General features: G+C 73.6%; 51 protein-coding genes, 3 pseudogenes and 1 riboswitch (2 of these 55 only partly in view). Of the genes and pseudogenes, 34 read left to right on the forward strand and 20 right to left on the reverse strand.

From position 1 onward, the window contains the following. Together ACIQ1J_RS00310 and ACIQ1J_RS00315 are read left to right on the forward strand one after the other, a co-directional pair. A protein-coding gene (locus ACIQ1J_RS00310; protein ID WP_403552791.1) for a glycoside hydrolase family 15 protein crosses the window boundary here: on the forward strand, positions 1-1084 show its 3' portion. 704 nt of this gene lie to the left of the window's left edge; the window shows 1084 of its 1788 coding nt (coding positions 705-1788); its start codon lies beyond the left edge, outside the window; the stop codon is at positions 1082-1084. 4 nt (positions 1085-1088) lie between these two features. Next, complete coding sequence (locus tag ACIQ1J_RS00315; RefSeq protein ID WP_121746322.1) at positions 1089-1844, forward strand: SDR family oxidoreductase; 756 nt, start codon at positions 1089-1091, stop codon at positions 1842-1844. 86 nt (positions 1845-1930) lie between these two features. On the opposite strand, the gene amaP is transcribed toward ACIQ1J_RS00315, so the two are convergent. From amaP to ACIQ1J_RS00340, 5 genes are read right to left on the reverse strand one after another with little or no spacing between them, the layout of a single operon-like run. Then, positions 1931-2518, reverse strand: a complete 588-nt coding sequence (amaP, locus tag ACIQ1J_RS00320) for an alkaline shock response membrane anchor protein AmaP (RefSeq protein ID WP_403552793.1) — start codon at positions 2516-2518, stop codon at positions 1931-1933. After that, positions 2515-3177, reverse strand: coding sequence for a DUF6286 domain-containing protein (locus ACIQ1J_RS00325; RefSeq protein WP_403552795.1), 663 nt, complete (start codon positions 3175-3177; stop codon positions 2515-2517). Before ACIQ1J_RS00325 ends, amaP begins: the two co-directional genes overlap by 4 nt. Beyond that, complete coding sequence (locus ACIQ1J_RS00330; RefSeq protein ID WP_403552797.1) at positions 3174-3557, reverse strand: hypothetical protein; 384 nt, start codon at positions 3555-3557, stop codon at positions 3174-3176. Before ACIQ1J_RS00330 ends, ACIQ1J_RS00325 begins: the two co-directional genes overlap by 4 nt. Further along, positions 3554-3739, reverse strand: coding sequence for a hypothetical protein (locus ACIQ1J_RS00335; RefSeq protein WP_403552799.1), 186 nt, complete (start codon positions 3737-3739; stop codon positions 3554-3556). Before ACIQ1J_RS00335 ends, ACIQ1J_RS00330 begins: the two co-directional genes overlap by 4 nt. 51 nt (positions 3740-3790) lie before the next feature. Continuing rightward, entirely contained in the window at positions 3791-4258 is a 468-nt protein-coding gene (locus ACIQ1J_RS00340) for an Asp23/Gls24 family envelope stress response protein (RefSeq protein WP_403552801.1), read from the reverse strand. A 107-nt stretch (positions 4259-4365) separates the two neighbouring features. On the opposite strand from ACIQ1J_RS00340, the gene ACIQ1J_RS00345 reads away from it, so the two are divergent. Further along, positions 4366-5106, forward strand: coding sequence for a nucleopolyhedrovirus P10 family protein (locus tag ACIQ1J_RS00345; protein ID WP_403552803.1), 741 nt, complete (start codon positions 4366-4368; stop codon positions 5104-5106). Between the two features lie 365 nt (positions 5107-5471). Here ACIQ1J_RS00345 and ACIQ1J_RS00350 read toward each other — a convergent pair whose 3' ends face one another. The 3 genes from ACIQ1J_RS00350 to ACIQ1J_RS00360 form a co-directional block, all read right to left on the reverse strand. Beyond that, a complete protein-coding gene (locus ACIQ1J_RS00350; RefSeq protein WP_403552805.1) occupies positions 5472-6275 on the reverse strand; it encodes an enoyl-CoA hydratase/isomerase family protein in 804 nt (267 codons plus the stop codon). 158 nt (positions 6276-6433) lie between these two features. Continuing rightward, entirely contained in the window at positions 6434-6655 is a 222-nt protein-coding gene (locus ACIQ1J_RS00355; RefSeq protein ID WP_003976983.1) for a helix-turn-helix domain-containing protein, read from the reverse strand. A gap of 335 nt (positions 6656-6990) precedes the next feature. Beyond that, the gene (locus ACIQ1J_RS00360; RefSeq protein WP_403552807.1) at positions 6991-8589 is read right to left on the reverse strand and encodes an ABC-F family ATP-binding cassette domain-containing protein; all 1599 of its coding nucleotides are present in this window, start codon (positions 8587-8589) and stop codon (positions 6991-6993) included. A gap of 298 nt (positions 8590-8887) precedes the next feature. Between ACIQ1J_RS00360 and ACIQ1J_RS00365 the strand changes: the two genes are divergently transcribed. Then, positions 8888-9301 (forward strand): VOC family protein, encoded by a 414-nt coding sequence (locus ACIQ1J_RS00365; protein ID WP_403552809.1) that lies wholly within the window; start codon positions 8888-8890, stop codon positions 9299-9301. A gap of 290 nt (positions 9302-9591) precedes the next feature. On the opposite strand, the gene ACIQ1J_RS00370 is transcribed toward ACIQ1J_RS00365, so the two are convergent. The 3 genes from ACIQ1J_RS00370 to ACIQ1J_RS00380 all read right to left on the reverse strand — a co-directional run bounded on the left by ACIQ1J_RS00370 (position 9592) and on the right by ACIQ1J_RS00380 (position 13725). Beyond that, positions 9592-11025 (reverse strand): hypothetical protein, encoded by a 1434-nt coding sequence (locus tag ACIQ1J_RS00370; protein WP_403552811.1) that lies wholly within the window; start codon positions 11023-11025, stop codon positions 9592-9594. A 212-nt stretch (positions 11026-11237) separates the two neighbouring features. Next, the gene (locus ACIQ1J_RS00375) at positions 11238-12365 is read right to left on the reverse strand and encodes an alpha/beta hydrolase family protein (RefSeq protein WP_403552813.1); all 1128 of its coding nucleotides are present in this window, start codon (positions 12363-12365) and stop codon (positions 11238-11240) included. Between the two features lie 631 nt (positions 12366-12996). Next, the gene (locus ACIQ1J_RS00380; protein WP_403552815.1) at positions 12997-13725 is read right to left on the reverse strand and encodes a class II aldolase/adducin family protein; all 729 of its coding nucleotides are present in this window, start codon (positions 13723-13725) and stop codon (positions 12997-12999) included. A 223-nt stretch (positions 13726-13948) separates the two neighbouring features. Here ACIQ1J_RS00380 and ACIQ1J_RS00385 point away from each other — a divergent pair, with 223 nt between their 5' ends. From ACIQ1J_RS00385 to cobI, 9 genes are all read left to right on the forward strand, one after another. Beyond that, a complete protein-coding gene (locus ACIQ1J_RS00385) occupies positions 13949-15187 on the forward strand; it encodes an anion permease (protein WP_403552817.1) in 1239 nt (412 codons plus the stop codon). Positions 15188-15221: 34 nt separating this feature from the next. After that, on the forward strand, positions 15222-15443 hold the full coding sequence (locus ACIQ1J_RS00390) for a hypothetical protein (RefSeq protein ID WP_403552819.1): 222 nt from the start codon (positions 15222-15224) through the stop codon (positions 15441-15443). A gap of 155 nt (positions 15444-15598) precedes the next feature. Continuing rightward, a riboswitch (cobalamin riboswitch) is annotated at positions 15599-15739 on the forward strand. A 128-nt stretch (positions 15740-15867) separates the two neighbouring features. Beyond that, on the forward strand, positions 15868-16833 hold the full coding sequence (locus ACIQ1J_RS00395) for a cobalamin biosynthesis protein (protein ID WP_403552821.1): 966 nt from the start codon (positions 15868-15870) through the stop codon (positions 16831-16833). Between the two features lie 31 nt (positions 16834-16864). Next, entirely contained in the window at positions 16865-18373 is a 1509-nt protein-coding gene (locus ACIQ1J_RS00400) for a cobyric acid synthase (RefSeq protein ID WP_403552823.1), read from the forward strand. After that, positions 18370-22023 (forward strand): cobaltochelatase subunit CobN, encoded by a 3654-nt coding sequence (gene cobN / locus ACIQ1J_RS00405; RefSeq protein WP_403552825.1) that lies wholly within the window; start codon positions 18370-18372, stop codon positions 22021-22023. The genes ACIQ1J_RS00400 and cobN overlap by 4 nt, the downstream gene beginning before the upstream one ends. Further along, positions 22020-24056, forward strand: a complete 2037-nt coding sequence (locus ACIQ1J_RS00410; RefSeq protein ID WP_403552827.1) for a putative cobaltochelatase — start codon at positions 22020-22022, stop codon at positions 24054-24056. Before cobN ends, ACIQ1J_RS00410 begins: the two co-directional genes overlap by 4 nt. Then, the gene (gene cobO / locus ACIQ1J_RS00415; RefSeq protein WP_210964180.1) at positions 24056-24655 is read left to right on the forward strand and encodes a cob(I)yrinic acid a,c-diamide adenosyltransferase; all 600 of its coding nucleotides are present in this window, start codon (positions 24056-24058) and stop codon (positions 24653-24655) included. The genes ACIQ1J_RS00410 and cobO overlap by 1 nt, the downstream gene beginning before the upstream one ends. After that, positions 24649-26100: a cobyrinate a,c-diamide synthase gene (locus ACIQ1J_RS00420; protein WP_403552829.1), complete on the forward strand. Its 1452-nt coding sequence runs from the start codon at positions 24649-24651 to the stop codon at positions 26098-26100. The genes cobO and ACIQ1J_RS00420 overlap by 7 nt, the downstream gene beginning before the upstream one ends. Further along, complete coding sequence (cobI, locus tag ACIQ1J_RS00425) at positions 26097-26846, forward strand: precorrin-2 C(20)-methyltransferase (protein ID WP_210964182.1); 750 nt, start codon at positions 26097-26099, stop codon at positions 26844-26846. Before ACIQ1J_RS00420 ends, cobI begins: the two co-directional genes overlap by 4 nt. Positions 26847-26857: 11 nt before the next feature. On the opposite strand, the gene ACIQ1J_RS00430 is transcribed toward cobI, so the two are convergent. After that, positions 26858-27586 (reverse strand): ZIP family metal transporter, encoded by a 729-nt coding sequence (locus ACIQ1J_RS00430; RefSeq protein WP_210964183.1) that lies wholly within the window; start codon positions 27584-27586, stop codon positions 26858-26860. Between the two features lie 86 nt (positions 27587-27672). Here ACIQ1J_RS00430 and cobM point away from each other — a divergent pair, with 86 nt between their 5' ends. The 6 genes from cobM to cobC are packed head-to-tail and all read left to right on the forward strand — an operon-like array spanning position 27673 to position 34041. After that, positions 27673-28533, forward strand: coding sequence for a precorrin-4 C(11)-methyltransferase (gene cobM / locus ACIQ1J_RS00435; protein ID WP_403552832.1), 861 nt, complete (start codon positions 27673-27675; stop codon positions 28531-28533). Beyond that, complete coding sequence (gene cbiE / locus ACIQ1J_RS00440) at positions 28530-29765, forward strand: precorrin-6y C5,15-methyltransferase (decarboxylating) subunit CbiE (protein ID WP_403552834.1); 1236 nt, start codon at positions 28530-28532, stop codon at positions 29763-29765. The genes cobM and cbiE overlap by 4 nt, the downstream gene beginning before the upstream one ends. After that, positions 29762-31459, forward strand: a complete 1698-nt coding sequence (gene cobJ, locus ACIQ1J_RS00445) for a precorrin-3B C(17)-methyltransferase (RefSeq protein ID WP_403552836.1) — start codon at positions 29762-29764, stop codon at positions 31457-31459. Before cbiE ends, cobJ begins: the two co-directional genes overlap by 4 nt. Continuing rightward, on the forward strand, positions 31456-32070 hold the full coding sequence (locus ACIQ1J_RS00450; protein WP_403552838.1) for a precorrin-8X methylmutase: 615 nt from the start codon (positions 31456-31458) through the stop codon (positions 32068-32070). Before cobJ ends, ACIQ1J_RS00450 begins: the two co-directional genes overlap by 4 nt. Continuing rightward, the gene (locus tag ACIQ1J_RS00455) at positions 32067-32987 is read left to right on the forward strand and encodes a sirohydrochlorin chelatase (RefSeq protein ID WP_210964187.1); all 921 of its coding nucleotides are present in this window, start codon (positions 32067-32069) and stop codon (positions 32985-32987) included. Before ACIQ1J_RS00450 ends, ACIQ1J_RS00455 begins: the two co-directional genes overlap by 4 nt. Then, entirely contained in the window at positions 32959-34041 is a 1083-nt protein-coding gene (gene cobC, locus ACIQ1J_RS00460; RefSeq protein WP_403552840.1) for an Rv2231c family pyridoxal phosphate-dependent protein CobC, read from the forward strand. The genes ACIQ1J_RS00455 and cobC overlap by 29 nt, the downstream gene beginning before the upstream one ends. A gap of 652 nt (positions 34042-34693) precedes the next feature. On the opposite strand, the gene ACIQ1J_RS00465 is transcribed toward cobC, so the two are convergent. The 3 genes from ACIQ1J_RS00465 to ACIQ1J_RS00475 form a co-directional block, all read right to left on the reverse strand. Next, the gene (locus tag ACIQ1J_RS00465) at positions 34694-35650 is read right to left on the reverse strand and encodes an SCO1860 family LAETG-anchored protein (RefSeq protein ID WP_403552842.1); all 957 of its coding nucleotides are present in this window, start codon (positions 35648-35650) and stop codon (positions 34694-34696) included. 186 nt (positions 35651-35836) lie between these two features. Then, positions 35837-36934: an amidohydrolase family protein gene (locus tag ACIQ1J_RS00470; protein WP_210964190.1), complete on the reverse strand. Its 1098-nt coding sequence runs from the start codon at positions 36932-36934 to the stop codon at positions 35837-35839. A gap of 44 nt (positions 36935-36978) precedes the next feature. Further along, complete coding sequence (locus ACIQ1J_RS00475) at positions 36979-37479, reverse strand: hypothetical protein (RefSeq protein WP_403552844.1); 501 nt, start codon at positions 37477-37479, stop codon at positions 36979-36981. A 169-nt stretch (positions 37480-37648) separates the two neighbouring features. Here ACIQ1J_RS00475 and ACIQ1J_RS00480 point away from each other — a divergent pair, with 169 nt between their 5' ends. From ACIQ1J_RS00480 to thpD, 5 genes are all read left to right on the forward strand, one after another. Then, the gene (locus tag ACIQ1J_RS00480) at positions 37649-38779 is read left to right on the forward strand and encodes a pyridoxal-phosphate-dependent aminotransferase family protein (protein ID WP_403553770.1); all 1131 of its coding nucleotides are present in this window, start codon (positions 37649-37651) and stop codon (positions 38777-38779) included. A gap of 329 nt (positions 38780-39108) precedes the next feature. Beyond that, positions 39109-39624 (forward strand): diaminobutyrate acetyltransferase, encoded by a 516-nt coding sequence (ectA, locus tag ACIQ1J_RS00485; RefSeq protein WP_121746344.1) that lies wholly within the window; start codon positions 39109-39111, stop codon positions 39622-39624. 131 nt (positions 39625-39755) lie between these two features. Continuing rightward, positions 39756-41027 carry a diaminobutyrate--2-oxoglutarate transaminase gene (gene ectB, locus ACIQ1J_RS00490; protein ID WP_210964192.1) on the forward strand — a complete coding sequence of 424 codons (1272 nt, stop codon included), beginning with the start codon at positions 39756-39758 and terminating at the stop codon, positions 41025-41027. A 90-nt stretch (positions 41028-41117) separates the two neighbouring features. Next, positions 41118-41516, forward strand: a complete 399-nt coding sequence (locus tag ACIQ1J_RS00495) for an ectoine synthase (protein ID WP_121746346.1) — start codon at positions 41118-41120, stop codon at positions 41514-41516. 3 nt (positions 41517-41519) lie between these two features. Next, the gene (thpD, locus tag ACIQ1J_RS00500) at positions 41520-42419 is read left to right on the forward strand and encodes an ectoine hydroxylase (RefSeq protein WP_210964200.1); all 900 of its coding nucleotides are present in this window, start codon (positions 41520-41522) and stop codon (positions 42417-42419) included. Positions 42420-42511: 92 nt separating this feature from the next. On the opposite strand, the gene ACIQ1J_RS00505 is transcribed toward thpD, so the two are convergent. The 3 genes from ACIQ1J_RS00505 to ACIQ1J_RS00515 all read right to left on the reverse strand — a co-directional run bounded on the left by ACIQ1J_RS00505 (position 42512) and on the right by ACIQ1J_RS00515 (position 45924). Further along, positions 42512-43597 carry an aminotransferase class V-fold PLP-dependent enzyme gene (locus tag ACIQ1J_RS00505; RefSeq protein WP_403552848.1) on the reverse strand — a complete coding sequence of 362 codons (1086 nt, stop codon included), beginning with the start codon at positions 43595-43597 and terminating at the stop codon, positions 42512-42514. A gap of 184 nt (positions 43598-43781) precedes the next feature. After that, a complete protein-coding gene (locus ACIQ1J_RS00510; RefSeq protein ID WP_403552850.1) occupies positions 43782-44390 on the reverse strand; it encodes a DUF1349 domain-containing protein in 609 nt (202 codons plus the stop codon). A gap of 4 nt (positions 44391-44394) precedes the next feature. Continuing rightward, positions 44395-45924, reverse strand: a complete 1530-nt coding sequence (locus ACIQ1J_RS00515; RefSeq protein ID WP_403552852.1) for an aldehyde dehydrogenase (NADP(+)) — start codon at positions 45922-45924, stop codon at positions 44395-44397. Positions 45925-46078: 154 nt separating this feature from the next. On the opposite strand from ACIQ1J_RS00515, the gene ACIQ1J_RS00520 reads away from it, so the two are divergent. The 10 genes and pseudogenes from ACIQ1J_RS00520 to ACIQ1J_RS00565 form a co-directional block, all read left to right on the forward strand. After that, a complete protein-coding gene (locus ACIQ1J_RS00520; RefSeq protein ID WP_210964196.1) occupies positions 46079-46852 on the forward strand; it encodes an IclR family transcriptional regulator in 774 nt (257 codons plus the stop codon). A gap of 4 nt (positions 46853-46856) precedes the next feature. Then, the gene (locus tag ACIQ1J_RS00525; RefSeq protein ID WP_403552854.1) at positions 46857-47327 is read left to right on the forward strand and encodes a GNAT family N-acetyltransferase; all 471 of its coding nucleotides are present in this window, start codon (positions 46857-46859) and stop codon (positions 47325-47327) included. 99 nt (positions 47328-47426) lie between these two features. Next, entirely contained in the window at positions 47427-47654 is a 228-nt protein-coding gene (locus tag ACIQ1J_RS00530) for a hypothetical protein (protein ID WP_403552855.1), read from the forward strand. Between the two features lie 53 nt (positions 47655-47707). After that, positions 47708-48139 (forward strand): annotated as a pseudogene (locus ACIQ1J_RS00535) (sensor histidine kinase); the annotation flags it as partial. Between the two features lie 180 nt (positions 48140-48319). Next, positions 48320-48980: pseudogene (locus tag ACIQ1J_RS00540) on the forward strand (response regulator). Between the two features lie 64 nt (positions 48981-49044). Then, positions 49045-50499 carry a peptidoglycan D,D-transpeptidase FtsI family protein gene (locus ACIQ1J_RS00545; RefSeq protein WP_403552857.1) on the forward strand — a complete coding sequence of 485 codons (1455 nt, stop codon included), beginning with the start codon at positions 49045-49047 and terminating at the stop codon, positions 50497-50499. 139 nt (positions 50500-50638) lie between these two features. Next, entirely contained in the window at positions 50639-51205 is a 567-nt protein-coding gene (locus ACIQ1J_RS00550; RefSeq protein WP_210963295.1) for a SigE family RNA polymerase sigma factor, read from the forward strand. After that, positions 51202-52059, forward strand: a complete 858-nt coding sequence (locus ACIQ1J_RS00555) for a hypothetical protein (protein WP_403552859.1) — start codon at positions 51202-51204, stop codon at positions 52057-52059. Before ACIQ1J_RS00550 ends, ACIQ1J_RS00555 begins: the two co-directional genes overlap by 4 nt. A 116-nt stretch (positions 52060-52175) precedes the next feature. Then, positions 52176-53009 (forward strand): pectate lyase, encoded by an 834-nt coding sequence (locus ACIQ1J_RS00560; RefSeq protein WP_403552861.1) that lies wholly within the window; start codon positions 52176-52178, stop codon positions 53007-53009. A 246-nt stretch (positions 53010-53255) separates the two neighbouring features. Beyond that, positions 53256-54653, forward strand: a pseudogene (locus tag ACIQ1J_RS00565) (family 43 glycosylhydrolase); the annotation flags it as partial. A gap of 151 nt (positions 54654-54804) precedes the next feature. Here the strand turns inward: ACIQ1J_RS00565 and ACIQ1J_RS00570 are convergent. Then, positions 54805-55905: a dienelactone hydrolase family protein gene (locus ACIQ1J_RS00570; RefSeq protein ID WP_403552862.1), complete on the reverse strand. Its 1101-nt coding sequence runs from the start codon at positions 55903-55905 to the stop codon at positions 54805-54807. Next, on the reverse strand, positions 55889-56589 hold the 3' portion of the coding sequence (locus ACIQ1J_RS00575) for a pectinesterase family protein (protein WP_403552864.1). 427 nt of this gene lie beyond the right edge of the window; 701 of the gene's 1128 nt are visible here — the last part of the coding sequence; the start codon falls outside the window, past its right edge; it ends in the stop codon at positions 55889-55891. Before ACIQ1J_RS00575 ends, ACIQ1J_RS00570 begins: the two co-directional genes overlap by 17 nt.

The raw sequence follows: 56589 nt of genomic DNA on the forward strand, positions 1-56589 counted from the left end.
GCCCACCGGCGGCATCGTGGCCGCCCCCACCACGTCGCTGCCCGAGGAGCCCGGCGGCGTGCGCAACTGGGACTACCGCTTCTGCTGGCTGCGCGACTCCACTCTCACCCTGGGCGCCCTGCTGTCGGCCGGATACCTCGAGGAGGCCGAGGCCTGGCGCGACTGGCTGCTGCGCGCGGTCGCGGGCAACCCGGCGGACCTGCAGATCATGTACGGCCTGGCGGGCGAGCGGCGGCTGCCCGAGTTCGAGCTGCCGTGGCTGTCCGGCTTCGCCGAGTCGACGCCCGTGCGGATCGGCAACGACGCGGTGAACCAGCTCCAGCTGGACGTGTACGGCGAGGTCATGGACTCGCTGTCGCTGGCCCGGCAGGCGGGCATGCACCCGCAGCCGCAGATGTGGGAGCTGCAGTGCGCCCTGATGGACTTCCTGGGCACGGCGTGGCGGGAGCCCGACGAGGGGCTGTGGGAGGTGCGCGGCGGGCGCCGGCAGTTCGTGCACTCGAAGGTCATGACATGGGTGGCCCTGGACCGGGCCCTGCGTACGCTTGAGGAGCATCCCGAGCTGGGCGGTGGTGACCCGGACGGCTGGCGCGCGCTGCGCGAGGAGGTGCACCGCGAGGTGTGCGAGAAGGGCTACGACCCGGAGCGCAACACCTTCACCCAGTCCTACGGCTCGCGGGAGCTGGACGCCTCGCTGCTGCTCATCCCGCGCCTCGGTTTCCTGCCGCCGGACGACCCGCGGGTCGTCGGCACGGTCGACGCGATCGGCGAGGAGCTGGCCCGGGACGGCCTGGTGCGCCGCTACAGCACCGAGGGGGACCCCGTCGACGGGTTGCCGGGCGGCGAGGGGACCTTCCTGGTGTGCTCGTTCTGGTACGCGGACGCGCTGCACGCGACCGGCCGGGCGAAGGAGGCCCGGGAGCTGTTCGAGCGGCTGGTGGGACTCGCCAACGACGTGGGGCTGCTGGCCGAGGAGTACGACCCGGTGGCCGGCCACCAGCTCGGCAACTTCCCGCAGGCGTTCAGCCACATCGGCCTGGTGAACACCGCCCTCGCCCTGTTCGGGAACGAGGGGGCAGGATAGGGCCATGGATCTTGGACTGAAGGACCGGGTGTACGTCGTCACGGGAGCCACCCGGGGCCTGGGCAACGCCGCCGCGCGCGAGCTGGTCGCCGACGGGGCGAAGGTGCTCGTCACGGGGCGGGACGAGCAGAGCGCCGCCGACGCCGCGGCCGCGCTGGGCCCGGACGTGGTGGGGGTGGCCGCCGACAACGCCGACCCCGAGGCCGCCGGCCGGCTGATCGCGACCGCCCGTGAGCGCTTCGGCCGCTTCGACGGCGTACTGATCAGCGTGGGCGGGCCGCCGCCCGGCTTCGTCGCCGACAACACGGACGAGCAGTGGCAGGCGGCGTTCGAGTCGGTGTTCCTCGGTGCGGTGCGGCTGGCCCGAACGGCCGCGGCGGAGCTGGAGTCGGGCGGCGTCATCGGCTTCGTGCTGTCGGGCTCGGTGCACGAGCCGATCCCGGGCCTGACCATCTCCAACGGCCTGCGCCCGGGACTGGCCGGCTTCGCCAAGTCCCTCGCCGACGAGCTGGGTCCGCGCGGCATCCGTGTCGTCGGCGTGCTGCCGGGCCGCGTCGACACCGACCGGGTGCGTGAGCTGGACGGCCTGTCCGCCGACCCGGAGGCGACCAGGGCGGCCGCCGAGTCCCGCATCCCGCTGCGCCGCTACGGCGCCCCGGAGGAGTTCGGCCGCGCGGCGGCGTTCCTGCTGTCCCCGGCGGCGTCGTACGTGACGGGCGTGATGCTGCCGGTGGACGGGGGCGTGCGGCACGGGTTCTAGGGGCGTCGTTCGGGTCTTGCCGGAGCCGTCCCTCGGAGCCGACCTGATCCGAACGACACCCCCTGGCCGCCGATCCGCACCGGCGCTCAGTTGACGCGCTCGGCGCCGTGTTTGACGCCCCGGAGGCGGACCTCCGCGGGGAGGTTCTCCAGGTTCGCCGAGGCACGGGCGTGGGTCAGGGCGTGAGTGGTGAGGTCGTTCAGGGCGGAGCCGGGGTCCACGTGGGGGGCCAGGAGCAGGCGGATGCGGGTCGCTGGGGCGGTGCGGCGGCCGGTGAGGCGGACCTTGGCCCGTTCGACCCCGTCCACCCGGCCCGCCTCCTGGGCGAGGACGGCTTCCAGCGCCCGGCCGCGCAGCGCGGCGCCCTCGCCGTCCCCGCTGTCGACGAGTACCTCGGCGAGCCGGCGGCGGCGCACCACCGCGACCAGCCACCACAGGGCGAGCAGCAGCAGGACGGCGAGTGCGGCGATGACGACCGGCCACCACCAGCCGGCGTCCCGCCACCGGGTCCGCTCGGCATCGCCGAGAAGCACGTCGTGCGGCCCGTCGTGGAGCCACCAGGAAGGCGCGGGGGCGCCGAGCCCGACGGCGAGGACCGAACCACCGAGGGCGAGCAGGATCAGGCCCACGAGCCCGAGCAGCATACGGTCGACGGTCCTGAGCACCGCCCTCACCCCTTTCGTCCCGGCCGCGCGACCCGCAGTGACACGGCGGGCGGCCGGGCCAGCCCGAGCCCCCGCACCGCGTCGTCGAGCGCGCCGTCCAGATCGGTCCGTACGTCGTCCAGTTCACGGAAGTGCGACAGCGCGCGCACGCGGGCCTTCCGGCGGCGCATCCGGACCCGCGCGGACTGCACACCGGCGACCTCCATGGCCCGGTCGCGCAGCACCGTGGCGGCGGCGTCGCGGTGGAGCCCCGCGCGTACGTCCGGGCGGGTGCGCCGCATCGGGAGCACCTTGCGCAGGCCGGGGGTGAGGGCCAGGACGAGCAGCCAGAGTCCGAGGGCCGCGGCGACTCCCGCGCCGACGAGGACCCAGGTGTCGTCGAGGGGCCGCTCGGCGAGCTGCCGGGCCAGATCGCGGCGCCAGCCGAGGGCGGACCGGCCGGCTCGCACGGCGACGACGTCGTAGAGGAAGGCGCCCGCGACGAGCAGCAGCAGCAGTGCGACGATGCCCGCGGGGACGCGGCGCGCCGACCAGAAGCGGCCGGCCGGTCCGCTGCCGGGAGCGGGGTCGGACGGCGGTCCGCTGCCGGCCGCCGGCTCCTTCTCCATGACGGGCTCCATGACGGGCAGGCGCCGCGTGCTGCCCTCGGTGCCCTGGGGCTCGCTCATCGGGTCCTCCCCCGTCCCGCGCCGTACTCCGCCGCCAGGTGCAGCCGCTCCACCTGGACGGCGACCTCCGGCACCGCCATACCGACCAACGCGCGTACCCGCTGGACGACTTGGTGACGCACCCGCCCGCAGCGGGCGCCGACGTCGCACGGGTAGTCCAGTTCCAGGTGGACCCGGACGTGGGCGGTGTCGTGGTGGACGACGACGGTGGCGTGCGGGCGCTCGGCGTCCGGATGGAGCGGGCCGACCGCCTCCCGCGCCGCCTGCGCGGCGACCTTGGCGACCACCCGGTCGGCGATCCGCGTGGCACCGCGCTCGCCCGGCGGTACGACGGCCGGGGTTTCGAGGAGCTCACCGGCCCCACCGCTCACGCCGGTCACCGCCGCCGGTCGTCTCGGCTGCGGAAAAGGTCACCGAGGTCCATGTCCCCCTCCAACAGACGGCCGACGACGAATCCGACGGCTCCCAGGGCCGCCACCAGCAGAAAAGCTCCGAAACCGCCGAAATATCCGGCGAATCCCAGCGCCATGCCGACGATCAGGCCGACCACGGCCATACTCATGGTGCGCTCACCTCGTTCACCGCTCAGTCCACCCTTCGGTCAGCGTCCGCGTCATTTGATCCGGGGCTCCGGCTCCTCGTCCTCCTCGTCGGGCAGTTTCACGTCGCTCACCGCGATGTTGACCTCGACGACCTCCAGGCCGGTCATCCGCTCCACCGCCGCGACCACGTTCTCCCGCACGTCCCGGGCGACGTCCGAGATCGACACGCCGTATTCGACGACGATCTCCAGGTCGAGCGCCGTCTGCTCCTCGCCGACCTCGGCCTTCACCCCCCGCGTCACTCCCGACTTGGCCCCGCCGGGCACCCGGTCCCGCACGGCCCCGAAGGCGCGCGACGTCCCGCTGCCCATGGCGTGCACACCGGCGACGTCGCGTGCCGCCATTCCGGTGATCTTCTCCACGACGCCGTCGGCGATGGTGGTGCGGCCCCGGTCGGCGGGGGCTCCCCCGCCGCGCCGGGCGCCCTGCCCACGCTGTGCACCGGTCTCGGTCGTTTCCTTCTCCGTCAAGTCACTCATCGCCGCAGTCCCTTCCGGTCCGTCCTTCTTCGACCACCGTAAGCACGGTTGCGCGATTCCGCGTCGTGAATGCGGCAGGCTGGTCGTGAATGCGGCAGGCTGAAGGAATGACGACGGCGGACCGGTGGGCGCGGACGGTGCGGGATCAGCTGGGGCTCGGCAGGTTGCTGCCGCTGGGCGGCCCGGGGGACGGCGCGTGGATCGCCGAACGCGCGGCACGGGAGGTACTGCTGGCCGCCGCTCGGGACGTGGCGGGCGTGCGTCCGGGCGGCCTGCGTATCGCGCCGGCCGGCCGGGACGACGTACACGAACCGGCCGTACCGCCGCCGCCGAGTGCCCTGCCGCCCGGCCCGCTGCGGGTGACGGCCGACTTCGCGGCGACCGTCGGTCCCGCGGCGACGGGCGAGCCGCTGCCGGCGACGGCCGCCCGGCTGCGCGCCGTGCTGACGGCGGCGGCCCGGGGGATCGGTCTGACGGTGACCGACGTGGACCTGCGGGCCACGGCCCTGCTGGACGCGGCGTCGCAGCCGGACCCGGAACCGGCACCTGGACGCGAGTCGCGTCGTCCCCCGGCCGCTCACCCCGGCGACGGTGACGAGGGCCGCGCGGCCGGCGCCGCCCTGTCGGTCCCGGGCGTGACCGGGCTGACGGCGACGCTGGGCCGTCCGGTGGTCGTGACGGAGCTGCCGCGGGAACAGGCCGCCCTGCCGCGCCGCCATGTCCGGGTGGAGCTGGCGGTGGACGCGGGCCACCGGGCCGTGGAGGTGGCCCAGCGGGTCCGCGCGGCGGTGTCGGAGGCCCTGCCGAACCGTCCGTCGGTCGCGGTGCTGGTAACGGCGGTCGGCTGAGCGGGCCCGTCCGCCCGTCGCGGTGCCGGTGACGGCGGTCGGCTGAGCAGACCCGCCCGCCGGTCGCGGCGCCGGTGACGGCGGTCGGCTGAACAGACCCGCCCGCCCGCCCGTCGCGGCGCCGGTGACAGCGCTCCACTGAGCAAACCCGTCCGCCCGTCGCGGCGCCGGTGACAGCGCTCCACTGAGCAGACCCGCCCGCCCGTCGCGGCGCCGGTGACAGCGCTCCACTGAGCAAACCCGCCCGCCGGTCGCGGCACCGGTGACAGCGCTCCACTGAGCAGGCTCGTGCCGGGGCTGTCTCCGAGCCATCGGGCCCGGCGGATCGTCGGGAGGATGCCGAGCGGTCGTCCGCGGCGCCCGGACTACTCGCCGAGCCCGGCCAGGTCGCGCAGGCGGCGGGCCTGCGCGGCCCGTTCGGCGGCGCGCTGAGCCTCGTAGTCCCGGTGCCGGGCGCCCTGGAGCAGCGCCTTGGTCTCGATGACGGCGTCGCGCGGTGCGGCCAGGACCGCCGACGCCAGATCGCGCACGGCGCCGTCGAGCTGGTCCGCGGGCACGGCGAGGTTGGCCAGCCCGGTGCTCACGGCCTCCTCGGCCATGACGAAGCGGCCCGTCGCGCAGATCTCCAGCGCGCGGGCGTACCCGACCAGGGACACCAGGGGGTGCGTGCCCGTCAGGTCCGGTACGAGGCCGAGGCTGGTCTCACGCATGGCGAACTGCACGTCCTCGGCGACGACCCGCAGGTCACAGGCGAGGGCGAGCTGGAAGCCGGCCCCGATGGCGTGGCCCTGCACAGCGGCGACCGACAGGATGTCGCTGCGCCGCCACCAGGTGAACGCCTCCTGGTACTCGGTGATGGTCGCGTCCAGCTCGGCGTCGCCGCCCCGCGCGAGATCGATGAACGACGGTTCGCCGTCGAAGCCCTCGGGGGTGAACGCCTGCCGGTCGAGCCCGGCCGAGAAGGACTTGCCCTCGGCCCGCAGCACCACGACTCGGACGGAACCCGGCAGCAGCCGACCGGCCTCGGTGAGCGCCCGCCACAGAGCGGGGCTCTGCGCGTTGCGCTTGTCGGGGTTGGTCAGCGTCACCGTGGCGATCGCGTCGTCGACGGTGAGCCGCACGCCGTCCTTGTCGAGTACGGGAGCGGGGTCGTGGGCGTGCGAAGCCATGGGGTGCCTCCGAAAGGTGCGGTCGTCGTCCCCGCCGCGCGCCGGCTGTGACGCCGTACGACGGCAGAGCTAAGTGACTGCACAGTAACCACCCGGACGGTCGGATGACCGGCCGGGTGGCCACCTTCACTTTCGGAGTCGAGGGGCCGCCCGGAACATCAGGCCGATGTGGCCTTTTTGCCCCGGGTAGCCCCGCCACGCCCTCGGAGCGTGACACCCGACTCGCTGAGCATGCGGTGCACGAAGCCATACGAGCGGCCGGTCTCCTCGGCCAACGCCCGGATGCTCGCACCGGCGTCGTACTTCTTCTTCAGGTCTGCCGCGAGCTTGTCGCGCGCGGCGCCGGTTACCCGGCTGCCCTTCTTCAGAGTCTCGGCCACCCGGTCCTCCTCATGGGAAGTGCGCTCTGGTCTCCTCATGATCACCCCTCCAGGGCTTCATGGCCACCCATTCGGCAAGGTCGATGAGACAAGGTTGTGACGACAGGAGCGAGTCCCCACATACGGAATCCCCAATTCCAGAGGATCACGTCCGTACCGCCGAACGGGTTTTTCCGCGAAGTTCCAGGTCAGAAAGGTGTCGCGGCCGGACCCCCGCTACTGGGGGGGCCGGCCGCGAAATCGATGTAGGACACACCTCGTGATGAGGAGATCTCACACAGATGGTGGATCACGGATCGGCCGAATGATCCATACCCAGTGGATCATCCATTCGATCAAGCCAGGGCGACGAGGTCCGCGTAGTCGGCGCCCCACAGGTCCTCGACGCCGTCCGGAAGCAGGATGATCCGCTCCGGCTGGAGCGCCTCGACGGCACCCTCGTCGTGGGTGACCAGGACGACCGCGCCCTTGTAGGTGCGCAGCGCGCCCAGGATCTCCTCGCGGCTGGCGGGGTCGAGGTTGTTGGTGGGCTCGTCCAGCAGCAGCACGTTCGCCGAGGACACCACGAGGGTGGCCAGCGCGAGGCGGGTCTTCTCGCCACCGGACAGGACGCCGGCCGGCTTGTCGACGTCGTCGCCGGAGAACAGGAACGAGCCCAGCGTCTTGCGGACCTCGACGAGGTCGAGGTCCGGGTTGGCGGAGCGCATGTTCTCCAGGACGGTGCGCTCGGGGTCGAGGGTCTCGTGCTCCTGCGCGTAGTAGCCGACCTTGAGGCCGTGGCCTTCGATCACCTGGCCGGTGTCGGGCTTCTCGACGCCGCCGAGGAGGCGGAGCAGGGTGGTCTTGCCGGCGCCGTTGAGGCCGAGGATGACGACGCGGGAGCCTTTGTCGATGGCCAGGTCGACGTCGGTGAAGATCTCCAGCGAGCCGTACGACTTGGACAGGCCCTCGGCCATCAGCGGGGTCTTGCCGCAGGGCGCCGGCTCGGGGAAGCGGAGCTTGGCGACCTTGTCGGACTTCCGCTCGGCCTCCAGTCCGGCCAGCAGCTTGTCCGCGCGGCGGGCCATGTTCTGCGCGGCGACCGTCTTGGTGGCCTTGGCGCGCATCTTGTCGGCCTGTGAATGCAGCGCGGAGGCCTTCTTCTCCGCGTTCTGCCGTTCGCGCTTGCGGCGCTTCTCGTCGGCCTCGCGCTGCTGCTGGTAGAGCCGCCAGCCCATGTTGTAGACGTCGATCTGGGAGCGGTTGGCGTCCAGGTAGAACACCTTGTTGACGACCGTCTCGACCAGGTCGACGTCGTGGGAGATCACGATGAAGCCGCCGCGGTAGGTCTTCAGGTAGTCGCGCAGCCAGACGATCGAGTCCGCGTCGAGGTGGTTGGTCGGCTCGTCGAGCAGCAGGGTGTCCGCGTCCGAGAACAGGATCCGGGCCAGCTCGATACGGCGGCGCTGACCGCCGGAGAGCGTGTGCAGGGGCTGGCCCAGCACCCGGTCGGGCAGGTTGAGCGCGGCGGCGATGGTGGCGGCCTCGGCCTCGGCGGCGTATCCGCCCTTGGTGAGGAACTCCGTCTCCTGGCGCTCGTACTGCTTGAGCGCCTTCTCGCGGGTGGCGCCCTGGCCGTTGGCGATGCGCTGCTCGTTGTCGCGCATCTTGCGGATCAGGACGTCCAGGCCGCGGGCGGACAGGACGCGGTCGCGGGCGAGCACGTCGAGGTCGCCGGTGCGCGGGTCCTGCGGGAGGTAGCCGACCTCGCCGGAGCGGGTGACGTTGCCGGCGGCGGGCTGGCCCTCGCCGGCGAGGACCTTGGTGAGGGTGGTCTTGCCGGCGCCGTTGCGGCCGACCAGGCCGATGCGGTCGCCCTTGGCGATGCGGAAGGTGGCGCTTTCGATGAGGACGCGGGCACCGGCGCGCAGCTCGATGCCGGAGGCGGAGATCACGGACAGACTCCAGGGCGGGTGGTTGGCGGGATGGGCGGCTGAGGACGTTTCCCGCCGTCTAATGCGCGAGGAGAATGGCCATGGGGCCAGTCTAACGGGGCCGTGCAACCCCTTTTGCCGGGATACGGGGTCCGCGGTCCCTTGTTCGGGGCTCCCGTGTTCGGGATCGCGGGTCCGGGGCGTTGTCAGGGGGCGGTGCCAGACTGGGCCACAGGCCCGGATTCCGTCCCTTTCCGGGCTTCGGGGAGCTTCGCGGCATCCGCTCCTCCGGTTACCGGCTCACAAGGGCGTGATCGGCATGGCAGGCATGGACGGCGGGCGCCCGAGCGTCTACCCGACGCTGCTGTACGCGGACGCCAGGGCGGCTGTCCGGCAGCTCACCCAGGCCTTCGGCTCCACGGAACTGGCGGTGTACGGGGGCGAGGACGGCTCGGTGACCCACGCCGAACCGGCCCAGGGCAACGGCGCGATCATGCTCGGGTCGAAGGGCACCGGCAGCCGCTTCGACGAGGCGATGAAGAACGCCGGTACGACGGGGGTGTACGTCGTGGTGGCGGACGTCGACGCCCACCATCGGCGGGCGGTGGAACACGGCGCGGAGATCCTCATGCCCCCGACGGACCAGGACTACGGCTCGCGGGACTGCATGGCCCGGGACCTGGAGGGCAACATCTGGAGCTTCGGGACGTACGCGCCGGAGATCCGCGGGTAGCCTCCGGCGGTCCGCGGCGGGGTCGGCGGCGCGGGATCGGTGGTGTTCCCGCGAGGGGCTCCGGATGGACGGCCTCACGGGTTGGTGCACGGCCGCGATCGGGTTCCCGAAGCCATGCGCCGCGTACACGCCGTCCACGCGGAAGCGTCCTCCCCGTTGTGCGGAAGCGTCCCCCGTTGTGCGGAAGCGTCCCCCGGCGGTGGGGGGCCGGGGGACGTCTCAGGCGGCGGGGTCCCTCGGGCGGCCGGGGCGAGTTGCCCGGGCCTCCGGCCGCGGGTGCCCGGGCGGGGTCAGCTGCCTCCGGTGTGGACCTGGAAGGCCGCCCTGCGTACCGCCTTGGCCAGGGCCGGGTCGGGGTGCGCGGCGGCGAGGGCGACCAGGACCTGCACGGTGCGGGGGTGGCCGACGGCCCGGACCTCGTCCAGCAGGGCCGGGACGGTGGGCTGCACCGCGGACTCCAGATGCCGCACGAGCAGCGGGGCCTCACCGTGGTCGGCGACGGCGGCCGCGGTGTCGACCCACAGCCAGGTGGCCTCCTGGCGGGTGAGGACCTCGTGGGCGTCCTCGGGATCGGCACCGTCGTGCTCGGCCAGCCACAGCAGGGCGTACGGGCGCAGCGTCGGCTCGTCGAGGACGGCGCGGACATCGGGCTCGGCGGGGGCGCCGACGACGCGCAGCGCCTCGAAGGCGAGGCCGCGCAGCAGGGCGTCCTCACCCCGGGCGCCGCCGAGCAGCTCGGCGACGGCGCTGCCGACGGGGCGGGCGGCGAGCCAGGCGCGGTACTCGGCGCGGGCGGCGTTCGGGCGGAGCTGGGCGCAGCCGCGGAGCATGTCCTCCGCCGACTGCTCGATGTTGCCGGCGGGGCTCTGCGCGGCGACGCAGATCTGCTCGAGCTTGACCCAGACCGCCCAGCTGCCGAGCGGAGTGAGCGTGGCGTGTCCGTCACCGCAGGTGAGGGCGCCGACGGAGGAGAGGGCGTGCAGGGCCCAGTCGAGGAGGGGGGCGAGCGGGGTGTCGGCGGTGGCGTCCGGGAGCGTCGCGGCGGCGGCTGCGGCGGTCTGCGGCGTTCCGGGTTCGAGTCGGGGGCCGTAGGGCACTTCGCAGCGTTCGGTGCGCAGTTCGGTGACGCGCTGCTCCAGCAGGTCCAGGAGCTGCGCCACCGGGACGGGCCCGGCGGACAACTGGAGGAAGGAGAGCACCTGGGGCATCGCGGAGATGACCTCGGCCACGGCGGCGGGCTCCTGCCCGTCGGGCTCGGGGTGGGCCAGCGACCAGGCGTCGAAGAGGGCGACCCAGCCGCGCAGTACGGCGCTGTCGTCGCGGTTCCAGGCGCGCAGCCGCCAGCCCGGGCGGGCGCTGCCACCGTGCACCTCGACCAGTCCGGCGAGTCGGGCGGTGTCCCAGTCGGCGCGGACCTCGGCGGTGGTCAGGCCCAGTTCCCGGGCCGCTTGGCCGGCGGTCGTGTCGGAGAGGGTGGCCTTCCCGTCGGCGGTCGCGCTGCCGCGGCCGGGGCCGAGAGCGGTGTCGGCCCAGCGGGCGACACGGGCCGCGTCGGCCAGAACGGAGCGCGCCATTCTGGCCAGCTCCGACCGGGCCGGTGTGCCCTCCGGGGGTCGCGGCGCGGCGCGGCGCGGACGCCGCTGGTTCATCGCTGGAGGGGCGGCGGCCAGGGGTCGCGGGCGGACGAGTCGAAGCCTGGAGTCGCGCGGGATACGGGACGTCACGGGTGCAGTCTTCCGGTTGACGGTCCGAAAACCCAAACGGAATGCCCCGGCGGGCGTCCGGGTCGGTGGGCGCACGGGGCCGGGACGGCACCGGGGCATCGGAACAGGCCAGTGGTACGGCGCTAAACGGAACCGGAGCGGCCTGCGGTGGGCCGGGGGCGCGGCGGGGATGCTGCGGGGTCACACCAGCGGGGTCATGACGCGGCGCAGGGTCACACCAGTGGGGTCATGAAGCGGCGCAGGGTCTCTTCGTAGTCGTCGGGGCCGGCGTTCCACATGGCGCCGTGCGGGGCGCCCTCGACCGTGTGGAGGGCGACCAGGCGCGGGTGGGTGTCGGCGAGGCGGCGGGAGAGCCGCCACGGGGCCACCACGTCGTCGGGGCCGTGGAAGATCAGGGTCGGCACCGCCGGGCGGTGCAGACCGGCGGTGTGGACGTCGCTGTCGGCGTGCAGTCCGGCGCGGCCCTGGGCGGCGCGGACGGCGAGCGGCAGCAGCGCGTCCGGGGTCCGGCGGGCGGCGGCCAGGGCGCGCAGGGTGGCTTCCCAGCTGAGCACCGGGGAGTCCAGTACGAGCCCCGCGATGCGCTCGCGTACGCCGGAGAGCGCGGCCGTGCGCAGGGCCATGGTGGCGCCGGTGGACCAGCCGAGCAGGACGACCTGGCGCGCACCCTGGTCGACGGCGTAGCGGACGGCCGCGTCCAGGTCGCGCCACTCGGTCTCGCCGAAGTGGTGCAGTCCGTCCGGCGAGGCCGGGGCGCCGACGTCGCCGCGGTAGGCGAGGGCGAGCACCGGGACGTGCCGGCGCCGCAGGGGGGCCATGAAGTTCATGGCGTGCTCGCGGGTGGCCCCCAGGCCGTGCACGGCGATGATCCAGGTCGGGCGGGAGCCGGGCAGGAACCAGGCCGGGAGGGGGCCGAGTTCGCCGGGGACCTCGACGTCGGCGTACTCGAGGTCGAGGGCGGTGCCCGGGTTTCCGACGTACAGGTTCGGGGTGAACCACGCCCGGTCGCCGGCCGCGAGGGTGCCGTGCGTGACGCGTTCGAGGCGGCGGACGACGGTGTCGGCGCCGTGCTCGGCCGTGCCCAGGACCGGGCCGACCACCGCGTGCGAGCCGTCGCCGGCGAGGCCGTAACGGCCGGGGCGCAGCGCGGCCAGGTCCCGGGTGAGGGTGATCTGCCCGGCGGCGGTGCCGTGCACGGTGAGCCGGGGTTCGGTGGGCAGGGGCCGGCCGGGAGACGCCTTCAGCGCGGCGTCGCTGGCGAGCCGGCCGACGGCGACGCTCGCCGCACCGGCCGCCAGGGCCGCGGTGACGGCGGCGGCCGTCGCTGTGACAGTGCGCATGGGGCCAGTCTCCTGTTGGAGTCCTTGGGCGGCCAGTGGGCGGGCGGCGGGGAGTGACGAGCCCCCGCCTGCCGCCCGGTCGGGCCCTGAGCCATGAGTCGGTCCCGCTGCCGGTACCCCCGAAGCGGCGCGGTACGCGCTGCATCGACGGCGGGTTCCGCCGCGGGGGTGTCGGCGGCGCGGTGCACCCGGGGGCCCTGGGCTTGCCCTCCCCGCGCGGAGAGCACCGGCGACCGGCGGCCCGATCAGCGACCGGCGACCGGCGGCCCGGCCGGCGACCGGCGGCTGACGACCCGATCGGCGACCGGCGGCTGACGGTTAGGTCGGGCGGGGCGGCCTGGACCCTCCACCGGACGCTCCCGACGCCGTGCCCCCCTGCCCACCCGAGCCGCCCCGCCACCGGCCCCGGACCCCGACCACCGACCACCGGCCACCGGCCACCGACCACCCGCTACCGGCCTTCGGCCACCCGCCACCCGCCACCCGCCACCGGCCTGCGGCCTGCGGCCTGCGGCCGGGCGCGGCGACGACCGGCCGGCCCCGTCGGCGTCCCGAGAGCCCGAAGCCCGGCGCCCGGCATCCCGCGCCCCGCACCGGACGTCACGCGGTCCGGCCGGCAGCCGGCCGTTCGTCAGCCCCGCTCCCCGTACCCCCGCTCCCCGTACCCCCGCTCCCCGTGCCCCCGTTGCCCGTACCCCTGGAGCCGTTCCGTCACCTCCGTCAGTTGGTCGTCCGTCAGCAGTGACGGTGTGCGGCCCGGTACCGAGGAGGCCGCCAGCCAGAGGTGGCACATCCACTCCAGTTGGGCCGTGCGGTCGTAGGCCTGGTCGAGGGAGGTGCCGTAGGTGATCGTGCCGTGGTTCCGCAGGAGGCAGCCGGTGCGGTCGGTGAGGGCGTCGAGCATGTGGCGGGCGAGTTCTTCGGTGCCGTAGGCCGCGTAGGGGGCGACCCGGACGGGGCCGCCGAGGGCGGCGGTCATGTAGTGGACCGGCGGGAGTTCGGGGACGAGGAGCGAGACCGCCGTCGCGTGCACGGCGTGGGTGTGGACGACGGCCCGGGCGTCGGTGGCCCGGTACACGGCGAGGTGCATGGGCAGTTCACTGGTGGGGACGAGCGTGCCGAGCACCTGCCGGCCGTCGAGGTCGACGCCGGTCGCGTCGGCCGGGACCAGACGGTCGTACGGCACACCCGAAGGGGTGACCAGCACCGTGTCGCCCACACGCACCGAGACGTTGCCGGAGGTGCCGACGACCAGGCCGTCCGCCACCGTTCGCCGGGCTGTCGCGACGAGGGCCTCCCAGGCTGCCGCCCTGGCCCGTTCCTCGTCCGCGCCCACCCCTCCGACCCGCGAATACGTCACAGTCACCGTCTCCTTCGGGCACGCCCGCGCCCCTCACGAACCTCCGCCGACCGGCCTCGCGGCGATCCTGCCAGGCGCGTATCCGGAGAGCATCGGGCCGGGCACGGAGAGGGAGGCGGCGGCGCCGGTTCCGGTCACCGTGACGCCCTGTCCAGTTCATCTTCCGTTCACTCTGGTTACCTACGTTCGTCCAGCCAATGACCTCGAACGATTGCCTGGGTAAATGGAAAGCTTCTCGCTGATCCTCGCGATTGTGGTGGTAACCGCACTCGCGTTCGATTTCACGAACGGTTTCCACGACACCGCGAACGCGATGGCAACGACCATTTCGACCGGTGCGCTCAAGCCCAAGGTTGCGGTGGCCATGTCCGCCGTCCTGAACCTTGTCGGCGCCTTCCTCTCGGTGGAGGTCGCCAACACGATCTCCAAGGGTCTCGTGGACGAGACCGGCATCCGTCCCGAGGTCATCTTCGCCGCCCTGGTGGGCGCGATCCTCTGGAACCTGCTGACCTGGCTGGTCGGGCTCCCGTCCAGTTCCTCGCACGCCCTCATGGGCGGTCTGATCGGTGCCGCGGTCGCCTCGGCGGGCGTCGGCGCGGTCAACGGCGACGCGCTCGTCACCAAGGTGCTCATCCCGGCCATCGCCGCCCCGCTCGTCGCGGGCCTCGCGGCGCTGCTCGGCGCGCGGCTGACGTACAAGCTCGGCCGCAAGGCCGACGGCAAGGCCGCCGCCAAGGGCTACCGCGCCGGGCAGATCGCCTCCGCCGGGCTGGTCTCGCTGGCCCACGGCACCAACGACGCCCAGAAGACGATGGGCATCATCACCCTCGCCCTGATCGCCGGCGGCTCGCTCGCCCCCGACTCCGACCCGCCCATGTGGGTCATCCTCTCCGCGGGTATCGCCATCGCGCTCGGCACCTACCTCGGCGGCTGGCGCATCATCCGCACCATGGGCAAGGGCCTGACCGACCTCCAGCCGCAGCAGGGCTTCGCCGCCCAGACCAGCGCCGCGACGGTCATCCTGGCCTCCTCCCACCTCGGCTTCTCCCTCTCCACCACGCACTCGGTCTCCGGCGCGGTGATGGGTGCGGGCCTCGGCCGCAAGGGCGGCGTGGTGCGCTGGTCCACGGCCACCCGGATGTTCGTCGCCTGGGGCCTGACCCTGCCGGCCGCGGCCCTGGTCGCCGCGATCGCCGAGTGGGTCTGCGGCCTGGGTGACTGGGGCACCGCGCTCGTCGCGGTCTTCCTGGTCGCCTCCAGCGCCGCCATCTGGAAGCTCTCCCGGCGCGAGATCGTCGACCACACCAACGTCGTCGACGAGCCCGAGCAGGCCGGTGTGGTGACCACGGCGATGGCCGCCGTCTCCCCGCCCCCGGCCGGCGTGACCGAGGACCTGGCCGCGGCCGGTGCCCCGGGCTCCGCGTCCGACTCCAAGGCCCCCTCGGCCACCACCTCCGTCTGAGCCCGCGCCCCGGGTACGAAGGAAAGCGAACTCCATGAGCATCGACTGGGCAGCTCTCGGCTCCGTCTTCGGGGTCAGCCTCGTGGCCACCGTGGCCCTGGTGGGCCTGTTCACCCTCGGCATCGTCGGTCTCTCCCGCCAGGAGCGGGCGGTCGCACAGGGCGGCTCCGCGACCCTCGCGGTCAGCGGCGCGTACGCCTGCTTCGCGGCCTGCGCGGCCGCGGTGGCGTACGGCATCTACCTGATCGTCGCCTGAGCGACCACGCGCGGACACCGCGCGCGTCGCCTTGTGAGGCGGGGCGCGGGACGGCCACCGACCGTCCCGCGCCCCGCCTCTTCTCGGGCCGGCGCACACCGCCCGCGTGTGGGGCTTCGCACACTCCCCCGCCGCAGGTCAACGCCAGGTTGACGGGTGTTCGCGGGCCGTGGTGGACTGCCGGAGCCAATACGGCGGCAGGAGAGGAAGCCCGGTGCGAATCCGGCGCGGTCCCGCCACTGTGACCGGGGTACAGCCCCGGGAGCCAGGAACTCTCACCGCCGGTCTCTTTCAACCAGGGCGCGGACACCCTGAGTGAGGACATATCGCCATGCGCGGCTGCGGTTCCAGGCACAGCGGTCCCGGGTACACCGGTTCCGGGCACATCAGCGACACGCTCTCCCGCCCCGCGGCCGGCTGAGCCGTGCGCGCCGAACGCGTCTTCGCGTACGGCGCCGCCGCCGGCCTCCTCGGTGACCTCCTCCTCGGCGACCCGCGCCGCGGACACCCGGTCGCCGCGTTCGGCCGTGCCGCCGGTGCCGTGGAACGGGTGCTGTGGCGGGACCACCGGGGCTGGGGCGTGCTGCACACGGCCGTCTGCGCCGGAGGCGCCGCCGCCCTCGGAACGGCCGCCACCCGCGCCGTACGCCGGTCCCCCGCCGCCTCCGTCGCCCTGACCGGCGCCGCCACCTGGGCCGTCGTCGGCGGCACCTCGCTCGCCCGTGAGGCCCGTGCGATCGGCCGTGCCCTGGAGGCCGGCGACGTCGAAGCGGCCCGGGCGCGGCTGCCGCACCTGTGCGGGCGGGACCCGCAGGCGCTGGACGCCGACGGGATCGCCCGGGCCGTCGTGGAGTCCGTCGCCGAGAACACCTCGGACGCGGTGGTGGGCGCCCTGGTGTGGGGCGCGGTCGGCGGAGTGCCAGGACTGCTCGGCTTCCGGGCCGTGAACACCCTGGACGCCATGGTCGGCCACAAGTCCCCCAGGTACCGGCGATACGGCTGGGCCTCGGCCCGCCTCGACGACCTCGCGGGCTGGCCGGGCGCCCGGCTGACCGCCGTACTGACCACCGTGGCCGGCGGCGATCCGCGCGGCTCCGTACGGGCCTGGCGCGCCGACGCCGCACGGCACCCGAGCCCCAACGCCGGTCCCGTGGAGGCGTCGTTCGCGGGCGCCCTGGGCGTACGGCTCGGCGGAACGCTCTCCTACGGCGGCCGGGTGGAGCACCGGCCCGTCCTCAACGGGGCGGCGGGACGCGCCGTCCGGGCCGGTTCCGGCGACATCGTCCGGGCCGTCCGGCTCTCCCGGCGCGTGGGCTGGCTGGCGCTCGGCGTGTGCGCGGGCGCGCGGCTGCTCGCGCACGGGGCCGTCGGGAAGGGACGTACGTCGTGAGCCGTCGCCTCCTCGAGAAGGGACGTACGTCATGAACGGTGGCCTCCTCGTCGCCGGCACCACCTCCGACGCCGGCAAGAGCGTCGTCACCGCCGGGATCTGCCGCTGGCTGGTGCGGCAGGGCGTCAAGGTCGCGCCCTTCAAGGCGCAGAACATGTCGCTCAACTCCTTCGTCACCCGCGAGGGCGCCGAGATCGGGCGCGCGCAGGCCATGCAGGCCCAGGCGTGCCGCGTGGAACCGACCGCGCTGATGAACCCGGTGCTGCTCAAGCCGGGCGGCGAGCGCAGCAGCCAGGTGGTGCTGCTCGGCAAACCGGTCGGCGAGATGAGCGCCCGCGGCTACCACGGCGGGCGGCAGCAGCAGTTGCTCGGCACTGTGCTCGACTGTCTGGCCGAGCTGCGGGGCACGTATGACGCGGTGATCTGTGAGGGGGCGGGCAGTCCGGCCGAGATCAACCTGCGCCGGACGGACATCGTGAACATGGGGATCGCCCGGGGTGCCGGGCTGCCCGTGCTGGTGGTGGGCGACATCGACCGGGGCGGGGTCTTCGCCTCGTTCTTCGGGACGGTGGCGCTGCTCGCACCCGAGGACCAGGCGCTGGTCGCCGGGTTCCTCGTCAACAAGTTCCGGGGTGACGTGTCGCTGCTGGAACCGGGTCTCGAGATGCTGCACGGGCTCACCGGACGGCACACGTACGGCGTCCTGCCCTTCCGACACGGGCTCGGCATCGACGAGGAGGACGGGCTGCGGGTCTCTCTGCGGGGGACCGTGCGGGAGTCCGTCGTCGCGCCGCCGGTCGGCGAGGACGTGCTGCGGGTCGCCGTCTGCGCGATCCCGCTGATGTCCAACTTCACGGACGTGGACGCGCTCGCCGCCGAGCCGGGTGTCGTGGTGCGGTTCGCGGACCGGCCGGAGGAGCTGGCCGACGCGGACCTCGTCATCGTGCCGGGGACGCGCGGGACGGTCCGGGCGCTTCAGTGGCTCCGGGAGCGGGGGCTCGCGGACGCCATCGCGCGCAGGGTGGCCGAACAGCGGCCCGTGCTGGGCATCTGCGGCGGTTTCCAGCTGCTCGGCGAGCACATCGAGGACGAGGTCGAGTCCCGGGCCGGACACGTGGACGGGCTCGGACTGCTGCCCGTGCGGGTGCGGTTCGCCCGCGAGAAGACCCTCACCCGGCCGGTGGGCGAGGCCCTCGGCGAGCACGTCGAGGGGTACGAGATCCACCACGGGGTCGCCGAAGTCACGGGTGGCGCACCCTTCTTGGACGGCTGCCGGGTCGGCCAGACCTGGGGCACGCACTGGCACGGCTCGCTGGAGTCGGACGGCTTCCGGCGGGCGTTCCTGCGCGAGGTGGCCGCCGCCGCGGGCCGCCGCTTCGTGCCGGCCCCCGACACCTCGTTCGCCGCGCTGCGCGAGGAGCAGCTCGACCGGCTCGGCGACCTGATCGAACACCACGCGGACACGGACGCGCTGTGGCGGCTCATCGAGTCCGGCGCGCCACAAGGACTGCCCTTCATTCCACCGGGAGCGCCCGCATGAGCACAGTGTTGTTGTTGTCGACCGCCGACACGGACCTCCTGGCGGCCCGAGCGTCGGAGGCCGCCTACCGGATCGGCAACCCGACCCGGGTCGACGTGACGGAGGAGCTGCCGGGGCTCGTCGACGGCGCGGACGTCGCCGTCGTACGCCTGCTGGGCGGCAAGCGCGCCTGGGAGGACGGGCTCGCCGCGCTGAAGGCCGCCGGCATCCCGACCGTCCTGCTGGGCGGCGAGAGCGTGCCGGACGCGGAGCTGATGGCCGAGTCGTCGGTGCCGGCCGGAGTGGTGGCGGAGGCGCTGCGCTACCTCGTCGAGGGCGGGCCCGCCAACCTCGCCCAGCTCGCCCGGTTCCTCTCCGACACCGTGCTGCTGACCGGCGAGGGCTTCGACGAGCCGGCGAAGATGCCGGAGTTCGGCGTCCACGGCTCCCGGGCCTACGTGGAGGGGCGCCCGACGGTCGGCGTGCTCTTCTACCGCGCCCACCAGCTGAGCGGCAACACCGCCTTCGTCGACACGCTGTGCGACGCGATCGAGGCGCACGGCGCCAATGCCCTGCCCGTGTACTGCGGTTCGCTGCGCGGCGCGGACCCCGGCTTGTACGAGCTGCTGGGCCGGGCCGACGCCCTGGTCGCCACCGTCCTCGCGGCCGGCGGCACGCACGCCTCGCAGGCCTCGGCCGGCGGCGACGAGGAGGCGTGGGACATCGGCGCGCTGGCCGACCTGAACGTCCCGGTGCTGCAAGGGCTCTGCCTCACCTCCTCCCGCGCCGCCTGGGAGGCGTCCGACGCCGCCCTCTCCCCCATGGACGCGGCGATGCAGGTCGCGATCCCGGAGTTCGACGGGCGCCTGGTCACGGTGCCGTTCTCCTTCAAGGAGCAGGGGCCGGACGACGTACCGGTGTACGTCGCCGATCCCGAGCGGGCCGGGCGGGTCGCCGGGATCGCCGTGCGGCACGCGGCGCTGAAGCACAAGGCGAACGCCGACAAGAAGCTGGCGCTGGTCTTCACCGCCTACCCGACCAAGCACTCGCGCGTCGGCAACGCGGTGGGGCTGGACACCCCGGCCTCCGCGGTGCGGGTCCTGGACGCGCTCCGGGACGCCGGGTACTCCCTCACCGACTACCCGTCCGGCGGCGACGAGCTGATCCACCGGCTCATCGCCGCCGGCGGCCACGACGTCGAGTGGCTGACGGAGGACCAGCTGGCGGCGGCGCCCGCGCGGGTGCCGCTGGCCGACTACCGGGAGTGGTTCGAGAAGCTGGACCCGGAGCTGCGGGAGAGCATGCGGGAGGCGTGGGGCGAGCCGCCGGGTTCGCTGTACGTCGACGGGGACGACATCGTGCTCGCCTCGCTGCAGTTCGGGAACGTCGTGGTGATGATCCAGCCGCCGCGCGGCTTCGGCGAGAACCCGATCGCGATCTACCACGACCCGGACATGCCGCCGTCGCACCACTACATGGCGGCGTACCGCTGGCTGGACAACAGCTTCGGCGCCGACGCGATCGTGCACATGGGCAAGCACGGCACGATGGAGTGGCTGCCGGGCAAGGGCCTCGGGCTGAGCGCGGGCTGCGCGCCGGACGCGGTGCTGGGCGACCTGCCGCTGATCTACCCGTTCATCGTCAACGACCCCGGCGAGGGCACCCAGGCCAAGCGGCGCGGGCACGCGACGGTGGTCGACCACCTCGTCCCGCCGATGGCGCGCGCCGACACGTACGGCGACCTGGCCAAGCTGGAGCAGCTGCTCGACGAGTACGCGCTCGTCTCCGACCTGGACCCGGTCAAGGCGCCGGCGGTCCGCGCGCAGATCTGGACCCTGGTCAAGGCGGCGGAACTCCACCACGACCTGCACGTGGACGACCAGCCGGACGACGACGCGTTCGACGAGTTCGTCATGCACATCGACGGCTATCTGTGCGAGATCAAGGACGTGCAGATCCGCGACGGCCTGCACATCCTGGGCGGCGGCCCGGTCGGCGAGCCGCGCGTCAACCTCGTGCTGGCGGTGCTGCGCGCCTCGCAGGTGTGGGGCGGGCAGGCGAACGCGCTGCCGGGGCTGCGGGCCGCGCTGGCCGCGCACTTCGGGCTGGTGGAGAAGGAGCTGCTGGCCGAGCCGGGCGCGCCGGTGAAGGTGCCGGTGGAGCTGACGGACCTGGCCGAGGGACCGTCCCGCAGCGCCGCCGACGCGATCGACCTGCTGGAGCAGCTGTGCCGGCGGATCGCCGAGGGCATGGAGGAGCGTGGCTGGGCGGTCGCGGAGAGCGCCCCGCTCGTGCGGGAGGTGCTGCGCACCGAACTGCCCGACGCCGTGGCCGTCCTGGAGTTCGCCTGCACCGAGGTCGTGCCGCGGCTCGCCCGGACGACGGACGAGATCGGGCACATCCTGCGGGCGCTGGACGGCGGTTACGTCCCGGCCGGACCGTCCGGGTCGCCGACGCGCGGGCTGGTCAACGTGCTGCCGACCGGCCGGAACTTCTACTCCGTAGACCCCAAGGCGATCCCGTCCCGGCTGAGCTGGGAGGTCGGGCAGTCCCTCGCGGACTCGCTGATCCAGCGCTACCTGAGCGACACCGGCGAGTACCCGAAGTCCGTCGGCCTCACGGTGTGGGGCACGTCCGCGATGCGCACCCAGGGCGACGACATCGCGGAGATCCTGGCGCTGCTGGGCTGCCGTCCGGTCTGGGACGACGCCTCACGCCGCGTCACCGGCTTCGAGATCGTGCCCCCGGCCGAGCTGGGCCGGCCGCGCGTCGACGTCACGGTGCGTATCTCGGGCTTCTTCCGGGACGCGTTCCCGCACGTCGTCGGGTTGATCGACGACGCGGTGCGGGCGGTGGCGGAGCTGGACGAGCCCGCCGGGCAGAACTACGTGCGCGCCCACGCCGACGCGGACACCGCCGAGCACGGCGACCGGCGCCGGGCCACGGCCCGCATCTTCGGCTCCAAGCCGGGCGCGTACGGCGCCGGTCTGCTGCCGCTGATCGACGCCCGCAACTGGCGCTCCGACGCGGACCTCGCCGAGGTGTACGCGGTGTGGGGCGGCTACGCCTACGGACGCGGGCTGGACGGGCGGGCGGCGCGCGGGGACATGGAGACGGCGTTCCGGCGGATCGCGGTCGCGGCGAAGAACGTGGACACGCGTGAGCACGACCTCGTCGACGCCGACGACTACTTCCAGTACCACGGCGGCATGGTCGCCATGGTGCGGCACCTGACGGGGACGAGCCCGGAGGCGTACGTCGGCGACTCGGCCACCCCCGACCAGGTGAAGACCCGGACGCTGGGCGAGGAGACCCACCGGGTCTTCCGGGCCCGCGTGGTCAACCCGCGCTGGATGGCGGCGATGCGGCGGCACGGCTACAAGGGCGCCTTCGAGATGGCGGCCACCGTGGACTACCTCTTCGGGTACGACGCCACGGCCGGGGTGGTGGACGACTGGATGTACGAGAAGCTCAGCGCCGAGTACGTCTTCGACCCGGAGAACCGGGACTTCATGAAGACGTCCAACCCGTGGGCGCTGCGGGGCATCACGGAGCGGCTGCTGGAGGCCGCCGACCGGGGGCTGTGGGCCGAACCGGACGCGGAGACGCTGGAGCGGCTGCGCGCCACCTATCTGGAGCTCGAGGGCGACTTGGAGGGCGACGAGAAATGAGTACCCCGTTCCCGTTCACGGCCGTTGTCGGCCAGGACGACCTGCGGCTCGCGCTGCTGCTGAACGCCGTCTCCCCGGCCGTCGGCGGTGTGCTGGTGCGCGGCGAGAAGGGGACCGCCAAGTCCACGGCGGTGCGTGCGCTGTCGGCGCTGATGCCGGAGGTGGACGTCGTCTCCGGGTGCCGCTTCTCCTGCGCCCCGGCCTCACCCGACCCCGGCTGCCCGGACGGACCTCACGAGACGGGGGCGTCCGAGTCGCGACCCGCGCGGATGGTCGAGCTGCCCGTCGGCGCCTCCGAGGACCGGCTCGTCGGCTCCCTCGACATCGAGCGGGCGCTCGCCGAGGGCGTGAAGGCCTTCGAGCCGGGGCTTCTCGCCGACGCGCACCGCGGGATCCTCTACGTCGACGAAGTCAACTTGCTGCATGACCACCTCGTCGACTTGTTGCTGGACGCCGCCGCCATGGGCGCCTCCTACGTCGAGCGGGAGGGTGTGTCGGTGCGGCACGCCTCGAAGTTCCTGCTCGTCGGGACGATGAATCCCGAAGAGGGGGAACTTCGGCCCCAGCTGCTCGACCGGTTCGGCCTCACCGTCGAGGTCGCCGCCTCGCGCGAGCCCGACCAGCGGGTGGAGGTCGTACGGCGCCGGCTCGCCCACGACGACGACCCGGCCGCGTTCGCCGCGCGCTGGGCCGGCGAGGAGGCCGCCGTACGGGCGCGGATCGTGGCGGCGCGGGAGCTGCTGCCCTCGGTGCGGCTCGGCGACGGGGCGCTGCGGCAGATCGCGGCGACCTGTGCCGCCTTCGAGGTGGACGGCATGCGGGCCGACATCGTGATGGCCCGGACCGCGACCGCGCTGGCGGCCTGGGCCGGGCGGACCGACGTACTCGCGGAGGACGTACGGCAGGCCGCGCTGCTGGCGCTGCCGCACCGGCGGCGGCGCAATCCCTTCGACGCGCCGGGGCTGGACGAGGACAAGCTCGACGAGACGCTGCAGGAGTTCGGCGGGCAGGACGGGGACGGGGACAGTGGGGGGGACGACGACCCCGACCCGGGTCCCGACGACCCCGACCCGGGCCCCGGCGGCCCCGGTGGTCGGCCGGAGCCCGACGACGCCCCGCAGGGCGACGGTGACACCGCCGCGCGGCCCGTGGCCGGTGAGGGCGGGGAGCCGCAGCCTTCCGGCGGCGGTGCCGGTGAGCAGTCTCCCGCGCGTGCCGCGGAGCCGTTCCGTACGAAGGTGCTGAGCGTGCCCGGACTCGGCGAGGGCGCCGCCGGGCGGCGGTCGCGGGCGCGGACCGAGCACGGGCGGACCACCGGGGCCCGCCGGCCCCGGGGGGCGCTGACCAAGCTGCACCTGGCGGCGACGGTGCAGGCGGCGGCGCCGCACCAGCGGGCGCGGGGCCGGTCGGGGCGCGGGCTGGTGGTGCGCCGGGACGACCTGCGGCAGGCCACGCGTGAGGGGCGTGAGGGCAACCTCGTGCTGTTCGTCGTGGACGCCTCCGGGTCGATGGCGGCCCGGCAGCGGATGAGCGCCGTGAAGGGTGCCGTGCTGTCGCTGCTGCTGGACGCCTACCAGCGGCGGGACAAGGTGGGGCTGGTGACCTTCCGGGGTTCGGCCGCCGACGTCGCGCTGCCGCCGACCTCGTCGGTGGACGCGGCCGCGGTCCGGCTGGAGTCGCTGCCGACGGGCGGGCGGACGCCGCTGGCGGCCGGGCTGCTGCGCGCCCATGAGGTGCTGCGGGTGGAGCGGCTGCGGGACCCGGCGCGGCGGGCGCTGGTCGTGGTGGTGACGGACGGGCGGGCGACGGGCGGCCCCGAGCCGGTCGTGCTGGCCGGGCGGGCGGCGCGGCTGTTCGCGGCCGACGGGGTCGCCTCCGTCGTCGTGGACTGCGAGTCGGGGCCGGTGCGGCTGGGGCTGGCCGGGCAGCTCGCGGGTGAGCTGGGCGGTACGGCGGTGACGCTCGACGAGCTGCGGGCGGACTCCATCGCCGGTCTGGTGAAGGACGTTCAGGGCAGCAGGAGGGCCGCGTAATGCCGCAGGGCAAGCCGAGTGTCGTACCGGACGACGGACTGACCACGCGTCAGCGGCGGAACCGGCCGCTGGTCGTCGTGCACACGGGTGTGGGGAAGGGCAAGTCGACCGCCGCCTTCGGGCTGGCGCTGCGGGCCTGGAACCAGGGGTGGCCGATCGGGGTGTTCCAGTTCGTCAAGTCGGCGAAGTGGAAGGTCGGCGAGGAGAACGCGCTGCGGGTGCTGGGCGCCAGCGGTGAGGGCGGGTCCGTCGACTGGCACAAGATGGGCGAGGGCTGGTCCTGGGTCCAGCGCGACGCGCAGATGGACAACGAGGAGAAGGCCCGGGAGGGCTGGGAGCAGGTCAAGCGGGACCTGGCCGCCGAGACGTACAAGCTGTACGTGCTGGACGAGTTCGCCTATCCGATGCACTGGGGATGGATCGACACCGAGGAGGTCGTGTCCGTGCTCCGGGACCGGCCCGGGACCCAGCACGTCGTGATCACCGGGCGGAACGCCCCGGAGAGGCTGGTGGAGTTCGCCGACCTCGTCACCGACATGTCCAAGGTCAAGCACCCGATGGACGCGGGGCAGAAGGGGCAGAGGGGCATCGAGTGGTGACCTCGCCCTCCGTTCCCCGGCTGGTCGTCGCCGCGCCTTCCTCGGGCAGCGGCAAGACCACCGTCGCCACGGGGCTGATGGCCGCGCTCGCCGGGCGCGGGCTGGCCGTGTCGCCGCACAAGGTCGGGCCCGACTACATCGATCCCGGGTACCACTCGCTCGCCACGGGGCGGGTGGGGCGGAACCTGGACGCCTACCTGTGCGGGGCGGAGCTGGTGGCTCCGCTGTTCCTGCGCGGGGCGCGCGGCTGCGACATCGCGGTCGTCGAAGGTGTGATGGGGCTGTACGACGGTGCCGCCGGGGAGGGTGAGCTGGCGTCCACCGCGCACGTCGCCAAGTTGCTGCGCGCGCCGGTCGTGCTGGTCGTCGACGCGTCGTCGCAGTCGCGGTCGGTGGCGGCGCTGGTGCACGGGTTCGTGAGCTGGGACCCGGAGGTGCGGGTCGGGGGTGTGATCCTCAACAAGGTCGGGTCGGATCGGCACGAGGTGCTGCTGCGGGAGGCGTTGGACTCCGTCGGGGTGCCGGTGCTGGGCGTGCTGCGGCGGGCCGCGCCGGTGGAGACGCCGTCGCGGCATCTGGGGTTGGTACCGGTTGCCGAGCGGGGCGCTCAGGCGGTCGAGGCGGTTGCGGCCATGGCCGCACAGGTCTCCGACGGGTGTGACTTGGAGGCGCTGGTCGGGTTGGCGCGGAGTGCCGGGGCGTTGGGATGTGCGGCTTGGGACGCGGGTGAGGCTCTTCGTTCTTCGCCCCCGCCGCCCCTCCCCGTCCCGGCCTCGGGGACTGCCGCCCCCGAGGCCCCGCTTTCGGCCCTGAGCGGGCCTCGTCCGCAAACACCGGACGGGCTGAATCGCGTCGCCGTCGCCGGCGGAGCGGCATTCACGTTCTCCTACGCCGAGCACTCCGAGCTGCTCGCCGCCGCCGGGGCCGAGGTCGTCACCTTCGATCCGTTGCGGGACGAGGAGCTGCCGGAAGGCACTCGGGGACTCGTCGTCGGGGGCGGGTTCCCCGAGGTGTACGCGTCCGAGCTGTCCGCCAACGAGCCGCTGCGCAAGGCCGTCGCCGAACTGGCGTCGAGCGGTGCTCCCGTCGCCGCCGAGTGCGCGGGGCTGCTCTATCTGTGCCGGGACCTGGACGGGTTGCCGATGTGCGGGGTGCTGGACGCCTCCGCGCGGATGTCTCAGCGGCTGACGCTGGGCTACCGGGACGCCGTGGCCGTGAGCGGCAGTGCGCTGGCCGTCGCGGGGACGCGGATGCGGGGGCACGAGTTCCACCGGACGGTCGTGGAGCCGGGGGCCGGGGCGGCACCGGCGTGGGGGATGCGCGCGCCCGAGCGGCGCGTCGAGGGATTTGTGGAGCGCGGTGTGCACGCGAGCTATCTGCACACGCACTGGGCGTCCGAGCCCGGTGTCGCCCGTCGGTTCGTGGAGAGGTGCCGGACGTCATGAACAGCAGGCTGATCGGGGTGGGGGTCGGGCCCGGGGACCCCGAGCTGGTGACCGTCAAGGGGGTCAACGCGCTGCGGGCCGCCGAGGTCGTCGTCGTACCCGTCATGGCTGCGCCTGATGGAAAAGACGGCGGCGAGCGGGGACGGGCGGAAGCCACCGTGCTGCACTACGTGGGTGCCGAGAAGGTCGTACGGGTCGTGTTCGCGCTGAACGAGCGCGCCGACCGGGCTCGGCGCGAGGCCGCCTGGGACGCTGCCGGGGAGCGGGTGGCCGCGCTGCTGCGGGAGCACGGCAGCGTCGCCTTCGCCACCATCGGCGACCCCAACGTGTACTCGACCTTCACCTATCTCGCGCAGACCGTCGGCGACCTCGTGCCGGGCACCGTCGTGGAGACCGTGCCGGGCATCACCGCCATGCAGGACCTCGCGGCCAGGTCGGGTGCCGTGCTGACCGAGGGCACCGAGCCGTTGACGCTGGTGCCGGTCACCGCGGGGGCCGCCGTGCTCAAGGACGCGTTGAACGGGCCGGGCACGGTCGTCGCCTACAAGTTCGGCCGGCAGGCGGCCGAGGTCGCCGAGGCGCTGCGGGAGACCGGGCGGCTGGACGACGCCGTGTGGGGGTCGGCGCTCGGGCTGCCGGAGGAGTCCGTGCGGGCGGCGGCCGAGCTGGACGGCGGGCCGCTGCCCTATCTCTCGACGCTCATCGCGCCCGCCCGGCGCGAGGGCGGGCGGGGCGGCAAGCTGTGAACCGGGGCTCCTCACTCCGCCACGCCCACCACCAGCCAGATGAACGCCGCGCCCGCGACCGTGCACAGCAGGGTCGAGCGGGCGGGGTGCTCGTGGTGGGCCTCGGGGAGGATCTCGGCGGCGGCGAGGTAGAGCAGTACGCCGCCGAACAGGCCCAGATACGCGCCGAGTACACCCTCCGGGATCGAGAAGAGGAGGGTCGAGGCGGCACCGGCCACGGGCGCCACGGCGTCGGCGAACAGCATCGCGACCGCGCGGCGGCGGGCGTTCCCGTACAGGCTGGTCAGCGTGTAGGTGTTGAAGCCGTCCGCGAAGTCGTGGGCGATCACGGCCATCGCGACCGCCGCGCCCATGCCGCCGCCGACCTGGAAGGCCGCGCCGATCGCCACGCCGTCCATCGCGCTGTGCCCGACCATCGCGGCGGCGGCCGTCAGGCCCACCTGGGGCGAACGCTGCCCGTGCTCGTCGGCGCCGTGCGCGGCGCGGCGGGCGGCCAGCAGGCGTTCCACCAGGTGCGCGAGGAGGAATCCGGCGACGAAGAGCAGCAGTGCCTCGGGCACGCCGAACACCTCGTCGCCCGCCGCCTGAAGCGCCTCCGGCAGCAGGTCGAGGCCGACCACGCCCAGCATCAGGCCGCCGGCCAGGCCCAGGACCAGGTGGCGCCGGTCGGTCACGCGCTGTGCCGTCCAGCCGCCGGCCAGCGTCATCAGGAACGCGCCGAGCGCGACGAAGACCGCCATGGGCCCTTGCTATCCGATCAGAGCGCGTATCCGTGCGCACGACAGCGACAACCGCAGTAAATATGCGTAGGAAAGGACCCCATCCCATGGCTTCCGTGGCTCCCGAGGCTTCCGTTGCCGGTGTTTCCGTGGCCGACGTCTCCCCCGGCAAGGTGACCTTCGTCGGTGCCGGTCCCGGCGCCGCCGACCTGCTGACGTTCCGCGCCGCGCGTGCCATCGCCGAGGCCGACGTCGTGATCTGGGCGGCGAGCCTGGTCCAGGCGGAGGTCCTCCAGCACGCGCGCGAGGACGCGGAGATCCTGGACTCGGCGACGATGTCGCTGGAGGACGTCGTCGCCGTCTACCGGAGGGCACGGGAGGAGGGACTGCGGGTGGCCCGCATCCACTCCGGCGACCCGGCCCTCTGGGGCGGCACGCAGGAGCAGCTCGACCGGTGCGCGGAGATCGGCATCGTGACGGAGATCGTGCCCGGCGTCTCCGCCTTCTCCGCGGTCGCCGCGCTCGCGCAGCGGGAGCTGACCATCCCGGAGGTCGCGCAGTCCGTCGTCCTCACCCGGCTCGGCGGCGGCAAGACGCCGATGCCGCCCGGGGAGGAGGTCCGCGAGTTCGCGAAGCACGGCACCACCATGGCGGTCTTCCTGTCGGCGGCCCGCAGCGGCCAGCTCGTGCGGGAGCTGCTGGAGGGCGGCTACCCGACCGAGACCCCGGTGGTCGTCGCCTACCAGGCCACCTGGCCGGAGGAGCTGGTCGTGCGGTGCACGATCGGCACGCTGGAGGAGACGGTCAAGGAGCACAAGCTCTGGAAGCACACCCTCTTCCTGGTCGGCCCGGCTCTCGACGCGCACGGCACCCGCTCGCACCTGTACCACCCGGGGCACTTCCACGGCTATCGGAAGGCCGACCCTCAGGCTCGCCGGGAGCTGCGCACGCGGGGTGCGAGCACGTGATCACCGTGGTGGGGATGGGGGCCGGTGCGCCGCCCGGCGCGGACGTCGCCGCCGGTGCCGAGCTGGTCGTCGGCGGGCGGCGGCATCTGGACGCCGTACGGCTGCCGGAGGGGGCCGAGCAGGTCGTCCTCGGGGCGCTGGCGCCCGCCCTCGACACGGTCGCGGAGTACGTCGCGAAGGAGCGGGCGGTCGTCGTCCTGGCCTCCGGGGACCCGGGGTTCTTCGGGATCGTGCGGGCGCTGGCCGAGCGGTTCGGGGCGGAGCGGCTCGACGTCCGGCCCGGTGTCTCCTCCGTCGCCGCCGCGTTCGCGCGGGTCGGGCTGCCGTGGGACGACGCGGTGGTGGCCAGTGCGCACGGGCGGGAGCTGCGGACGGCGGTGAACGTGTGCCGCGCGCACCCCAAGGTCGCCGTGCTGACGGGGCCCGGGGCCGGTCCGGCGGAGCTGGGGGCCGCGCTGCGGGCCTACCCACGGGTCCTCGTCGTCGCCTCCGCGCTGGGGTCGGCCGAGGAGCGCGTGGAGCGGGTGACGCCCGCCGAGGCCGCCGTCCGTGACTGGGGGGCGGCGGTGAGCGTGGTGCTGTGCCTGGACGAGGCGCGGACGCTGGGGCCGGTGCGGACGGTCGCCGGGCCGCCGCGGCCGAAGGCCGCCGGGTGGGCGCTGGACGAGGCCGAGTTCGCGCACCGCGACTCGATGATCACCAAGTTCGAGGTGCGGGCGCTGGCGCTGGCCCGGCTCGGTCCTCGCCCCGGTGACCTGGTCTGGGACGTCGGCGCGGGCTCCGGGTCGGTCGCCGTGGAGTGCGCGCGGCTGGGCGCCGCCGTCACCGCCGTCGAGAAGACGCCGGACGGTGCAGCGCGCGTCCGCGCCAACGCCGCCGCGCACGGCGCCGACGTCCGGGTGGTGCACGGGGCGGCGCCCACGGTGCTGTCCGACCTGGACGACCCCGACGCCGTGTTCGTCGGCGGTGGCGGGCGCGAACTGCCCGCGATCGTCGCGCAGTGCGCGCGGCGGGCGCGGCGGGCCGTGGTCGTCGCCATGGCCGCGCTGGACCGGGTGCCGGCGGTCCGCCGGGCACTGCTCGACGCCGGGCTGGAGTGCGACGGGGTGCTGTTGCAGTCGTCCCGGCTCGCGCCGCTGCCGGGGGACGTGACCCGGCTCGCGGCGACCAATCCCGTCTTCCTGCTGTGGGGCGTGAGGCCGCACAGCCGTACCGAAGGAGTTGCCCCTTGATCGGCCTCATTTCCGCCACCGCGGCGGGAGCGGCCGCGCGGGACCGGCTGGCCGCGGCGTGGCCGGCCCGCACGCGCGTGTACGAGGGTCCCGTCGCGGACGCCGTACGGGCCGCGTTCGCCGAGTGCGAGCAGCTCGTGTGCTTCCTGGCCACGGGGGCCGTGGTCCGGCTCGTGGCGCCGTTGCTGGACGACAAGCGGACCGATCCCGGTGTGGTGTGCGTCGACGAGGGCGGGCGGTTCGCCGTGTCGCTGGTGGGCGGCCACGGGGGCGGTGCCAACGAACTCGCCCGTGCGGTCGGCGAGGTGCTGGGTGCCGAGCCGGTGGTGACGACCGCGACGGACGCCGTCGGGCTGGCCGGCCTGGACACGCTCGGGCTGCCCGTGGAGGGCGACGTCGCCGGGGTCTCGCGGGCTCTGCTGGACGGCGAGCCGGTCGCGCTGCGGTCGGAGGTGCGGTGGCCGCTGCCGCCCCTGCCCGTCGCCGGGGAGGGGGCGTACACGGTCCGGCTGACGGACCGTCTGGTGGAGCCGGCCGAGGGCGAGGCCGTGCTGCGTCCGCCGTCCCTGGTCGTCGGCGTCGGCGCCTCCAGGGGGGCGCCGGTCGACGAGGTGCTCGGGCTGGTCGAGGCGGCGCTGCGGGACGCCGGGCTGTCCGCCGCGTCGGTCGCGGAGCTGGCCACCGTGGACGCCAAGGCGGAGGAGCCCGGGATCGTCGGGGCGGCCGAGCGGCTCGGTGTGCCCCTGGTGACGTACGCCGCCGGGGAGCTGGCGGGAGTGGAGGTGCCCAACCCCTCCGACGCGCCGCTCGCGGCCGTGGGCACGCCGTCCGTCGCGGAGGCGGCGGCGCTGGTGTGCGGCGGCGAACTCCTCGTGCCCAAGCGCAAGTCGGCGGCGAGCCCCGCCATGGCGACCTGTGCCGTCGTACGGCGGCCGGGGCGCGGGCGGCTCGCGGTGGTCGGGCTCGGGCCGGGCGCCCGGGACCTGGTCACGCCGCGCGCGCAGGCGGAGCTGCGGCGGGCGTCGGTGCTGGTCGGCCTCGACCAGTACGTCGACCAGATCCGCGACCTGCTGCGGCCCGGCACACGGGTCCTGGAGTCGGGGCTCGGCGCCGAGGAGGAGCGGGCGCGGACGGCGGTCGAGGAGGCCCGGCGCGGGCACGCCGTGGCGCTGATCGGCAGCGGGGACGCCGGGGTGTACGCCATGGCCTCGCCCGCCCTGGCGGAGGCGTCCGACGACATCGACGTGGTCGGGGTGCCGGGTGTGACGGCGGCGCTGGCGGCCGGGGCGATCCTGGGTGCGCCGCTCGGCCACGACCACGTGTCGATCAGCCTGTCCGACCTGCACACGCCGTGGGAGGTCATCGAGCGGCGGGTGCGGGCGGCGGCCGAGGCCGACATCGTCGTGACGTTCTACAACCCGCGCAGCCGGGGCCGCGACTGGCAGCTGCCCAAGGCGCTGGCGATCCTCGCGGAGCACCGGGAGCCCGCGACGCCGGTCGGGGTCGTGCGCAACGCGTCGCGCGCCGACGAGTCCAGCCGCCTGACCACGCTCACCGCTCTCGACCCGGCGACGGTCGACATGATGACGGTCGTGACGGTGGGCAACACCGCGACCCGGGAGATCGCCGGGCGCATGGTGACGCCGCGCGGCTACCGCTGGCAGGGGACGTCGTCCCAGGAGGAGCCGAAGTGAGCCGTGTCGTGCACCCCATCGAGCAGGAGTCCTTCCGGCGGCTGCGCGCCCGGCTGGACACCTCGCACTTCCCGCCGCTGGCCCGGGCGGTGGTGGAGCGGGTCATCCACTCCGCCGCCGACCTGGAGTACGCGTCCGACCTCGTCATGGACGAGGGCGAGCTGGCGAGGGCGCACGCCGCGCTGCACGCCGGGGCGCCGGTCGTCGTGGACGTGGAGATGGTCGCGGCGGGGATCACCCGGCGCCGGACCGTGTGCCGGCTGAAGGACGCCGTCGCCGGTCCCGGGCTGACGCGTTCCGCGCACGCGATGCGGCTGGCGTACGAGCAGGTCGGGCCCGGCGCGCTCTGGGTGATCGGCTGTGCGCCGACCGCGCTGGAGGAGTTGCTCACCCTCGACGCCTCGCCCGCGCTCGTCGTCGGGCTGCCCGTCGGCTTCGTCGGGGCGGCCGAGTCCAAGGCCGCGCTGCGGGTCAGCGGCCTGCCCGCCGTGAGCAACGTGTCCGAGAAGGGCGGTTCGGCGGTCGCCGCGGCCGCGCTGAACGCCCTGTTGTACCACCCCACTCCGTACGCCGATCCGTACGCCGATTCGCACTCCGAGGAGAAATCGTGACCACCCCCCCGCCCGCCCTGCTCATCGCCGGACACGGCACCCGGGACGAGGCCGGAGCCGAGGCGTTCCGCGACTTCGTGCGTGAGCTGGGCCGCCGCCACCCCGAACTGCCCGTCGCGGGCGGCTTCATCGAGCTGTCCCCGCCGCCGCTGGGCGAGGCGGTCGCCGAGCTGGTCGAGCGCGGTGTGCGCCGGTTCGCCGCGGTGCCGCTGATGCTGGTGTCCGCCGGGCACGCCAAGGGCGACATCCCGGCGGCGCTGTCCCGCGAGAAGGAGCGGCACCCCGGCATCTCGTACACGTACGGGCGTCCCCTGGGCCCGCACCCGGCGCTGCTGCGGGTGCTGGAGCGGCGGCTGGCGGAGGCGGTCGACCCGTCCTGGGACCCCGCCGGGGTGACCGTGCTGCTGGTCGGGCGCGGGTCGACGGACCCGGACGCCAACGCCGAGGTGTTCAAGGCGGCACGGCTGCTGTGGGAGGGGCGCGGGTACGCGGCCGTGGAGACGGCGTTCGTGTCGCTGGCGCGGCCGGACGTGCCGGGCGGCCTGGAGCGGTGTGTGCGGCTGGGGGCGCGGCGGGTCGTGGTCCTGCCGTACTTCCTGTTCACCGGCATCCTCCCGGACCGGGTCCGGCACCAGACCGAGGAGTGGGCCGCCGCGCACCCGGAGACGGAGGTCCGGTCGGCCGACGTGATCGGGCCGGAGCCGGAGCTGCTGGACCTGGTGTGGGAGCGGTACGAGGAGGCGGTGAAGGGCGACCTCCGGATGAACTGCGACTCGTGCGTGTACCGGATCGCGCTGCCGGGGTTCGAGGACAAGGTGGGACTGCCGCAGCAGCCGCACTTCCACCCCGACGACGACGGCCATCACCACCACGGGCACCATCACGGGCATGGACACGCCCACTCCCATGCACACTGAGGCCGCCGGTCCTGATCTGCGGCACCACGGGGACGCCGAGGTCCGCGACGACGGCTCGGCCCTGGTGGACCTCGCGGTGAACGTCCGCGCGGACACGCCCCCGGCCTGGCTGCGCGAGCACGTCGCCGCCTCGCTCGGCTCCCTCGCGGCCTACCCGGACGGGCGGGCCGCGCGGGCGGCGGTGGCGGCGCGGCACGGGCTGCCGGTGGAGCGGGTGCTGCTGACGGCGGGTGCGGCGGAGGCGTTCGTGCTGCTGGCGCGGGCGCTGAAGGTGCGCCGGCCGGTCGTGGTGCATCCTCAGTTCACGGAGCCGGAGGCGGCGCTGCGGGACGCGGGGCACACGGTCGACCGGGTGCTGCTGCGGGAGGCGGACGGCTTCCGGCTGGACCCGGCGGCCGTCCCGGAGGACGCCGACCTGGTGGTGGTCGGCAACCCGACGAACCCGACGTCGGTCCTGCACCCGGCGGCCACGGTCACGGAACTGGCCCGCCCGGGGCGGACGCTGGTCGTGGACGAGGCGTTCATGGACGCGGTGCCGGGCGAGCGGGAAGCGCTGGCGGGGCGTACGGACGTGCCCGGACTGGTCGTCCTGCGCAGCCTCACCAAGACGTGGGGGCTGGCCGGGCTGCGCATCGGATACGTCCTGTCGGCCCCGGATACGATCGCCGGCCTGGAGCGCGCGCAGCCGCTGTGGCCCGTGTCCACGCCCGCGCTGGCGGCGGCCGAGGCGTGCGTGGCCCCCCGGGCGCTGGCGGAGGCCGCCCACGCCGCCCACCGCATCGCCGCGGACCGGGGCCATCTCGTCGCCGGGCTGGCCAAGTTCACGGACGCCGGGCTGCGCGTCGCCGGTCCCGCCGAGGGCCCCTTCGTCCTCGTCCGCCTCCCGCACGCCGCCGCCGTACGCCACCGGCTGCGCGGCCTCGGCTACGCGGTGCGGCGCGGGGACACGTTCCCCGGGCTGGGCGAGGAGTGGCTGCGCCTTGCGGTACGGGACCGGACGACGACGTACGGCTTCCTGCGCGCCCTGGGGCGGGCGTTGGCGGAACCGACCTGACGAGGCGGCCGGCCCTGCCCCGGAGGCGACCCCCTCCACACCCGCAGCCACGCCCGGCCGGACCACCGGGGGCGGCGACGCCGCCGGAGCCCGCACAAACCCGGCTCACCCCGGCCCGGCGCACCTGCGCGGGCCGGGGACCCGCCAGACCCCGAACGCCCCGGCCAGGCCCCTGGCCCGCACGCCCGTGCGGTCGCCGGCCGCACGCCCGAGGCGGGCCGGAAGCCACGCGACCGGACCACATCCGAAGACCCCCTCCACACACAGCCACGCCCGGCCGGACCACCGGGAGCGGCGAGGCCGACGAAGCCCGCACAAACCCGGCTCACCCCGGCCCGGCGCACCTGCGCGGCCCGGGGACCCGCCAGACCCCGAACGCCCCGGCCAGGCCCCTGGCCCGCACGCCCGTGCGGTCGCCGGCCGCACGCCCGAGGCGGGCCGGAAGCCACGCGACCGGACCACATCCCGAACCACCGGCACCACCGGCCCCCGGCGCGCCTGCGGAGCCGCGCCCCCGTTCGGCTCCGGTCCTCCCTCCGCTCCGGCTCCGGGCCCATAACCCGCCCCGTCCGGGCCCGTCCGGCCCCGGCAGCCACCCGCCCGGCCCCCGGCAGGGTTCGCGCCGGCCTCCTGCGGTCAGGCGCGCCTACGGTCAGCCGTGCCTGCGGCGGGTCAGGACCAGGGCTCCGCCGCCCGCCAGGACCAGGGCGGCAGCGCCTGCGGCGATGTACGGGGTCGCCGAACCGCCGCCCGTCTCGGCCAGGTCCGCCTCGGCTCGGGACCCCTGGGCCTGCACGTCGGCCGCGGGTTCCGCGTCCGGCTCGGCGCCCTGTCGCGCGGGCGGCTCCTCGGCCTTCGCCGGCGGCTGCGAGTCCCCGGCCGCCGGGGCCGCCGGGGACTCGCAGGTCGCCTTCGCCAGGGTCACGGTGCCGTCGACCTCGGCGACGTTCAGGTCGAGGGGGTTGACGGACACCTTGAGTTCGAGAGCGGTGGCGGCGGCCGTACGGGACGTGGTCTGCGTCCTGGAGAGGTCGAGCCGTACCTCGCCGACGCCGGGCACCTTCACCTCCGTCGTCCCGCCGGTGGTCAGCGTGACCTTCTTGCCGAGGACCGTCACCGCGCCCAGCAGGTTCGCGTCGGCGACCGGCTTCTTCCCGGCCTCGCAGGTCGCCACGGAGGTGACCTGCTCGACCTCGACCACCGACAGCAGTGGCAGACCGGGGACGTGGAGCCTGGCACGGACGAGGTTGGTGTAGCCCTCGCTCTTCGCCGCGGTCGCGGTCGCCCCGGACTCGGCCACGTCGGCGCGCAGGACGCTGAAGGGCTTGCCGCCGTCGACGCCGTCCAGCCGTGCGGTCAGCGCGGTCTTCCGGGCGGTCGCGGGCGCGTGCACCTCGTTGAGGGTGACCGCGAGCGGGACGTTCACGGTCTTGTTGAGCAGGGAGACGTCGAGCCCGGTGCGCAGGACGGTGGCGCTCGCGCGGCCGTGGTCGCCGGTCGCGTGTGCGGTGCCCGCGCCGGCCAGCACCGCGGGACCGGCGGCCAGGGCCGTGGCCGCCGCGACGGTGACGAGGCGGCGTGCGGGCATGCGGAAGGTGTTGCCGTTCAAGGTGGTGGGACCCCCAGTGAGACATGCGTGCGGGACACGCATGAGCGACATGCTTGGGACCCGGAAAGAATGTCCCCGCGCACACCGAACCGTCAGCGATCCCGGGGCACTTCACCCCTTCGTGGGGTTTCCGCGTGCCTATTCGAATCTCCGGGCACGGTTGTTCCCCGGCCTCACCCGCGTCGGCTAACCGACGACCCGCCCGTTCAGCACCACCCGGCGCGGAGCGGCGAGCACGCGCACGTCCGCGCGCGGGTCCTCGTCGAACACCACCAGGTCCGCCGGCGCACCCTCGTCCAGGCCGGGACGCCCGAGCCAGCTCCGGGCGGCCCAGGTCGTCGCGGCGAGCGCCTCGACTGGCGGGATGCCGGCGGTGACCAGTTCCGCGACCTCGGCCGCCGCCAGGCCGTGGGCCAGGGAGCCGCCCGCGTCGGTGCCGACGAAGACCGGGATCCCGGCGTCGTAGGCGCTCCGTACGGTGTCGTAGCGGCGTTCGTGGAGCCGGCGCATGTGGGCCGACCAGCGCGGGAAGCGGGACTCGCCGCCGTCGGCCAGCGCGGGGAAGGTGGCGATGTTGACGAGGGTGGGCACGATGGCGACGCCCCGCTCGGCGAAGAGCGGGATGGTGTCGTCCGTCAGGCCCGTGGCGTGCTCGACGCAGTCGATGCCGGCCTCGACCAGGTCGCGCAGGGAGTCCTCGGCGAAGCAGTGCGCGGTGACGCGGGCACCCAGCCGGTGAGCCTCCGCGATGGCCGCCTCGACGGCGCCGCGGGGCCAGCAGGCGGACAGGTCGCCGAGGTCGCGGTCGATCCAGTCGCCGACCAGCTTCACCCAGCCGTCCCCGCGCCGGGCCTCCTGGGCGACGTAGGCGACGAGGTCGTCGGGCTCGACCTCCCAGGCGTAGTTGCGGATGTAGCGGCGGGTGCGGGCGATGTGCCGGCCGGCCCGGATGATCTTCGGCAGGTCCTCGCGGTCGTCGATCCAGCGGGTGTCGGAGGGGGAGCCCGCGTCGCGGATGAGGAGGGTGCCCGCCTCGCGGTCGGTCAGCGCCTGCTTCTCCGCGACGTCCTCGGGAACCGCCCCGTGCTGGTCCAGGCCGACGTGGCAGTGCGCGTCGACCAGGCCGGGCAGCGCCCAGCCCTCGACGGTGCGGACGTCGGCGGCCCCGGCGGGGCGGTCGTACGAGATCCGGCCGTCGATCACCCACAGCTCGTCGCGGACGTCCTCGTCCCGCGGCCCGACGAGCACCCGACCCTTGACGTGCAGCACCGTGCGATCGCTCATGTCCCGCACCCTAGACCGGTGCCGCGGGGTGTTCGAAGGCCCGGTCACCGGCCGCCCTCGCGAGTGGCGGCGCGGGCGCGGAGCTCGGTCGTGTACCCGGCCGCGACGGCGCCCGCCACGGCGGTCAGGGCCAGGACGGCGACGCCGGGGTTGGCGTAGCCGGGAATGTCGGCGGAGTCGTAGCCGTCACCGTCGGCGGTCTCGCAGCGGAAGCCGAGGGGCAGGAGGGAGGCGTCGTAGTCGATCACCCGCTCGGACAGCTCCGGGGACACGCCGGTACGGCAGGGCCCCATCGGCGCGGAGCCCGTGCCGCCGTCCTCCGCCTCCGTGACCGCGAACCCCACGCACAGCGCGCCCCAGACGTACAGCAGGGCGGCCGCCGCACCGGCACACCCCGCCAGCACGCGGAAGCCCCCGCCGGGGCGGACGGGCGCGGGAGCGGCCGCGAACGCCTCGGGGGCGGGGCCGGCGTACGTCCCGGGGCGGCGGGCGAGGACGACGGCGGTCACGACCGCGACGAGGACGAGCAGCAGGAGAACGGACACAGGCCCGAGTCCATCAGCCGGACGATCACCATCGCTGTGGCGGAAGCCACAATTCCGGGCGTGGGGGTGTCGCAACGGATGCCCTCCGGCGCGAGTGGCGGCAGGGGCCGTGGTTACTCTCGAGTCCGTACGTGCCGTACACCTGCCCGTGAGCGAAGAGAGCAGCACAGTGACCCACCCCTTCCTGGACCTCGCCCCGCTGAGCGCCGGCCGTTTCGCCGCGATCGAGGACCGGGTCGCGCGCCTGCTCGGCACCGGCCAGGACGTCGTGATCATGCAGGGCGAGGCACTGCTGCCGCTGGAGGGCGCCATCCGCGCCGCCGCGGGGCCGGGCACCGTGGCGCTGAACGTCGTGACGGGGCCGTACGGGCAGACCTTCGGGAACTGGCTGCGGGACTGCGGCGCGATCGTGCACGACCTCTCCGTGCCGTTCCACACGGCCGTCTCCGCCGAGCGGATCCGTCAGGCCTTCACCGAGCACCCGGAGATCGACTTCGTGTCCCTGGTGCACGCCGAGGCCGCGACCGGGAACACCAACCCGGTCGCGGAGATCGGCGAGGTGGTGCGGGCGCACGGCGCGCTGTTCTACCTGGACGCCGTGGCCTCCGTGGGCGCCGAGCCGGTGCTGCCGGACGCCTGGGGCGTCGACCTGTGCGTCATCGGCGCGCAGAAGGCGATGGGCGGCCCGGCCGGCGTGTCGGCGGTGTCGGTGAGCGAGCGGGCGTGGGCGCGGATGGCCGCGAACCCCAGGGCGCCGCGCCGGTCGTACCTCTCGCTGCTGGACTGGAAGGAGCGCTGGATCGACGGTGGGCGCAAGGCGCTGCTGCACGCGCCGGCGCAGCTGGAGATGCTCGCGCTGGAGGCGTGCGTGGAGCGCGTCGAGGCGGAGGGCCTCGGGACGGTGATGGCGCGGCACGCGTCGGCGGCGGCGGCCACGCGGGCCGGCGCGCTCGCACTGGGCGGCGGTCTGGAGCCGTACGTGTACGAGGCCGAGGACGCGGCGCCGGTCGCGACGACGCTGCGGGCGCCGGCGGGCGTCGACGCGTCCGGGCTGGTGGCCCGGGCCCTGGAGTCCGACCCGGCGCTGCCGCTGGCCGCGGGCGGGGGCGCGCTGGCCGCGGAGATGATCCGCGTCAACCACTACGGTCCGGACGCGACGCGCGGGGCCGTGCAGGGCTGCCTGGCGGCACTGGGTGCCGCGCTGGCCGAGCAGGGGCTGAAGGCCGACCTGGAGGCGGCTCGGCGAGCCGTCGAGGACGCCTGGGACCGGCCGACCGGACCCGACCTCTCGGAAGCATGAATTCAGCGGAATTCCCGAAGCTCACACAAACAGAATTAAGTAATTACACTCAGCACAGCTTCCCGTATTCTTCTGCCCGCTTTCCGGGGACCTAAACACAAAGATTTCACGAACCTCGATCCTCGCATTTCGGGCACGTCTCGCACGGGTTACGCGATTGTGACCCGATCCACATGCTGACCGTTTCGTGGCGTATGACCCGGTCAAACCCCGACATAACGCCGCCTTCTCGCGCGGAAGCACGCGCACGCGTGATAACACAGAACGCGTCCATACGTAACCCCATCCGGCGATGCAATTTTGAATTTCGCTGGGTAAATTTAATTTGCATGACTGCCGCGCAAGCAGACCTGCAAATCGACCGTCCGAGAGTGGCCGACGGGGCCGCCCTGTGGCGGATAGCGAGGGATTCGAAGGTCCTCGACCTGAACTCGTCCTACAGCTATCTGCTCTGGTGCCGGGACTTCGCCGCCACGTCGGCCGTCGCCCGGGACGGGCACGGGGTGCCGGTCGGCTTCGTCACCGGATACGTACGCCCGGACCGGCCGGACACGCTGCTCGTGTGGCAGGTGGCGGTCGACGAGGCGTACCGTGGTCGAAGGCTGGCCGCCGCCCTGCTCGACGGACTGGCCGCCCGGACCGTCGCGGAATTGGGACTGACCACCCTCGAGACCACGATCTCGCCCGACAACACCGCTTCCCAGCGACTGTTCACCTCGTTCGCCGAGCGGCACGGCGCCCGACTGGAGCGCGAGGTGCTGTTCGACACGGACCTCTTCCCCGACGGGCCGCACGAGCCCGAGGTCCTGTACCGCATCGGCCCGCTGTCCGCGACCGCCGGCTGACCGACCGGCCTCCCGCACGGCCGGGCACCCCTGGCCGTCCGGCCCCCAGACTTCCCGGCCGGGACCGCACCGGTCCCCCGGATCCGTACGACCTTCCTCTCCCACCCTCACCCAACGAGGAGCGATTCGTCGTGACCATCACCCAGCCCGACCTCAGTGTCTTCGAGACCGTCGAGTCCGAGGTGCGCAGCTACTGCCGCGGCTGGCCCACCGTCTTCGACCGTGCGCTCGGCAGCCGCATGTACGACGAGGACGGCCACGAGTACCTCGACTTCTTCGCCGGAGCGGGCTCGCTCAACTACGGGCACAACAACGCCGTCCTGAAACGCGCGCTGATCGACTACCTGGAGCGCGACGGCGTCACGCACGGTCTCGACATGTCGACCACCGCCAAGCGCCGCTTCCTGGAGACGTTCCAGAACCTGGTGCTGCGTCCGCGTGACCTGCCGTACAAGGTCATGTTCCCGGGCCCGACGGGCACCAACGCCGTGGAGTCCGCGCTGAAGCTGGCACGGAAGGTGAAGGGGCGCGAGTCGATCGTGTCGTTCACCAACGCCTTCCACGGCATGTCGCTGGGCTCGCTCGCCGTGACCGGCAACGCCTTCAAGCGGGCCGGCGCCGGCATCCCGCTGGTGCACGGCACCCCGATGCCGTTCGACAACTACTTCGACGGCACCGTCGAGGACTTCCTGTGGTTCGAGCGACTGCTGGAGGACCAGGGCTCCGGCCTCAACAAGCCGGCCGCCGTGATCGTCGAGACCGTGCAGGGCGAGGGCGGCATCAACGTCGCCCGGCCCGAGTGGCTGCGCGCGCTGTCCGAGCTGTGCCAGCGCCAGGACATGCTGCTCATCGTCGACGACATCCAGATGGGCTGCGGCCGTACCGGCGCCTTCTTCTCCTTCGAGGAGTCGGGCATCACGCCGGACATCGTCACCGTCTCCAAGTCCATCAGCGGCTACGGCATGCCCATGGCGCTGACCCTGTTCAAGCCCGAGCTGGACGTCTGGGAGCCGGGCGAGCACAACGGCACCTTCCGCGGCAACAACCCCGCCTTCGTCACGGCGACCGCCACGCTGGAGGCGTACTGGGCCGACGGGTCGGCGATGGAGAAGCAGACCCGCGCCCGCGGCGAGCAGGTCGAGCAGCACATGATCGCCATCACCGAGGAGAACCTCGCCGACGTCAAGGAGTACCGCGGCCGCGGCCTGGTCTGGGGCCTGGAGTTCCACGACAAGGACCGTGCGGGCCGGATCGCCAAGCGCGCCTTCGAGCTGGGGCTGCTCATCGAGACGTCCGGCCCCGAGAGCGAGGTCGTCAAGCTGCTCCCGGCGCTCACCATCACGCCCGACGAGCTGGACGAGGGCATGAAGACCCTCGCGCGGGCCGTGCGCGAGACCGCCTGACACCACCACTGCTTCCGGCGCCTTCGGCCCGTGCGGCCGAAGGCGCCGGGGACCCTTGCACACCCTTCACCTAGGAGGCATCGCAACACCGTGATCGTCCGTTCGTTCAAGGAGATCGAAGGCACCGACCGGCACGTGAAATCGGCGTCCGGCACCTGGGAGAGCAAGCGCATCGTCCTCGCGAAGGAGAAGGTCGGCTTCTCCCTGCACGAGACGATTCTGTACGCGGGTACGGAGACGTCGATGTGGTACGCGAACCACATCGAGGCCGTCGTCTGCACCAAGGGCGAAGCCGAGTTGACCGACCGCGAGACGGGGAAGACGTACACCATCACGCCGGGCACGATGTACCTCCTCAACGGCCATGAGCGGCACACGCTCAAGGTCAAGGAGGACTTCCACTGCCTCTGCGTCTTCAACCCGCCCGTGACCGGACGGGAGGATCACGACGAGAACGGCGTCTACCCGCTGCTCACCGAGGAGGTGTGAGTCATCGTGACCACGACCACGAACGTCACCGATCTCTATCCCACCCGCGGCGCCACCGAGGTGGCGACTCCCCGGCAGGACCCGGTCGTCTGGGGCTCCCCGGACACGCCCGGTCCCGTCTCGGCCGGTGACCTGCAGTCCCTGGACCGCGACGGCTTCCTCGCCATCGACCAGCTCATCGGGCCGGACGAGGTCGACGTCTACCGGCGCGAGCTGGAGCGGCTCACCACCGACCCGGCCATCCGCGCGGACGAGCGCTCGATCGTGGAGCCGCAGTCCAAGGAGATCCGCTCGGTCTTCGAGGTGCACAAGATCAGCGAGGTGTTCGCGAAGCTGGTTCGCGACGAGCGGGTGGTCGGCCGGGCCCGGCAGATCCTCGGCTCGGACGTCTACGTCCACCAGTCCCGGATCAACGTCAAGCCGGGTTTCGGGGCCAGCGGCTTCTACTGGCACTCGGACTTCGAGACCTGGCACGCCGAGGACGGCCTGCCGAACATGCGGACGATCTCGGTCTCGATCGCGCTCACCGAGAACTACGACACCAACGGCGGTCTGATGATCATGCCGGGGTCGCACAAGACGTTCCTCGGGTGCGCGGGGGCCACGCCGAAGGACAACTACAAGAAGTCCCTGATGATGCAGGACGCGGGGACGCCGTCCGACGAGGCCCTGACGAAGCTGGCCTCGGAGTACGGCATCAAGCTGTTCACCGGCAAGGCCGGATCGGCGACCTGGTTCGACTGCAACTGCATGCACGGGTCGGGCGACAACATCACGCCGTTCCCGCGCAGCAACGTGTTCATCGTGTTCAACAGCGTGGAGAACACCGCCGTCGAGCCGTTCGCGGCACCGATCCGTCGGCCGGAGTTCATCGGCGCGCGGGACTTCACTCCGGTGAAGTGACCCGCAACTGAACTCGGGCAGGGGCCTTTTCGTGTGGGACGGGAGGCCCCTGCCCGATGCCGTCCCGGACCGGCCGTCCCGGACCGGCCGTCTCAGTCCGCCAGCACGTCCAGCAACCGGTCGACGTCCGCCGCCGAGTTGTACACGTGGAACGCGGCCCGCAGATTGCCCGCCCGGTCCGAGACCTGGACGCCGGCCCGGCCCAGCTCGCCCTGCCGGTGGCCGAGTCCGGGCACGGACACGATCGCGGAGCCCGGCGCGGGCACCGGCTCGTGGCCGAGCGAGCGCACCCCCTGCCGGAACCGGTCGGCGAGGCCGGTGTCGTGGGCGTGCACGGCGTCCACGCCCAGCTCCTCGATCAGGGCCAGGGAGTGCCGGGCACCGGTGTAGGAGAAGAGGGCCGGGCTCTCGTCGAAGCGCCGTGCGGAGTGCGCGAGTTCCTCGACGGGTCCGTAGCAGCTGTCCCAGGGACGCTCTCCCGACGCCCACCCGGCGAACAGCGGTGTGAGTCCGCCGAAGTCCTCCGGTACGACGAGGAAGGCGACGCCCCGGGGAGAGAGCACCCACTTGTAGGCCACGGCGGCCACGTAGTCGAAGTCGCCGGCGGCCAGCGGCAGCCACCCGTTGGACTGGGAGGCGTCGACCAGCGTCCGCGCGCCGTGCGCCCGGGCGGCGTCCCGCAGCGCCGCGAGGTCGGCGATCCGTCCGTCGGCGGACTGCACGGCACTGACCGCGACGAGCGCGGTGTCCGGGCCGACCGACTCGGCGATCCGCTCCAGCGGCACGCTGCGCACCTTCAGGTCACCGCGCGTGTGCAGGGGGTTCACCAGAGAGCTGAAGTCGGCCTCCGCGGTGAGGACTTCGGCACCCGCGGGCAACGAGGCGGCGACGAGCCCGCTGAACGTGGCGACCGAGGCGCCGGCCGCGACCCGGGTGGCGGGCACCCCCACGAGCCGGGCGAAGGCGGACCGGCACGCCTCGACGTCGGCGAACATGTCGAGCGGCTGCCCCTCCGCCGCGGACGCCGCCGCGTCACGCATCGCGACGAGGGTCCGGGCGGGAAGCAGGCCGGTACTGGCGGTGTTCAGGTACGTGGTCCTCGGGGCGAACTCGGCACGGACGAGGTTCTCGAAGCTCTCCATGGCACCACTGTGCGGCCCCTCGTCCTCCCCGTCCATCGCGTATTTCTACGCGGTTCCTCCAAGCAACGCTTATGTACGGGCCCTCACCTGGAGCTCTCGGCCCCCGGCACCGCACAGCCGTCGGGACCGCACGTCTCCGCACCCCCGCCGTCGACCGGCTTCAGGTGCGTGCGCCCGCCCCACGCCTGGGTCATGCCGGGCGAAGACCCCTCCGGTCGCGTCAGCCGCCGTCGCGCAGGTCCGCCGGCCAGGCCGGCCGGAACTCCAGGTGGTCGTACGTCACCACGCACCCCTCCCCCGTCGGCGCCTGCGCCAGGAAGCCGACCAGCGCCGCGCCGGTCTCCTTCTCGTCGCCCAGGGTGAACAGCCGGACGAAGGTCCAGCGCTCGCCGTCGAGGGAGGCGTGGAAGGCGAAGGCCCGCCCGGTGCGGCTGACCCGCAGCCAGACGGAACTTCCCTCCACCGTGAAGGAGTTGCAGTCGTCGGAGTGCCCCCGGGTGACCACCGTGCAGACGGTGGGCACGTCCGGGGAGTACTCCAGGCACAGCTTCGCCCAGGCCCGCTCGCCGACGTGGACGTAGAGGACCCCGGCGTCGAAGGCGCCGTTGAACCCGACCGTGACACGGGCGATCAGCTGGAAGTCCCCGTCGGGGGCGCCCAGCAGCCGGGGCGCGTCGGAGGCGGGCTCCAGCGCCTCCCCCGTCGGCGGCACGAACCGGTCCTGCCGGGGGCCGGCCGATCCGGTGAGGACGCCGTCCTCGTAGGACCAGCTGCTGTCGGGGCCGTGCGGGCGGAGGGGGAAAGGCAGTTCGGGGAGTTCGAGATCCATGGCCCTACCGCTCCAGAACCCCGTTGAACCGACGAGGCAGCCCCAGCGGGTTCCCGTCCCGCAGCTCCGCGGGAAGCAACGCCTCCGGCGTGTTCTGGTACGCGACCGGCCGCAGCCACCGCTCGATCGCGGTACCGCCCACCGACGTGGACGTCGAGGTCGTGGCCGGGTACGGCCCTCCGTGTTGCTGAGCCGCCGCCACGGCGACACCGGTCGGCCAGCCGTTGACCAGCACCCGCCCCGCGAGCGGCGTCAGCTCCGCGAGGATCTCCGCCCCGCGTCCCTCGCCCGCCGCCTCCTCGGCGGAGAGCTGCACGGTCGCCGTGAGGTTGCCCGGGAGCCGGGACAGCACGCCCCGCACCTCGGTCTCGTCCTCGTAGCGGGCCACCACGGTGACCGGCCCGAAGCACTCCTCCAGGAGCAGGTCGTGCTCGCCCCCCGCCGCCAGCCGCCCGGCCGGCACGGTCAGGAACCCGGCGGCGACGGTGTGCTCGCCGCCCGAGCCCGGCGTCACCGGGGAGTCCACGTCGGGCAGCGCCGCGCGCTCGGCGACGCCGGCGACGAAGTTGTCCCGCATGCGGTGGTCGAGCAGCACGCCGGCGTCGGTGTCGCTGACCGCGTCCGTGAGGGACTTGACCAGCCCGTCACCGGCGGCGCCCGACGGCACCAGGACCAGGCCGGGCTTCACGCAGAACTGGCCGACGCCCAGCGTCATCGAACCGGCCAGACCGGCGCCGATCGCCTCCGCCCGCTCGGCGGCCGCCGCCTCCGTGACGACGACCGGGTTCAGCGAGCCCAGTTCGCCGTGGAAGGGGATCGGGACCGGACGCGCGGCCGCGGCGTCGAACAGGGCGCGGCCACCGCGGACGGACCCGGTGAAGCCGGCCGCCGCGACCAGCGGGTGCCTGATGAGTTCGACGCCGGCCTCGAAGCCGTGCACCAGGCCGACGACCCCGTCCGGGATGTCGTGCCGGGCGGCGGCGCGACGCAGCACCCTGGCGACCAGCTCGGACAGGGCCGGGTGGTCGGGGTGGGCCTTGACGACGACCGGGCAGCCGGCCGCGAGCGCGCTCGCCGTGTCACCGCCGGGGACGGAGAAGGCGAAGGGGAAGTTGGACGCCGAGTAGACGGCGACGACGCCGAGGGGCACCTTGTAGCGGCGCAGGTCCGGGACGGGCGGGGTCGCGGTGTCGTCGGGGTGGTTGACGACGACGCCGAGGAACTCGCCCTCGTCGACGATGTCGGCGAAGGCCCGCAGCTGGTAGCAGGTGCGGGCGAGTTCGCCGGTGAGCCGGACCGGGCCGAGCGCGGTCTCCGCGTCGGCCGCCTCGACGAGGGTGCTCTCGGCCGCCTTCAGCTCGTCGGCGGCGGTACGCAGGAACGCCGCGCGGACGGTACGGTCGGCGAGCGCGTCCCGGGCGGCGTGGGCGGCGCGGACGGCGGCGTCCACCTCCCGGGCCGTGGCTTCCACCGCGACCTGTTCACGCTGCTTCCCGGTACGGGGGTCGACACTCCAGACTGGTGCTGCTGCCACCGCGGGTCCCTCCACGTGCTCTGCATCGGAACGTGCTCTGCATCGGACTCGTTCACCAGCGACTCGTTCGATATACTGAACGCCGTCTCTGATGATGAATTTGCTGTTGGAGACTATAACTTCAGCTTCTCGTCGAACGAAGGGGTCAAGGTCGATGTCGGCTGTCGAGACGGGGGGCGGAGCGCAGGTCAAGTCCGCGGTGCGGACGGTTGAACTGCTCGAGTACTTCGCCGGACGCCCCGGTATGCACACCCTCGCGTCGGTCCAGGAGGCCGTCGGCTACCCCAAGTCCAGTCTCTACATGCTCCTGCGCACGCTGGTGGAGCTGGGCTGGGTGGAGACGGACGCGACCGGCACGCGGTACGGCATCGGCGTACGGGCGCTGCTGGTCGGCACGTCGTACATCGACGGCGACGAGGTGGTCGCGGCGGCGCGGCCGACGCTGGACCGGCTCTCCGACGACACCACGGAGACCATCCACCTCGCGCGCCTGGACGGCACCAACGTCGTCTACCTCGCCACCCGCCAGTCGCAGCACTACCTGCGGCCGTTCACCCGGGTCGGCCGCCGGCTGCCCGCGCACTCGACGTCGCTGGGCAAGGCGCTGCTGAGCACGTACACCGACGAGCAGGTCCGCAAGCTGCTCCCGCAGACGCTGCCCGCGCTGACCGAGCACACGATCACCGACCGGGAGAAGCTCATCGAGGAGCTGCACCAGGTGCGGGACCAGGGCTTCGCCGTGGACCGCGAGGAGAACACGCTGGGACTGCGCTGCTTCGGCGTGGCGGTCCCCTATCGCACCCCCGCGCGGGACGCGATCAGCTGCTCGGTGCCGGTGGCGCGGCTGACACCCGCGCACGAGCAGATGGTGAAGGACGCGCTGTTCGACGCGCGGGACCGGCTGACGCTGGCCACGCGTAGGCTCTGACTCCATGCACATCGCTCTGCGCGAGGTACACGACAGTGATCTGCCCGTCTTCTTCCGGCAGATGAACGATCCGGAGGCCCTGCGCATGGCGGCCTTCACCCCCGAGGATCCGGCGGACTGGGACGCCTTCGAGACCCACTGGAGGAAGATCCGGGCCTCGGTCGACGTCGTGCGGACGATCCTCGGCGACGGCGACGTCATCGGCAGCGCGGCGGTGTACGGGGAGCCGGGCGAGCGCGAGGTGACGTACTGGGTGGACCGGGCCTACTGGGGCCGGGGCGTGGCCACGGCGGCGCTGCGGGTCCTGCTGGCCGAGGTGCCGGACCGTCCGCTGTACGCGCGGGCGGCGGCGGACAACACCGGGTCGCTGCGGGTCCTGGAGAAGTGCGGCTTCGAGGAGAGCGCCCACGCCCGGGGGTTCGCCCCTGCCCGGGGCGAGGAGATCGACGAGGTCGTACTCCACCTCGCGGGCTGACCGGCTCCACCTCGCGGGCTGACCGGCTCCGCCGCGCGGCGGAGCCGGATCGTCGCTGCGCAGGAGGCGCCCGGGGTGCCCGCGCGGGAGCGTGGAGGCATGACGCAGACGCTCGCCCCCTCCCCGGTCACCGCATCACCCGGTACCACCCGGGCCCGCCCGCTGCTGCGGGCGGTCGCCGTCCTCGCCTGCCTGCCGTACGTCGGGCTCAAGGTCGCCTGGATCGCGGGGAGTCGGGCCGGGATGCCGGAAGGCAGCGTCCTGCTGGACCACCGGGCCACCATGATCGCGGCCAACGGGCTCACCCTGCTGCTGGACAGCTGTTGATCGTGCCGGCGCTGATGCTGACCCGGCCGTGGGGCCTGCGGGTGCCGGCGTGGCTGCGCCGCACCCGCGCGGGCGGACTGCGGGTGACGGCCACCGTCGCCACCGATCCGGAGGCGCTGCCGCCGCTGCTCTCCCGCGAGGCGTACCGCATCGTGCAGGAGGGGCTGAGCAACGCGCTCAGGCACGCGGGCGGAGAGATCACCGTGGCGCTCCGCGTCGACGTGCTGGACGATCACCTGCGGATCACCGTCGAGAACCCTCTGGGCGAGGCCGGCGGAACCGGAGACGCGTCGCGGCGCCCCGGTGGCGGCCACGGCCTGCGGGGCATCGCCGACCGGGCCCGTCTGCTGGGCGGCGCGGCGGAGGCGGGCGACGTCGAGGGGACGTGGCGGCTCCACGTACGACTGCCGCTGAAGGGAGCTGAAGGAAGCCGTACGACCCCGCCCGGACGAGACCGTGAGACTTACGCGAAAGACGCCGCGTGACCCGCCCGAAAGACGCCGCGTGACCCGCCCGAAGGAGACCGCATGCCCCGCCCGAAAGACGCCGCGTGACCCGCCCGAAAGACACCGCATGCCCCGCCCGAAGGACACCGCGTGACCCGCCCGAAGGACACCGCGTGACCCGCCCGAAGGAGACCGCATGCCCCGCCCGAAAGACACCGCGTGACCCGCCCGCCGATCCGGATCGTCCTCGCCGACGACGAGCGCATGGTCCGTGGCGCCCTGCGCGCCATCCTGTCCGCCGAGCCGGACATGGAGGTCGCCGGAGAGGCCGCCACCGGGGCCGAGGCCGTCTCCGTCGTACGGGAGGCCCGGCCGGACGTGGTCCTCATGGACGTCCGCATGCCCGAGGTCGACGGCATCCGCGCCACCGAGCAGATCCTCGCCACGCTCGACGCACCGCCCCGCATCGTGGTCGTGACCACCTTCGAGAACGACTCCTACGTCTACGACGCGCTGCCCGCCGGAGCCGCCGGCTTCCTGCTCAAGCGCGCCGACGCCGACACCCTCGTCCAGTCCGTACGGCTGGTGGCGCACGGCGACACGCTGCTGTTCCCGGCGGCGGTACGGACGCTGGCCGCCGAGCACGCGCGCGCGAACCCCGCCCCGCCGGCCTGGGTGGCGCGGCTCACCGAACGCGAGGGCGAGGTGCTGCGCCTGATGGCGACCGGGCTGACCAACGCGGAGATCGCCGAGCGCATGCGGGTGGGGCCCGCCACGGTGAAGACCCAGGTCGCGTCGGTACTCGCGAAGACCGGCGCGGGACCGCACCCAGGCGGTGATCCGGGCCTACGAGGCGGGCTTCGCCAAGCCCGCTCCATGAACGGAAGATGAGAAACCGGGGCGGACGGAACGATTCGCTCCCGCCCGTTCGTCCTCTCGGCGGGATGAACAAGACGATCAGGCGTGCCTCGGTCCTCACGCTGCTCCTGGTGTTCGCTCTGCTGATCAGGGCGACCTGGGTGCAGTTCTACGAGGGCCGCGCACTCGCGGACGACAGGGAAAACCGGCGGAACGCGATCGAGACGTACGCGGAGCCGCTCGGGAACATCATCGTGGCCGGCCGGTCGATCACCGGCTCGGCGCCGACAAAGGACGGTGACCTCGCCCACAAACGCACCTACGACGAGGGCAGGCTGTACGCGGCCGTGACGGGCTACGCCTCGCAGGCGTACGCGCCGACGCAGTTGGAGGGCGTCTACCAGGACGTGCTCAACGGCACCGACCCGCGGCTGAAGACGGTGCTGGACACGATCACCGGCACGCGGGCCGAGCCGGGCAACGTGGTCACGACGATCGACCCGGAGGTGCAGAAGGCCGGGTTCGACGCGCTGGGCGAGACCAAGGGCGCCGCCGTCGCCGTCGACCCGAAGACGGGCCGGATCCTGTCGGTCGTGTCGACCCCGTCGTACGACCCGACGTCGCTGACCGACGCCAACACCGCCGGTGAGGCCTGGGAGAAGCTCACCAGCGACCCCGACAAGCCGCTGACCAACCGCGCGCTGCGCCAGCCGCTGCCGCCGGGCTCGACGTTCAAGCTGGTGGTGGCGGCCGCCGCGCTGGAGGACGGGCTGTACGGGTCGGTGGACGAGAGGACCGGCAGCCCGGCCCCGTACACGCTGCCGGGCACCACGACGGACCTGACCAACGAGAACCCGAACGCGCCCTGCGAGGACGCCACGATCCGCACCGCGCTGCGGTACTCGTGCAACAACGTCTTCGCGAAGATGGCCGTCGACCTCGGCCAGGACAGGCTGCGGACGACGGCCGAGAAGTTCGGCTTCAACGACGCGTCGCAGGACGTGCCGGTGCGCGCCTACACGAGCGTGTACCCGAAGGACATGAACAGGTCGTCGACGGCCCTGACGGGCATCGGCCAGTTCGACGTGACGGCGACCCCGCTCCAGATGGCGATGGTCTCGGCGGCCCTCGCCAACGGCGGCGAGCTGGTCTCCCCGCACCTGGTGTCGCAGATCACCGACAGCGGCGGCGACGTCCTGGAGGACCACACCGACCCGGACTCGAAGCGGATCGTCTCCTCGTCCACCGCCGAGCAGCTCCAGTCGGCCATGGAGACCGTCGTCGACAAGGGCACCGGGTCGAACGCGCAGATCTCCGGCGCGACCGTGGGCGGCAAGACGGGCACGGCCCAGCACGGCGAGAACAACAGCAAGACCCCGTACGCCTGGTTCACCTCGTACGCCAAGTCCGACACGTCGGACAAGGAGGTCGCCGTGGCGGTCGTCGTCGAGCAGTCCGACGCGGCCCGTTCCGAGGTCAGCGGCAACGGCCTGGCGGCACCGGTGGCCAAGGCGATGATGGAGGCGGCGCTCAAGGGCTGACGCCCCCGGGCCGGTTCGGTCCGCCATACGGCGTTCGACGCACCGCACCGTCGGTGCGCCGAGCGCTGCTACAGTTCCGGACCCGGGCCCGGCGCACGGCTGTTCGACGCCGGGAAAGCCGCTGCGAGGAGAGTCCGCCGTGGGGACAGTCGTCGACGACACCGCCGCCGCGGAGTTCCACGCCTTCTTCGAGCGCCACTACGCCGAACTCTCCCGCCTCGCCCACCTGCTGACCGGCGAGCCGGACGCCGCCGACGACCTGGCGGCGGACGCCCTGCTGGCCCTGTGGCACCGCTGGGACCGGCTCCGCGCGGCCGACCATCCGGTGGCGTACGCGCGCGGTGTCGTCGCCAACCTCGCCCGCACCCGCGTCCGCGCCGCCGTCCGAGAACGCAGACGGGTCGCCCTGTTCTGGGCGCAGCGCGAGGAGAGGACGGAGGACCCGGACGTCGCCGGCGTGGTCGACGTGCGGGAGGCGCTGCGCCGGCTGCCGTTCCGCAAGCGGGCGTGCGTGGTGCTGCGGCACGCGTTCGACCTCTCCGAGAAGGACACGGCGCTCGCCCTGGGCGTCTCGGTGGGTACGGTGAAGAGCCAGACGTCGAAGGCGATGGCCGAACTGCAGCGGTTGCTCGGCACGCAGGCGGTTCCGAAGCGGGTGCACGCGGCGATCGCGCGCAGCGGTGGAGCCGCGGGGAGGAACCGATGACCGGGCGGCGGGACGTGGACGAGGAACTGCGCGCCCGGCTGCACGAGGCGGCCGGGGCGCACGGACCCGACCGGGCGCGCATCCTGGCCCGGGTCGAGCGCGGCATGGCGGGCCGGGGCCGGGACCGCCCCGGACACCACGGGGCGACGCGTCCGCCGTTGCCGGGCTGGGCGCGGGTGGCCGGTGCCACGGCCGCGGTGGCGGGCGTTCTGGCGGTCGGCGGCTACGCGGTCGCGTCCGCGCTCGAGGACGACGCTCCCCCGCAGCGTTCGGTCGCCACCTCGCCGACCCCCGCGCCGTCACCGGAGGCCACCACCGGCCCGGCGCCCGTCCCGCCGGCCGACCCGACGCCGAGTGCCCCGCCCGGGACGAGGACCCCGGACGCCCCCGCCTCCTCCCGGCCGCCGGCCGCGACCGGGAGCGCGACCGCCCGGCCGTCCGTCTCCGCCGTCGAGGACGGCCCGCTGTGGTCGGACGGCTCGGTGGACCCGCACAGCCACGACTTCTGGGCACAGAGCAACATCACCCTGAAGACCGGTGAACCGCTGACCGCGCTCACCGTCGAGCTGGTGGTGGCGCAGACCGGCGGGGTCACGTCCACCGGTGCCTGGCGGTCGCTGCCGGAGGACGACTTCACGTTCACGGTCGAGGAGCGGGACGGTTTCCTCGTCCACCGGTGGACGCTCAAGCGGGGCCGCACGGTCCCGGCGGGCGAGTGGATGTTCGCCGGCCAGTACGACCACGAGCGCGGCGCCCGGGACGCGGGTGGCGACCGCTACTCCGCGACGGCCGCCACCGGATCCGAACGGCTCTCGGTGCGGGGCGACTTCGCTCCCCGCGGCGGAGGTTCGTGAGGAGCCGCCGTGTGCAGGCCGAGTCGTGAAAAACGTCTGAGGACGCGGCAACCCTTTCCTCACCAGTGGCGACCAGGAAGCGCGAAGATCCTCTTCCCCACGCAAGGAACATGGGCATGACTGCACGAGCTGAACAGCGCGTCCGCCACCGCCGCCGGGTCACCAAGCGGCGGGCGGTGGTCGCCGGAACCGCTGCCTTCGGCCTCACCGGTGCGGCGATCGTCACCACGACGATGCTGTCCACCGCGGGTGCCGCGTCGTCCTGGCCCGAGGACACCGGCAGCAAGCCCGTCCCGTCGACGATCCCCGTCAAGGGGACGTACGACGGCGGGATGAAGAAGTTCTACGGCACCGGCGCCCTGGGCGGCGACGGCCAGGACGAGAGCCAGGACCCGGTCTTCGAGCTGGCGGACGGCGCCACGCTGAAGAACGTCGTCATCGGCACCCCGGCCGCCGACGGCGTCCACTGCAAGGGCTCCTGCACCCTGCAGAACGTGTGGTGGCTGGACGTCGGCGAGGACGCCGCCAGCTTCAAGGGCACCTCGGCCTCGGCGGTCTACAAGGTGTACGGCGGCGGCGCGAGGAACGCCGACGACAAGGTGCTCCAGTTCAACGGCGCGGGCAAGCTCGTCGTCTCGAAGTTCCGGGTCGAGAACTTCGGCAAGCTGGTCCGCTCCTGCGGCAACTGCGGCAAGCAGTACCGGCGCACGATCACCATCAACGACGTGGACATCACCGCGCCCGGTAAGTCGATCGTCGGCGTCAACCAGAACTACGGCGACACGGCGGCCCTGCGGAACATCCGCGTCCACGGTGACGGCAGGAAGAAGGCCGAGACCTGCGTCCGCTTCGAGGGCAACGACACCGGCAAGGAGCCCAAGAAGCTCTCACCGGTCGGCCCGTACGGCAGGACGTGCGACTTCACCGGCTCGGACATCGCCTACGAGTGACCGCCGGGGCCCACCCCTGATCCGCCGGCCCGCCCCCCGGGCCGGTGCGCGCCGTCCGAGCCCCCACTCGGCCGGCCGCCGAACGCCCCCGCCGGTGACGACCGGCGGGGGCGTTCCCTTCCCGGGGACCGGACCCGGCCCGGAAACTTCCGCCCCCTGCCGTCCCGTTGACGTCTCGACTCCCACCGGCGACACTCCGAGGGCACATCATCCAACAGAACCCCTCAGACTCCCACAGGAAGTGCCATGCGCCGCCACACCGCCCGTCGCACGCTTCTGGTCCCCTTCCTCGCCCTCCTCCTCGCCCTGCTCGCCGCCCCGCCGGGCGCCGCACACCCGGGAGCACCGCCCGCGAGCCCCGCCGGGTCCCCGAAGTACGCGGGATACCTCTTCGCCTACTTCACCGGCGAGGGCACCGCCGACGGCGAACAGATCCGCTACGCCCTCAGCCGCGGCAACGACGCCCTGCACTGGCGCGAGCTGAACGCCGGCGAGCCGGTGCTGACGTCCACGATCGGCGAGAAGGGGCTGCGCGACCCGTTCGTGATCCGCTCGCCCGAGGGCGACAGGTTCTACATGATCGCCACCGACCTGCGGATGTACCGGAACAGCAGCGGCAGCTGGGACGAGGTCCAGCGGCACGGCAGCAAGTCGATCATGGTGTGGGAGTCCACCGACCTGGTCCACTGGACCGACCAGCGCCTCGCGAAGGTGTCCCCGGACAACGCGGGCAACACGTGGGCGCCGGAGGCCTACTGGGACGACGAGCTGGACGCGTACGTCGTCTTCTGGGCGTCCAGGCTCTACGCCGACGACGACCCGGACCACACCGGTTCGACGTACAACAAGATGCTGTACGCGACCACCGAGGACTTCCGCACCTTCAGCGAGCCGAAGGTCTGGAACGACCCGGGCTACTCGGTCATCGACTCGACGGTCGTCGAGCACGACGGCACGTACTACCGCTACACCAAGGACGAGCGCGACCCGTCCTCCGGCTCGCCCTGCTCGAAGTTCATCACCGGCGAGAAGTCGACGTCCCTGACCGACACCTCGTACGACTTCGTCTCGGACTGCATCGGCCGGGGCGCGATGGACCGCGGCGAGGGGCCGGCGGTGTTCAAGTCGAACACCGAGGAGAAGTGGTACCTGTTCGTCGACGAGTACGGCGGCCGCGGATACCTCCCCTTCGAGACCACCGACCTCGACTCGGGCGAGTGGACGCCGTCGACCGACTACCGGCTGCCCGCCGGCCCGCGGCACGGCGCGGTGATCCCGGTGACACAGGCGGAGTACGACCGGCTGCTGGGCGCCTACCCGGCCAGTCCCGCGTCGGTCGTGGACGCCACGGCACGCGGCCAGAAAGGGTACGCGGTCGTCAGCGAGGAGACGAGCAGGGTCGTCCTGCCGATGGAGCCCCGCGCGAACCTGCGCAGCCTCGCCCCGAAGCTGTGGGCCGGCGAGGGCGCGACGGTGAGCCCGAGGTCCGGCACGCGCCGCGACTTCCGCAAACCGCAGACGTACACGGTGACGGCCGCGGACGGCACGAAACGCGCCTGGACGGTCGAGGCGGTGCCCACCCGCGGCCCGGTCCTCCCCGGCCCGTACGCGGACCCGGACGGCCGGTACGCGGACGGCCGGTACGCGGACGGCCGGTACGCGGACGGCCGGTACGCGGACGGCCGGTACGCGGACGGCCGGTAACAGCAGACCGGCGACGGCACGTACTACTTCCTGGCCACAGGTTCGATCCCGTCGCCCGCCGTGAAGCGCGGCCCGCCGGCCCTGGAGTCGGTCAGGCCGGTGCGGCGATGACCGACTCCAGCCATCGGAAGGCCTCGTCCTGCATGCGCCGCGGGAAGGCGTGGCCGACGTCCGGCCAGGTCTCGGTGCGCAGCCGGTCGGCGGCGCCCCGGGAGTGCCAGACGGCGCGCAGCCTGTCGTAGGCGGTACGCACGCCCTCGGCGGTGAACAGGTGGTCCTGTGCACCGCCGAGGAACAGCATCGGCCTGGGCGCGGCGATGCTCGCCACGTCGGGGAGGTCGAGGTGCCGGGCGAGTCCGGGGTGCAGCATGTGGAACGCCGACTGCCCGCGCAGGGTGTTGTTCCCGGGCACCATCATCTCCTTCAGACCGGTCATCCAGCACACGCTCACCGCGGCGGCGACGGAGTCGCTGAGGGCGGCGGTCTGCCAGGCGCGGTAGCCGCCCATGGAGAAGCCGGCGGCCGCGATCCGCCGGGCGTCCACGCGGTCCAGGGAGGCCAGGAAGCCGGCGGCGCGCTCGTCCTCGCGGGCCAGCAGCCCGGCGAGGGAACTGCCGAGGTGGAAGAGGTTGCCGGCCAGGGCCTGTTGCCGGGTGTAGGTGAGCGGTTCCCGGTCGCCCCAGCCCAGGGCGTCCGCACAGAGCACGACGTACCCGCGCCGGGCCAGTTCGTCGCCGGGGAAGCGCCCGTCGAAGTGCCGGTCCGCCCAGTACCCGGCGGCGGCGAGCCGGGAGTCGTCGTACCAGGGCCGGACCAGTTTCTCCTTGCCGATGTCGAAGCGGGAGCCGTGGTCGTGCAGGAGCAGGACGGCGGGGAAGGGCCCGGCGCCGTGCGGGGTGAGCAGGGCGCCGCGGACCCGCCCGTAGCGGGTGAGGGAGAGGCTGACCAGTTCCCGCGTGTATCCGTCGCCGTCCGAGCGGGCGGTGAACTCCGGGGCGTACGGGGTGTCGTCCTGCCGGTCGACGAGGAGGTGTTCCTCGACCGTCGCGCGGGCCGCCCGCCGCCACGCCTCGAAGTCCCGGGCCGGCGAGCTGCCCCAGGCCAGCGGGAAGGTCAGTTCGTCCTTGAGCGCCGGATGGAAGGCGGGCAGCACGCCGGGGGTGTCGTCCGTCGGGTCACCTCCGGCGGTCATACGGCCGCCAGTCGCCGAGGTACGCCTCCCGGGTGTGCGACGCGGCCTCGGCGCGGGTGAGCCGGGGCCGGTTCTCCGGGACGGTGACCGCGGCGCCGGGTCCGGTGTTGCGGTACTCCCGGAACCGCTGCTCCTGCCAGGGGTGCGCGTCCCGCATGTCGGCGTAGGGGGCGACCGCGTCGATGCCCGCGCCGAGGTGGGTCTCGCGCACGGTGAGCATCGGGCGGGCGGTGCTGTCGGAGCTGGGCACCCAGGGGCGGGCCAGTTTGTAGTAGCCGTCGGGGGCCTCGCTGCTGACGCGGCCGCGCGTGACGAGGTAGCCGCGCGGGTTGGCGCCCGCCGTGGACGGGGCGAACACGAAGCCGTGGGGGGCTCCGGTCAGGTCGGTGCGGACCAGGGTGCGGAAGTGGCAGCCCTCGTACACGGCCGTCGCCCGGCCGAAGACGAAGTCGACGTCGCCCTCGGCGTAGCAGTGGGCGTAGTACTGGCGGGCGAAGAGGCCGAGGTCGCGGGTGTCGGCGTAGAGGGTGTCCTGGTGACCGAGGAAGCGGCAGTGGTGGAACGCCGAGCGGTCGCCCTGGACCTTGATGGCGACGGCCTGGGTGCCGGTGAAGCCGGGGTGGTCGGCGCGCAGCCAGTCGTTGGCGAAGGTGATCCGGCGGGCGGTGAAGCCGTCGGCCCGCA

The sequence above is a fragment of the Streptomyces sp. NPDC097107 genome, assembly GCF_044762405.1.
Taxonomy (GTDB): Bacteria; Actinomycetota; Actinomycetes; order Streptomycetales; family Streptomycetaceae; genus Streptomyces; species Streptomyces thinghirensis.

What these genes read in the sequence shown, in the direction of transcription:
- ACIQ1J_RS00570 (WP_403552862.1), bottom strand. Translation starts at nt 55,905, where the DNA reads ATGACCGCCGGAGGTGACCCGACGGACGACACCCCCGGCGTGCTGCCC.
- ACIQ1J_RS00385 (WP_403552817.1), top strand. Translation starts at nt 13,949, where the DNA reads ATGGAAAGCTTCTCGCTGATCCTCGCGATTGTGGTGGTAACCGCACTC.
- ACIQ1J_RS00340 (WP_403552801.1), bottom strand. Translation starts at nt 4,258, where the DNA reads ATGAGTGACTTGACGGAGAAGGAAACGACCGAGACCGGTGCACAGCGT.
- cobM (WP_403552832.1), top strand. Translation starts at nt 27,673, where the DNA reads ATGGCTTCCGTGGCTCCCGAGGCTTCCGTTGCCGGTGTTTCCGTGGCC.
- cobC (WP_403552840.1), top strand. Translation starts at nt 32,959, where the DNA reads ATGGACACGCCCACTCCCATGCACACTGAGGCCGCCGGTCCTGATCTG.
- ACIQ1J_RS00410 (WP_403552827.1), top strand. Translation starts at nt 22,020, where the DNA reads ATGAGTACCCCGTTCCCGTTCACGGCCGTTGTCGGCCAGGACGACCTG.
- ACIQ1J_RS00530 (WP_403552855.1), top strand. Translation starts at nt 47,427, where the DNA reads ATGACGCAGACGCTCGCCCCCTCCCCGGTCACCGCATCACCCGGTACC.
- ACIQ1J_RS00350 (WP_403552805.1), bottom strand. Translation starts at nt 6,275, where the DNA reads ATGGCTTCGCACGCCCACGACCCCGCTCCCGTACTCGACAAGGACGGC.
- ACIQ1J_RS00335 (WP_403552799.1), bottom strand. Translation starts at nt 3,739, where the DNA reads ATGAGTATGGCCGTGGTCGGCCTGATCGTCGGCATGGCGCTGGGATTC.
- ACIQ1J_RS00390 (WP_403552819.1), top strand. Translation starts at nt 15,222, where the DNA reads ATGAGCATCGACTGGGCAGCTCTCGGCTCCGTCTTCGGGGTCAGCCTC.
- ACIQ1J_RS00560 (WP_403552861.1), top strand. Translation starts at nt 52,176, where the DNA reads ATGACTGCACGAGCTGAACAGCGCGTCCGCCACCGCCGCCGGGTCACC.
- cobI (WP_210964182.1), top strand. Translation starts at nt 26,097, where the DNA reads ATGAACAGCAGGCTGATCGGGGTGGGGGTCGGGCCCGGGGACCCCGAG.
- ectA (WP_121746344.1), top strand. Translation starts at nt 39,109, where the DNA reads ATGACTGCCGCGCAAGCAGACCTGCAAATCGACCGTCCGAGAGTGGCC.
- cobN (WP_403552825.1), top strand. Translation starts at nt 18,370, where the DNA reads ATGAGCACAGTGTTGTTGTTGTCGACCGCCGACACGGACCTCCTGGCG.
- ACIQ1J_RS00375 (WP_403552813.1), bottom strand. Translation starts at nt 12,365, where the DNA reads ATGCGCACTGTCACAGCGACGGCCGCCGCCGTCACCGCGGCCCTGGCG.
- ACIQ1J_RS00345 (WP_403552803.1), top strand. Translation starts at nt 4,366, where the DNA reads ATGACGACGGCGGACCGGTGGGCGCGGACGGTGCGGGATCAGCTGGGG.
- ACIQ1J_RS00520 (WP_210964196.1), top strand. Translation starts at nt 46,079, where the DNA reads ATGTCGGCTGTCGAGACGGGGGGCGGAGCGCAGGTCAAGTCCGCGGTG.
- ACIQ1J_RS00470 (WP_210964190.1), bottom strand. Translation starts at nt 36,934, where the DNA reads ATGAGCGATCGCACGGTGCTGCACGTCAAGGGTCGGGTGCTCGTCGGG.
- ACIQ1J_RS00400 (WP_403552823.1), top strand. Translation starts at nt 16,865, where the DNA reads ATGAACGGTGGCCTCCTCGTCGCCGGCACCACCTCCGACGCCGGCAAG.
- ACIQ1J_RS00325 (WP_403552795.1), bottom strand. Translation starts at nt 3,177, where the DNA reads ATGAGCGAGCCCCAGGGCACCGAGGGCAGCACGCGGCGCCTGCCCGTC.
- ACIQ1J_RS00510 (WP_403552850.1), bottom strand. Translation starts at nt 44,390, where the DNA reads ATGGATCTCGAACTCCCCGAACTGCCTTTCCCCCTCCGCCCGCACGGC.
- ACIQ1J_RS00555 (WP_403552859.1), top strand. Translation starts at nt 51,202, where the DNA reads ATGACCGGGCGGCGGGACGTGGACGAGGAACTGCGCGCCCGGCTGCAC.
- cobO (WP_210964180.1), top strand. Translation starts at nt 24,056, where the DNA reads ATGCCGCAGGGCAAGCCGAGTGTCGTACCGGACGACGGACTGACCACG.
- ACIQ1J_RS00525 (WP_403552854.1), top strand. Translation starts at nt 46,857, where the DNA reads ATGCACATCGCTCTGCGCGAGGTACACGACAGTGATCTGCCCGTCTTC.
- ACIQ1J_RS00430 (WP_210964183.1), bottom strand. Translation starts at nt 27,586, where the DNA reads ATGGCGGTCTTCGTCGCGCTCGGCGCGTTCCTGATGACGCTGGCCGGC.
- ACIQ1J_RS00315 (WP_121746322.1), top strand. Translation starts at nt 1,089, where the DNA reads ATGGATCTTGGACTGAAGGACCGGGTGTACGTCGTCACGGGAGCCACC.
- ACIQ1J_RS00505 (WP_403552848.1), bottom strand. Translation starts at nt 43,597, where the DNA reads ATGGACGGGGAGGACGAGGGGCCGCACAGTGGTGCCATGGAGAGCTTC.
- ACIQ1J_RS00545 (WP_403552857.1), top strand. Translation starts at nt 49,045, where the DNA reads ATGAACAAGACGATCAGGCGTGCCTCGGTCCTCACGCTGCTCCTGGTG.
- ACIQ1J_RS00365 (WP_403552809.1), top strand. Translation starts at nt 8,888, where the DNA reads ATGGCAGGCATGGACGGCGGGCGCCCGAGCGTCTACCCGACGCTGCTG.